The 57,671-nt window shown below is 58.7% G+C and carries 50 protein-coding genes and 1 pseudogene (1 of these 51 running past the window's edge); 16 read left to right on the top strand and 35 right to left on the bottom strand.

Going from position 1 to position 57,671, the window contains the following annotated elements:
• On the bottom strand, positions 1–94 hold the start of the coding sequence (locus CW354_RS11015; protein WP_133162282.1) for a hypothetical protein. 455 nt of this gene lie to the left of the window's left edge; the window shows 94 of its 549 coding nt (coding positions 1–94); the start codon lies at positions 92–94; its stop codon lies beyond the left edge, outside the window.
• Positions 95–900: 806 nt separating this feature from the next.
• Here CW354_RS11015 and CW354_RS11005 point away from each other — a divergent pair.
• Positions 901–1,284, top strand: coding sequence for a nuclear transport factor 2 family protein (locus tag CW354_RS11005; protein WP_104830140.1), 384 nt, complete (start codon positions 901–903; stop codon positions 1,282–1,284).
• Here the strand turns inward: CW354_RS11005 and CW354_RS11000 are convergent.
• From CW354_RS11000 to CW354_RS10960, 9 genes are all read right to left on the bottom strand, one after another.
• Complete coding sequence (locus tag CW354_RS11000; protein WP_104830139.1) at positions 1,277–2,614, bottom strand: spinster family MFS transporter; 1,338 nt, start codon at positions 2,612–2,614, stop codon at positions 1,277–1,279. The genes CW354_RS11005 and CW354_RS11000 overlap by 8 nt on opposite strands.
• A gap of 199 nt (positions 2,615–2,813) precedes the next feature.
• A complete protein-coding gene (locus CW354_RS10995; protein ID WP_104830138.1) occupies positions 2,814–4,112 on the bottom strand; it encodes a spinster family MFS transporter in 1,299 nt (432 codons plus the stop codon).
• On the bottom strand, positions 4,109–5,737 hold the full coding sequence (locus CW354_RS10990) for a thiamine pyrophosphate-requiring protein (protein ID WP_104830137.1): 1,629 nt from the start codon (positions 5,735–5,737) through the stop codon (positions 4,109–4,111). The genes CW354_RS10995 and CW354_RS10990 overlap by 4 nt, the downstream gene beginning before the upstream one ends.
• 6 nt (positions 5,738–5,743) lie before the next feature.
• Positions 5,744–6,706, bottom strand: a complete 963-nt coding sequence (locus CW354_RS10985) for a TauD/TfdA dioxygenase family protein (protein WP_133162281.1) — start codon at positions 6,704–6,706, stop codon at positions 5,744–5,746.
• Between the two features lie 75 nt (positions 6,707–6,781).
• Positions 6,782–9,271 (bottom strand): TonB-dependent receptor, encoded by a 2,490-nt coding sequence (locus tag CW354_RS10980; protein WP_104830135.1) that lies wholly within the window; start codon positions 9,269–9,271, stop codon positions 6,782–6,784.
• Positions 9,272–9,419: 148 nt separating this feature from the next.
• A complete protein-coding gene (locus CW354_RS10975) occupies positions 9,420–10,187 on the bottom strand; it encodes an IclR family transcriptional regulator (protein WP_104830134.1) in 768 nt (255 codons plus the stop codon).
• Between the two features lie 345 nt (positions 10,188–10,532).
• Entirely contained in the window at positions 10,533–10,844 is a 312-nt protein-coding gene (locus CW354_RS10970; RefSeq protein ID WP_104830133.1) for a transposase, read from the bottom strand.
• Positions 10,845–11,420: 576 nt separating this feature from the next.
• Positions 11,421–12,278, bottom strand: a complete 858-nt coding sequence (locus CW354_RS10965; RefSeq protein WP_104830132.1) for a nucleotidyl transferase AbiEii/AbiGii toxin family protein — start codon at positions 12,276–12,278, stop codon at positions 11,421–11,423.
• 13 nt (positions 12,279–12,291) lie between these two features.
• A complete protein-coding gene (locus tag CW354_RS10960; RefSeq protein WP_104830131.1) occupies positions 12,292–12,960 on the bottom strand; it encodes a type IV toxin-antitoxin system AbiEi family antitoxin domain-containing protein in 669 nt (222 codons plus the stop codon).
• A 222-nt stretch (positions 12,961–13,182) separates the two neighbouring features.
• Here CW354_RS10960 and CW354_RS10955 point away from each other — a divergent pair, with 222 nt between their 5' ends.
• From CW354_RS10955 to CW354_RS23080, 4 genes are read left to right on the top strand one after another with little or no spacing between them, the layout of a single operon-like run.
• The gene (locus CW354_RS10955; RefSeq protein WP_133162280.1) at positions 13,183–13,740 is read left to right on the top strand and encodes a hypothetical protein; all 558 of its coding nucleotides are present in this window, start codon (positions 13,183–13,185) and stop codon (positions 13,738–13,740) included.
• 4 nt (positions 13,741–13,744) lie between these two features.
• Positions 13,745–14,092, top strand: coding sequence for a hypothetical protein (locus CW354_RS10950; RefSeq protein ID WP_104830129.1), 348 nt, complete (start codon positions 13,745–13,747; stop codon positions 14,090–14,092).
• Positions 14,086–15,207, top strand: coding sequence for a hypothetical protein (locus tag CW354_RS10945; RefSeq protein ID WP_104830128.1), 1,122 nt, complete (start codon positions 14,086–14,088; stop codon positions 15,205–15,207). The genes CW354_RS10950 and CW354_RS10945 overlap by 7 nt, the downstream gene beginning before the upstream one ends.
• Positions 15,208–15,212: 5 nt before the next feature.
• Positions 15,213–16,016 (top strand): hypothetical protein, encoded by an 804-nt coding sequence (locus CW354_RS23080; RefSeq protein ID WP_133162279.1) that lies wholly within the window; start codon positions 15,213–15,215, stop codon positions 16,014–16,016.
• A 108-nt stretch (positions 16,017–16,124) separates the two neighbouring features.
• Here CW354_RS23080 and CW354_RS10935 read toward each other — a convergent pair whose 3' ends face one another.
• From CW354_RS10935 to CW354_RS10860, 16 genes are all read right to left on the bottom strand, one after another.
• Complete coding sequence (locus CW354_RS10935) at positions 16,125–16,517, bottom strand: ribbon-helix-helix domain-containing protein (protein WP_104830126.1); 393 nt, start codon at positions 16,515–16,517, stop codon at positions 16,125–16,127.
• Positions 16,518–16,523: 6 nt separating this feature from the next.
• A complete protein-coding gene (locus CW354_RS10930; RefSeq protein ID WP_104830125.1) occupies positions 16,524–18,482 on the bottom strand; it encodes a conjugal transfer protein TraG in 1,959 nt (652 codons plus the stop codon).
• A 275-nt stretch (positions 18,483–18,757) separates the two neighbouring features.
• A complete protein-coding gene (locus CW354_RS10925; RefSeq protein ID WP_104830124.1) occupies positions 18,758–19,930 on the bottom strand; it encodes a Fic family protein in 1,173 nt (390 codons plus the stop codon).
• Between the two features lie 97 nt (positions 19,931–20,027).
• Positions 20,028–21,941: a DUF3363 domain-containing protein gene (locus tag CW354_RS10920; protein ID WP_104830123.1), complete on the bottom strand. Its 1,914-nt coding sequence runs from the start codon at positions 21,939–21,941 to the stop codon at positions 20,028–20,030.
• Positions 21,942–22,159: 218 nt separating this feature from the next.
• The gene (locus tag CW354_RS10915) at positions 22,160–22,660 is read right to left on the bottom strand and encodes a S26 family signal peptidase (RefSeq protein WP_165793656.1); all 501 of its coding nucleotides are present in this window, start codon (positions 22,658–22,660) and stop codon (positions 22,160–22,162) included.
• The gene (locus tag CW354_RS10910) at positions 22,657–22,923 is read right to left on the bottom strand and encodes a helix-turn-helix domain-containing protein (protein ID WP_104830221.1); all 267 of its coding nucleotides are present in this window, start codon (positions 22,921–22,923) and stop codon (positions 22,657–22,659) included. The genes CW354_RS10915 and CW354_RS10910 overlap by 4 nt, the downstream gene beginning before the upstream one ends.
• A gap of 232 nt (positions 22,924–23,155) precedes the next feature.
• Positions 23,156–23,959, bottom strand: coding sequence for a DNA -binding domain-containing protein (locus CW354_RS10905; RefSeq protein ID WP_165793655.1), 804 nt, complete (start codon positions 23,957–23,959; stop codon positions 23,156–23,158).
• A 186-nt stretch (positions 23,960–24,145) separates the two neighbouring features.
• Positions 24,146–24,466, bottom strand: coding sequence for a DUF736 domain-containing protein (locus tag CW354_RS10900; protein WP_104830220.1), 321 nt, complete (start codon positions 24,464–24,466; stop codon positions 24,146–24,148).
• Positions 24,467–24,939: 473 nt separating this feature from the next.
• A complete protein-coding gene (locus CW354_RS10895; RefSeq protein ID WP_104830120.1) occupies positions 24,940–26,691 on the bottom strand; it encodes a ParB/RepB/Spo0J family partition protein in 1,752 nt (583 codons plus the stop codon).
• Positions 26,692–26,742: 51 nt separating this feature from the next.
• The gene (locus CW354_RS10890; protein ID WP_104830219.1) at positions 26,743–27,219 is read right to left on the bottom strand and encodes a hypothetical protein; all 477 of its coding nucleotides are present in this window, start codon (positions 27,217–27,219) and stop codon (positions 26,743–26,745) included.
• 5 nt (positions 27,220–27,224) lie between these two features.
• Positions 27,225–27,791 carry an antirestriction protein ArdA gene (locus CW354_RS10885; RefSeq protein WP_104830218.1) on the bottom strand — a complete coding sequence of 189 codons (567 nt, stop codon included), beginning with the start codon at positions 27,789–27,791 and terminating at the stop codon, positions 27,225–27,227.
• A 358-nt stretch (positions 27,792–28,149) separates the two neighbouring features.
• Positions 28,150–28,656, bottom strand: a complete 507-nt coding sequence (locus tag CW354_RS10880) for an isochorismatase family protein (RefSeq protein WP_104830119.1) — start codon at positions 28,654–28,656, stop codon at positions 28,150–28,152.
• Between the two features lie 45 nt (positions 28,657–28,701).
• The gene (locus CW354_RS10875; RefSeq protein ID WP_133162277.1) at positions 28,702–29,667 is read right to left on the bottom strand and encodes a helix-turn-helix transcriptional regulator; all 966 of its coding nucleotides are present in this window, start codon (positions 29,665–29,667) and stop codon (positions 28,702–28,704) included.
• Positions 29,561–30,520, bottom strand: a complete 960-nt coding sequence (locus CW354_RS10870) for a phytanoyl-CoA dioxygenase family protein (RefSeq protein WP_104830117.1) — start codon at positions 30,518–30,520, stop codon at positions 29,561–29,563. Before CW354_RS10870 ends, CW354_RS10875 begins: the two co-directional genes overlap by 107 nt.
• A gap of 18 nt (positions 30,521–30,538) precedes the next feature.
• On the bottom strand, positions 30,539–31,156 hold the full coding sequence (locus CW354_RS10865) for an acyl-homoserine-lactone synthase (protein ID WP_104830116.1): 618 nt from the start codon (positions 31,154–31,156) through the stop codon (positions 30,539–30,541).
• Between the two features lie 81 nt (positions 31,157–31,237).
• Positions 31,238–32,014, bottom strand: a complete 777-nt coding sequence (locus CW354_RS10860; RefSeq protein WP_104830115.1) for a LuxR family transcriptional regulator — start codon at positions 32,012–32,014, stop codon at positions 31,238–31,240.
• Between the two features lie 291 nt (positions 32,015–32,305).
• Here CW354_RS10860 and CW354_RS10855 point away from each other — a divergent pair, with 291 nt between their 5' ends.
• From CW354_RS10855 to CW354_RS10840, 4 genes are all read left to right on the top strand, one after another.
• Complete coding sequence (locus CW354_RS10855) at positions 32,306–32,953, top strand: GntR family transcriptional regulator (protein WP_104830114.1); 648 nt, start codon at positions 32,306–32,308, stop codon at positions 32,951–32,953.
• A gap of 172 nt (positions 32,954–33,125) precedes the next feature.
• A complete protein-coding gene (locus tag CW354_RS10850) occupies positions 33,126–33,263 on the top strand; it encodes a benenodin family lasso peptide (protein WP_104830113.1) in 138 nt (45 codons plus the stop codon).
• A gap of 60 nt (positions 33,264–33,323) precedes the next feature.
• Entirely contained in the window at positions 33,324–33,989 is a 666-nt protein-coding gene (locus tag CW354_RS10845) for a lasso peptide biosynthesis B2 protein (protein ID WP_165793653.1), read from the top strand.
• A 122-nt stretch (positions 33,990–34,111) separates the two neighbouring features.
• On the top strand, positions 34,112–35,722 hold the full coding sequence (locus CW354_RS10840; protein ID WP_165793652.1) for an asparagine synthase-related protein: 1,611 nt from the start codon (positions 34,112–34,114) through the stop codon (positions 35,720–35,722).
• Here CW354_RS10840 and CW354_RS10835 read toward each other — a convergent pair.
• The 5 genes from CW354_RS10835 to CW354_RS10815 all read right to left on the bottom strand — a co-directional run bounded on the left by CW354_RS10835 (position 35,704) and on the right by CW354_RS10815 (position 42,783).
• Positions 35,704–37,803, bottom strand: coding sequence for an Atxe2 family lasso peptide isopeptidase (locus CW354_RS10835; RefSeq protein ID WP_104830110.1), 2,100 nt, complete (start codon positions 37,801–37,803; stop codon positions 35,704–35,706). The genes CW354_RS10840 and CW354_RS10835 overlap by 19 nt on opposite strands.
• A gap of 15 nt (positions 37,804–37,818) precedes the next feature.
• Complete coding sequence (locus CW354_RS10830; protein WP_165793651.1) at positions 37,819–40,473, bottom strand: TonB-dependent receptor; 2,655 nt, start codon at positions 40,471–40,473, stop codon at positions 37,819–37,821.
• A gap of 217 nt (positions 40,474–40,690) precedes the next feature.
• On the bottom strand, positions 40,691–41,734 hold the full coding sequence (locus CW354_RS10825) for a FecR family protein (RefSeq protein ID WP_104830108.1): 1,044 nt from the start codon (positions 41,732–41,734) through the stop codon (positions 40,691–40,693).
• Positions 41,709–42,320 carry an RNA polymerase sigma factor gene (locus CW354_RS10820; RefSeq protein WP_165793650.1) on the bottom strand — a complete coding sequence of 204 codons (612 nt, stop codon included), beginning with the start codon at positions 42,318–42,320 and terminating at the stop codon, positions 41,709–41,711. The genes CW354_RS10825 and CW354_RS10820 overlap by 26 nt, the downstream gene beginning before the upstream one ends.
• The gene (locus CW354_RS10815; protein WP_104830106.1) at positions 42,310–42,783 is read right to left on the bottom strand and encodes a helix-turn-helix domain-containing protein; all 474 of its coding nucleotides are present in this window, start codon (positions 42,781–42,783) and stop codon (positions 42,310–42,312) included. The genes CW354_RS10820 and CW354_RS10815 overlap by 11 nt, the downstream gene beginning before the upstream one ends.
• A gap of 129 nt (positions 42,784–42,912) precedes the next feature.
• Here CW354_RS10815 and CW354_RS24065 point away from each other — a divergent pair, with 129 nt between their 5' ends.
• Together CW354_RS24065 and CW354_RS24060 are read left to right on the top strand one after the other, a co-directional pair.
• The gene (locus CW354_RS24065; RefSeq protein WP_104830105.1) at positions 42,913–43,209 is read left to right on the top strand and encodes a helix-turn-helix domain-containing protein; all 297 of its coding nucleotides are present in this window, start codon (positions 42,913–42,915) and stop codon (positions 43,207–43,209) included.
• Positions 43,210–43,316: 107 nt separating this feature from the next.
• The gene (locus CW354_RS24060) at positions 43,317–43,601 is read left to right on the top strand and encodes a helix-turn-helix domain-containing protein (RefSeq protein WP_104830104.1); all 285 of its coding nucleotides are present in this window, start codon (positions 43,317–43,319) and stop codon (positions 43,599–43,601) included.
• A gap of 9 nt (positions 43,602–43,610) precedes the next feature.
• Here the strand turns inward: CW354_RS24060 and CW354_RS10800 are convergent, their stop codons facing one another.
• The gene (locus tag CW354_RS10800) at positions 43,611–44,351 is read right to left on the bottom strand and encodes a hypothetical protein (protein WP_104830103.1); all 741 of its coding nucleotides are present in this window, start codon (positions 44,349–44,351) and stop codon (positions 43,611–43,613) included.
• A gap of 203 nt (positions 44,352–44,554) precedes the next feature.
• Between CW354_RS10800 and CW354_RS10795 the strand changes: the two genes are divergently transcribed.
• A complete protein-coding gene (locus tag CW354_RS10795; RefSeq protein WP_207764762.1) occupies positions 44,555–44,791 on the top strand; it encodes an XRE family transcriptional regulator in 237 nt (78 codons plus the stop codon).
• A gap of 202 nt (positions 44,792–44,993) precedes the next feature.
• On the opposite strand, the gene CW354_RS10790 is transcribed toward CW354_RS10795, so the two are convergent.
• Positions 44,994–46,667: a UvrD-helicase domain-containing protein gene (locus CW354_RS10790; RefSeq protein WP_207764761.1), complete on the bottom strand. Its 1,674-nt coding sequence runs from the start codon at positions 46,665–46,667 to the stop codon at positions 44,994–44,996.
• The gene (locus CW354_RS10785) at positions 46,667–48,664 is read right to left on the bottom strand and encodes an AAA family ATPase (RefSeq protein ID WP_104830101.1); all 1,998 of its coding nucleotides are present in this window, start codon (positions 48,662–48,664) and stop codon (positions 46,667–46,669) included. Before CW354_RS10785 ends, CW354_RS10790 begins: the two co-directional genes overlap by 1 nt.
• A gap of 339 nt (positions 48,665–49,003) precedes the next feature.
• Here CW354_RS10785 and CW354_RS24055 point away from each other — a divergent pair.
• From CW354_RS24055 to eruA, 4 genes and pseudogenes are all read left to right on the top strand, one after another.
• A pseudogene (locus CW354_RS24055) lies at positions 49,004–49,627 on the top strand (tyrosine-type recombinase/integrase).
• A gap of 191 nt (positions 49,628–49,818) precedes the next feature.
• On the top strand, positions 49,819–51,162 hold the full coding sequence (locus CW354_RS10775; RefSeq protein ID WP_104830100.1) for a hypothetical protein: 1,344 nt from the start codon (positions 49,819–49,821) through the stop codon (positions 51,160–51,162).
• A gap of 371 nt (positions 51,163–51,533) precedes the next feature.
• Positions 51,534–52,022: a hypothetical protein gene (locus CW354_RS10770; RefSeq protein ID WP_165793649.1), complete on the top strand. Its 489-nt coding sequence runs from the start codon at positions 51,534–51,536 to the stop codon at positions 52,020–52,022.
• A 150-nt stretch (positions 52,023–52,172) separates the two neighbouring features.
• Positions 52,173–56,201, top strand: a complete 4,029-nt coding sequence (eruA, locus tag CW354_RS10765) for an NACHT domain-containing antiphage protein EruA (RefSeq protein WP_133162275.1) — start codon at positions 52,173–52,175, stop codon at positions 56,199–56,201.
• Positions 56,202–56,551: 350 nt separating this feature from the next.
• Here eruA and CW354_RS10760 read toward each other — a convergent pair whose 3' ends face one another.
• A complete protein-coding gene (locus tag CW354_RS10760) occupies positions 56,552–57,586 on the bottom strand; it encodes an IS110 family RNA-guided transposase (RefSeq protein WP_104828498.1) in 1,035 nt (344 codons plus the stop codon).
• Positions 57,587–57,671 lie beyond the last annotated feature (85 nt).

Here is a 57,671-nt window from a genome sequence, read left to right as displayed (position 1 = left end):
CAACTTTCGTCATCTGGAACATCCAGCCGGTATTGATCATCTCCGCTACGACCTGATGCTTGATCGGCATCGCAGGTCCATTGATTGACGGCATGGGCAGGAATCCGAAAAACCAGTTCAGTCCGCTTAGCAGATATGTCAATCCGAGAAATATCCGCCCAAGGAGTATTATAGAGTCCAGAATTTTGTCGGAAGTTACGCGCATTTTCCGCCCCTCGAGATTTGTGCGCCGGACGGCTTGGCAGAACCGGCGGCTTTATTATAGGATACTAAAATGTATAACAATCTTGCTGCTTTGCGCAACGGGGAAAAGATTCGCGATCTTGAGACTGGATGCATCGCGAAAGAGATTACGAAATGGGATGTTACGTCATTATCGGCGTCGGGCAGGCAGGCGCACAGGGCGCAGCCTCCCTGAGGCAGGCTGGATATGACGGCGAGATTGTCATGCTCGGCGCAGAGCCGGTTCGCCCTTACCAGCCCCGCCGCTTTCAAAGGCCTTCCTCAAAGGCGAATTGATGGAAGACAGGCTTTATCTGCGGCCTCCCGACTTCTTCGAAAAACATGGCGTCCAGTTACGCTTGGGGAAACAGCGACGCGAATCGATCGCAGCGCCAAAGTCGTTCATACGGATAGGGGCGCTACAATCGCCTATGACAGGCTGCTGATTGAAACGGGCGCACCGCCAAAGCGCCTGCAGGCGCCGGAGGTGCAAAGTGCTGGAAGTTCTATCTGCGCACTTTAACGGATTCCGTCGCGCTCCGGGCCATCCTGAGCGTGACAGGCCGCATCATTATTGTCGATGGCGGCGAAAGGCGCGCCGATCCCGACCGATCCTTTTTTCGATATTACGCAGTGCTGTAATCTGTGTCATTTTAGTGCGGAAGCGAGGATGGTTTTATGAGACGGGAAGATTTCGAAGACTACATCAAAGCTTTCAACAACGCCGACTTTGAGGGTTTTGCAAAATATTACGCTGATAATGTCGAATTCGTTTTGGGCGGCCGAATGCGGCTATCGGGCCGCCAGGCTGTTGTGGATTTTTACAGGGAAGTCAAAGCTCATATCGATGAGCATCTGGAAATCATAGATCTGCTTGTTGCGCCGGACGGGTTCGCCATGCACAGCCGCACCACCTTTAAAACAGTTAAAGACTGGCCGGGTTTCGAATTGTGGTCAACTAAAGCGGGGGATGTCCGCAAAATCGAAAGCATCATTCTTTATCGTTTAGAAGACGGGTTTTTCAAAAGCATCAAGTCAGCCCGTTTCGCCCAGCTCAGTTGACGCCTTGCGAAGCGCTATCGTCCTTCTCGGGGCTATAAAAATCCTCACGGAGCGTTCGTGAAGCCAGGTAATAAAAAAGACTTGCGACGAAAAACACACACACCGCCACCATCAATGCACGCTTGATGCCGAGACTTGTCGCCACATGACAAGCCGAGACGAGCGCATGATCGCTCAAATCCCTCGCGACGCCGCCGGGACAGTCAACCGCAAAGTCGCCGTTATAGGCAATGGCGGACATGACGTCGCTGACAAACCCGATGAAGGTCGGCCCAAGGCCGGAGCCGACAAGCGTATAGAGCATGGCGAATATGGCGATGCCGGTCGCTCGCATGCGCGGATTGAGAAGATTTTGTATCATCCCCGAAGTCGGCGCGTAGAAAATCATGAGAAAGGAACCGGCAAGGATTAAAAGCCCGGTCGCCGCCGTTATGTTTTGGGTGTTAAAAGCGACAAAATATATTAGCGGCGCCATAGAGAGCCCGATCGCGCCGCCCCATGCCGGCCATCTTGCGTCGCGCCGCGCCAGCCAGTCCGTGCCGAATGATCCAACGAGCAAGCCAATCGTGAGAAAGGTTGCTGAGATCATGCCGTAGTAGGCCGCAGTTTCGCGCACATCCATATCGTGCACGCGCGCCAGAAAAACCGCCAGAAATTGAGAGATCGAAGTATTGCCGAAACCCGCCATGGCGCCGCCGGCGATGATGAACATGAGGGCCGGTTTTGCCCGGAGCGCTTTCAGAAAGGCAGGAAAGTCCGGCGCCGGCGTTTTCTTTGTGCTCCCGCTGTCCATGAGACCCCGAGCCGGTTCTTTCAGCAATAAGACAACGAGCAGCGCGGTCACGAGTCCAGGAACGCCCAGCACGAAAAAAGCGTGCCGCCAGCTCGCGATCTCGGCGACATGGCCACCGATAAGAGCGCCGGTCAGAATTCCGGCCGGCGTGCCGAGCATGATCAGCCCCATGGTCGAGGCGCGACGGCTGCGGGGAAACCGATCGCCCACGAGCGAGTTTGCGGCGGGCAAAAAACCGGCCTCGCCGATGCCGACGCCAATGCGGCCCACGGCCAGTTGGATAAAGCCCTGCGCGAAACCACACCATAAGGTCGCCACGGACCAGAACGCCGTACAGGCTGAAATGATTTTCAGTCTTGAGGCGTGTTCGGCAAAGCGAGCGAGAGGCAGGCCGAGAAGCGCGTATAAAAAGGCGAATGCAAGACCTTGCAGCAATCCAAGTTGAAAATCAGAAAGCCGAAGCTCGACCTTTATGGTTTGCGCCAGGACTGCAAAGACGGCGCGGTCAGCAAAGTCGAACAGGCAGACGACAAACATCAATACGACAAAGCGCAGCTGGTATGATGCTTTTTGCTCTCCAGCGGATGCAGATTCCTGTGTCAGGGCGGCCTCCTGAGTGTTGAGTAATCAGCAGCTGATGGAATAGCGGATGAAAGCTGAATCCGAACTTAGCCAAGCATGCCGGTTTCGTCTCAGGAACCGAATTCGCCATTTTTGCGGGCGCATTCATCGCCGCTCACTCATCTGTTGCGCGAGCCATATCGCCTTCATAGCTTGCCGCGGCCAGCCAGAAGCACAAGCCGGAAAGGACGGGCGTGACCGCAATGATCAATAGAGAATAGCGAACGGCGAGCTTGCCGAGTTGGGGCTCAAGCATGTCGTTCAGCACGCCGACGATAAGCGGTCCCGCCGCCTGGCCCAGGAGGCTTGCGCAAAAGACGAGCACGGCGATCGCGAGCGCTCTCATGCGAATGCGGGCGACATTCATGGCCGCCGCAAAAATCGGGCCCTGGTGTATGAGCGTGAAAAAACTCGTCGCGGCGAATCCAAGGAGCCATAAGGCTTTCGGGTCGCCGAGCAGGAACAGCGCTTCCGCTGGTCCGGCCAGAATACAGGCGATGGCCGGTATTTTTATGCGCCAGCTGACATAACGGGGATTGAGCCGGTCGATCATGACGCCGCCGAGAAGGACGCCCAATGCGCCGAGGATCCCCCTGACAGGCCCGATGGAGGCGGCGACTTCCGCCATGCTCATATCATGCACGCGCGACAGAAATGTCGGGGTCCATGCGCCGGCCGCGAAGACATTCGCCCCCATGAATGTCGCGCCGGCGAGAATGAAAACATAGCTGCGGGTCTTGAAGAGATATCGCAGGCTGGCGGCGATATTTTCAGGGAGCTTTCTGGTTGGAGCGGTCTCGGTCGCGCCGCGTTCAGGCTCCTTGACGGTCAGAAAAAACACCAACGCGAATAAAACGCCGGGCACTCCGGCGCAGATAAACATGGCGCGCCAGCCATGATGCTCAGCGATCCATCCCGCGAGCGGAAACAAAACGACGAAAGCGATTGAGCTTGCAAGGCCGAAGATCGCGAGCGCCAGGGGACGCCTTTCCGCGCGGAATGTGTCGGAGAGGATGGAGTTTGAAGGCGCCAGACCGGTCGCTTCCCCGGCGCCCATTAAAAATCGCGTAAGCGCCAGTTGCCAGATATTCGCCACGAACCCCGTCAGCACCGTCATGGCGCTCCAGAACGCAAATCCGATGGCGATGATGTTTCTGCGATTCCAGCGGTCCGCCGCCCAGGCGATGGGGACGCCGAGAATGGAATAGAAGAGAACAAAGGCGAGACCGGAAACAAGCCCGAGCTGCGCATCGGTCACGTGCATTTCCGCCTTGATCAGAGGCAGCGCCAGACCCAGGATCGATCGGTCGAGATAGTTGAACACCGAAATCAGACACAGGAAAACGAGCGTATAAACGGCGTTCGGCGACCAGTCTCCGGCGCCCTGGCGCTTTGCATTTGCCGTTTCGCTCATAGCCTTGAGGCTCTCGTTTCTTTGCAGGTGATGAATTCAAGAAGCGCCGGTTGCCCGTTTTCAATGGCGGCGATCGCGCGTGCGATGGCCGGTTTTATCTCCTCCGGCTCGCTCACCCGTTCCCCATAACCGCCAAGGGCGCGGGCGAAAGCGGCGTAATCGCCTGATATATCCGTTGAACGGAATCTTTCAGTTGCAACCGGCATCTGATCCAGTTCGATCGCCATGGCGCTGTTGTTGAGCAAGATGGAAAGGATCGGCAGCTTTTCGCGTACGGCGGTCTCAAAATCCATGCCTGTAAATCCGATGGCGGCGTCGCCCCAGACATTGACGCACAATTTGTCGGGACAGGCGATCTTTGCGCCCATGGCAAGGCCCAGGCCATAGCCAAGTTGGGTGGACTTGCCCCAACCGATATAGGTCATCGGCTTTGTCGTTTTCCAGAAAGGAGAAAGCTGGTCGCGCGGACTGCCCGCATCATGCGTAATGATCGTCTCGCCGACATCGACGGCGCTCTGCAGATCCCACAGCACGCGGTAAGGCGACAACGGCGTCTCGTCTGAGGTAAGAAGTGGAAGCCAGTCACGCATCCATTCTTTCTCGACCGCCGCGATTTTTTCAGCCGTACGCGATATCTCGCGCTTGCCTTCAATCAGTCCGGCGCAGGCGTCGCGCAGCATGGCGAGTGTCAACTTGGCGTCCCCGGTCAGCGCCAACTCGCAAATGACGGATTTGTTCAAGTCGGCTGCGTCGAGGGTTGCGTGAATGACGCGTTTGCCTTCCGGCATTCTCACGCCGAACGCCGTTTCGGAAAAGCTGCATCCGATCCCTAAAATCACGTCTGCATCATCCAGAAATCGGCGCAATTGCCCCGGCGTCGCCGCGCCGCCCGCCCCAAGCGCAAGGGGGTGGCGCTCGTTAAATGCGCTTTTGCCTTCAAGGCTGGTGCTCACGGGCGCAGCCAGGAGTTCGGCGAGCGCCTGTAATTCGTCATACGCTTCCGCCCAGTGAACGCCTTGTCCGGCATAGATGACGGGGCGTTCGGCGCCGACGAGGGTTCGCGCAGCTTCACGCACGGCGTCGGGATCGGGCCCGGAGCGTGTCCTTGGAACAGGACGGTATCCGACGGGCTCGGCGGTTTGCGCATTGAGCAAGTCCGAAGGCATCTCAACGAGGACGGGCCGCAGCCGGCCATTGCGCAACTGTGTAAAAGCGCGCCGCATGACGTTCTCAATTTCTGCGGCGTCCGTGATGGGCTCTGCGTGTTTCGTCACATCGCGCATGGAAAGAGAGGCGTTGTAATTGTCCGGCACATAGGCGAGGCGGCGCGCATAGCCTTGCGGCAGGACCAGCACCGGTACTGATTCAGAATAGGCTTGCGCAACGCCCCCATAGGCGTTTTCCGTTCCGGGGCCGTGCTGCATGGCGAAAACTCCCATGCGTTTGCCGCGCGTCAGTCGCGAGAGCGCATCCGCCATGTGGAGGCCGGTGCGTTCCTGGCGGACGATGACAGGTCTGATCCCTGCGCTGGCCGCTTCTTCAAGGACCGCATTGCGCGGATAGCCGAAGATAACGTCCACGCCCTCGCGCTTGAGGATTTGCGCAATTGCGGCGCTCATTTTCATCGTGAATTACTTTGCCGGCGGAAAATCGGAAGGACCGAGAGGACGCTCACCCTTTAATGTCGTGCGAATGAGATGGCGCCGCTCATATTTGAAGTCATGGACGCCGCGATGCAATAGGAAACGGTTGTCCCAGACAATCAGCGTGTCTTTCTTCCACCGGACACGGCAATGATAATGAAGCCGTTGCGCGAGGCTTTGCAGGTAGTTGAGCAAAGCCCGGCTTTCTTCCTCGCTCCAGCCGACAAACCGCTGGAAATAGGCCGTATTGGCGAAGAGGGCTTTTCGACCCGTGCGCGGGTGAACGCGCACGGCGGGATGAATATTTTCAAGTTCGTCTTCCTGAAAGTCATGCGACTCGCGCAGGCGAAGCCGCTTTTCCGGCGGAAGCTTTTCGTTATTGGCCCATATATGCTTTCCCGAATAGACGATCTGCAGCCCGTCAACCAGTTCCTTCATGCCGTCGGAAAGGTTTTCATAGACCAGATAGGCGTTCGAGAACGCTGTATCGCCGCCGAATTTCGGAACGGCGAGGGCGCGCATGACGATGCCGAGCGGCGGGCGCAGCAGAAACGGGCTGTCGGTGTGAAAATTCTCGAATGACGGAACGACGTTTTCCGGCTCGTCGGCTTCTCTGCGAACCTCTTGCATGTCGCGATGGCCGTCATAAGTCGGCGCCTGCGGTATTTCGGTGATTTCGCCGAAATGAAGGGAGAAGGCCTTATGCTGTTCGGGCGTCAGGTCCTGATCCCGGAAGACGATGACAAGGAAATGCTCGAAGGCCAGCAAAATCTCCTCGAGCGTTTCGGGCGGGAGCGGATTGCGAAGATCGACTCCCGAAATCTCTGCGCCGCAAGCGCCGCTGATCGGTTCGACGCCGATATGCTTGAACTCAGGGATAGGCAGTCCTGCAACAATGGTTCGGTCGTCGGTGCTCATTGATGTCCCATAGGTGCTTGCGGTGACGGACAATTCTTTCTCCTTGGTTTTTCGGAGTCGCGCCGGAGACGAGCGGGAAGGGCGCCCGCCTCCGGCGTTCAGGCGCGTCTAGAAATTACGGCGCAGTGTCACGGCGAATGTGCGCGGCATGCCGGGACGCCCCTGAATTGAGTTGGTCGAGCCCCGGTTGTCGAAAATATCCGTGTAGTAGAGCTCGTCGGTCAGGTTTTTGGCTTCGAGCGAGATGCGCCAGGCTTCGCTCGGATCCGTATAGGTCAGGCGCGCATTCACGAGCGTGCGCGAGCCAATGTGGCCGAAAATATCCTCTGCGCCTGTGGCCGCATCCACATTGTTGGCGTTGCGGTGATAGTCATCTTCGAAGTTGACATCGACGCGCGGCGTGAGGGTGCCGAACCCGGCGACGAAAAACTCGTACTGTGCGCCGATGCTCCACTGAATGTCCTGGATATACTGACCGTTGTCTTCCAGTCCGATGCCGGAATTCGCGGCGGCGTCGGAAATGGAATCATATTCAAAGTCGAGATGGGCGAGCGATGCGTCGATCATCAGCCCGTCCACGGGGCGCAGGGCGAGTTCGGCTTCAAAGCCTTTCACCGTCGCCTCGCCCGCATTCAAGGGCAGGGCGCAAGGCGACGGCGGCGCGCCGGGGAGCGGACAGAAAGCGGTGGTGACGAGAATATCGTCATATTTGTTGACGAAGCCGGCCGCATTCAGGGTGACGCGATTGTCCATGAAACTCGACTTGAAGCCGATTTCATAGGCGTTCAGCGTTTCCGGATCATGCGGCAGGGCCTGCGCCGGGAAGAATGGACGCGGATTAATGCCGCCGCCCTTAAATCCTGTCGAGAACTGGGCGTAAGTCATCAGCCCGTCAATCCAGCGATACTGAACGACAGCGCGGTAATCCACACGGTCGCCTTTGAATTCGCCGACAAGATCATTGATCCCCGCCAATTGCCAGGGCACTGCGCCGTCTGCGCCCGGCGTCATCAGGATCGGGTTCGCCGAGCCGTTTAAGGCGGCGTCGGAGCCGAGAATCCCGAAACGGCCATATTCGAAAGTCTTTTCCTGATCTGTATAACGGATGCCGCCGATAATGTTCAGCCTGTCCGTGACCGCGAGATCGGCGTTTGCGAAGACCGCCTTTGTTTTCGCCGGAATGACGTTCACTTCGGTAAAGTTGAACGGCACCAGGGTGACGCGCGAGGCGTTGCGGCTTTCCTTGTCGAAATAAAAGCCGCCGACCGTCAAATTCAAGACATCGTTGAAATTGGCGTTGAACCGGATCTCCTGGCTGAACTGCTCGTTGAAGACGCGGTTCGACACGGCCGTCGGCGTGAAGGGCGAGCCGTCGCCGGAAGAATAGGTGCCGTCATATTCGCGATAACCCGTGATCGAAATGACGTTCAGCCAGTCCGTGAGATCCACCTGGATGTTGGCTGAAATGCCCCAGCTGTCATTCGAGGCCTGAAGCGGCGCCTGCCATGGAGCGCTGCCGTCGCGCGGATCGACATCGGTATAGTTCTCATAGCTGATATAGGGGCTGTCGCTGAACGGATCGAGGGCGAAATTTCCGTATGGAGAATATGCGATATAGGGCGACCCCATGGCCGTGCCATACGGTTCTCCGTTCAGGAAATAGGCGGGCGCGCCGCCCGATCCCGCGACAATGGTTCCTGGATCCGACCCCTGGCCGACAAACAGCAGGGTCGAGGGGCCCACCTCGCTGTCGTCTTCGGTGATGTCGGCGACGATGTCGGCGGAAATCCGGTCCGTTGGCTCCCAGCGCACGGCGACGCGGCCAGCAAGATAGCTCTTGCCGCCTTCTGTGCCGATCTGGCAATCGTCGGCCGTGGTCAACACGCTCGGAATGTTCGAGCCCGGATGGGTGCAGGCGTAATCGTAGCGCTTGATGAACCCATCGCTGCGTGCGCCCGTGCCTGAGAAGCGCACAAACAGCTCGTCTTCGATGATTGAAAAGTCCTGTGCGGCGCGCAGTTCGAGCCGGTTATAGCTTCCATATGTCAGCTGCGCGAAACCTTGTCCTTCGCCTGCCGGTTTTTTCGAATAAAGCCGGATGGCGCCGCCGATCGAGTTCTGACCGGCAAGCGTGCCCTGCGGCCCGCGCAGGATCTCGACGCGGTCGAGGTCAATCAGTTCAATGAGCGATCCATGCAGAGTCGGGAAATAAACGTCGTCGATATAAATGCCGACGCCCGGTTCAAGGGCGAATGTCGAATCGCGCTGTCCGACGCCGCGGATATAAGCGACAACCGCCGGCCCGTAAGGGGCTGCGGCGGGCCGCAAGGTCACGTTCGGCGCAGTCTGTCCGACATCGGACAGATCCGTATACCCACGCGCGTCAATCATGTCGGCGTTAAGAGCGGTGATTGCGAGCGGCGTATCCTGAAGGTTTTGTTCGCGGAACTGGGCTGTGACGATAATGGTGTCCCGGCCAGAACTCTCCGCGGCCTCATCTTGGGCGAGCGATGCTTGACTGGCAAAGCTGAATCCGGCCGTCAGCGCCAGCAGCGATGCGGCGGATGAGACCCTCTTTTTGAATGCAATAGTGTTCACGGCGTTTCCCCTGGCTGCTGATTAACAGTTTTGAGCGTCTCTTTTGGACGGTTGAGGCCATCATATGTTGAGAAGTCAACAAATCAAGAAAGTTCGTATAGCGGGATAAACAATTCCACTATACGGAATTTCAGCCAGTGGGTTAGGCTCAGGAGGTGGTTGAAAATTCGATGAGTTTTGTCAGCTCGATGGCCGATTCGCGCACCGCAGCAGACATATTATCCAGGTCGTGCCGGGCCCGCCGAACCGCCGGCATGGTTAGGCCGATACATCCGACGATTTCTCTGTTCGGCAAAAAGACGGGCGCCGAAACGCCGGCGACATCATTATTGGAATCTGAATAGACAGCGCATTTATCACGCCGGATGTCTTCGAGCTCTTCCAGGATCACATCATTCGCAGGCAAAGGCTGGCCGCTTAGCGGACCGACGGATGCGTTAGCGAGGACAATGCGAATATCGTCATCGGAAAGGTAGGCGAGGATGCTTTTCCCGATAGAGCCCCAGGGCAGTTCCAGCTCCATACCGACTTCCATCGCGTGGCGAAGGGGATGCGATGTCAGGATTGTATCTATTATCGTTGCAGTACGGTGCGCGCGGTTATAAGCGGCCAATACGGCTGTTTCGTCATAAGCGCGCCATAAACGCTCGAGGAATGGCCGGCTCAAAGTCACCAGATCGAATCGTGAGCGTATAATCCAGGCGATGTGATAGAGGTCCGGACCGGCTCTGTAGATTTGTTGTTCGCCGCGTTCGGCCAGACCTGACTGAACGAGAGTCTGCAAGAGACGATGTACTGAACTCGAAGGAAGCGAGAGTTCCGAGGCGATGTCTTTCAGCTTCATGCCGCTTTGATGACGCGCCAGAAGTTTCAGGATCGCCATTGAACGGGAGACAGAGCCTTTGTGTTCAAACATCGTGTTCCAATGATGACTATGCTAGGGTTTCTTATAATAAGACAACACTGAAAATGCCGCCAAGCTCCCTTAGTGACCGACGGTGCTGCCTCTGGATTTGCGCGAGTAATGCTGAAACTTGCCAGCCCAAAACGCAATTGGCGGGGGAGTTTCTTTCTACACTATTGAGCGCCAGATTTTCGAGTGTGGGTCACCCAAGCTGGGCGAGCGGCGGCTTGCTTCAGTCGAGAAAAGCGGACATGACCTAGCTGTCGTGAAATATGTCCGCCGGTGATTTCGAGCCTCAAGGGGGGCTATTGTGTCTACGGCGTATGAATTTTACTTGTGCGATCACCGCGTGAGCGTCTAATACCTTCCGCCAGTTCCCCGTTTTGAGTCGCTGACGGTTCGGTGGGCTTTGATAATCGAAGCATCGATGAAGACCAGGCTGTCTTCGCATTCTTCTGCAAGCGCATCGAAAATGCCGTTCCAGACGCCGCGTTCGTCCCATCGCACATAACGATTATAAACCGTCGTTCGAGGACCATAGCGCGCCGGCAAATCCCGGCATGGCGCGTCGGTGCGCAGAATATAGAAGATGTCGTTCAAGGTCTCGCGACCGTTTTGCGCTGCGGACCGCTGCTCTGTTCCGGCAAAAGCGGTTCGACTACCGTCCATTCTTCATCCGACGAATCAAAACGCGCCATACCCGACTCCCTTTCGGGAATTCCTGAATCACGCTTTGCACAAATAATCAGCCTGCTAAATTGGGTTCACACCCTAGTAATGGTAAGACTGCCCTGTTTCTCTGGACCGCCGGCATGACTGACGGACTAGAAGTCCGCCAGTAGCATCCGAAAACTGATGGGTCGAAATCCATTTTGTGTAGCAAATTTAGCGAAAATGCTCCGCCACACCAATGAGAATTGAAAAATATTCAATATTTTCAATATATTAATGGGTGATGGGGTGGCGGAGAGAGAGTCCGCGCTCCGTTAAACTCGGAGCGCACAACCAATTGAAAATAAAGAAAAAAATCTTTGAGTGTGTAGCGGAATGTGTAGCAAAATGTGTAGCAAAAAATCGGCCGCATTAGCGGATTTCTGGAGCGCCCGTTCTCGAAGCAGCAACGTCTACGCGATTCGCCTTTTTATAGGCCTCGCTACGAATATTTCGCGTCGTCAAGGTCCGGAATATCGGCGTCGCCGACCCAGCAAGGTTTAAGACGCCGCTACTACGGTTCTCGCAGCAATTCTAACGAATGTTGCCTATCAGCTTACCGAGCTTGGAGAGAAAAAATCGGCTGCTCCACAGTTCCAGCGATTTCAGTTCTTCCGGCCGCAGGAATCGACGGACGTCATCCTTCGCATCGTTCCAGTTTATCGCTTCAATCGCCCTCGTCAGTTCGCGCTCCAGCCATTCTTTGTCGACTGAAAGTCCGTCCTCCCCGGCCCAGGGACCGAATTGCACAAGCGCCGATTGGAGGTGCGGCAGATTTGGGGTCAAGCTTTTGGAAACGTACCAAGAGAAATCGTACCAATCACGCCCTTTCAAAAACCCCCGGCACAACAATGCGTGGATTTTTAGGGCAAAATTAGAAGGCAGATCCTGATGGCGCACTTCATAGTCGGTCGGGAAGTCCAGATATGTCCACGCATCGCCCGAGTGTGCCGGCGGTTCGACGTCAATCTCCAGCTTGATATTGATTTTCTTATCGGGGTGTCGATCAGCAAACGCCAGCTCTAGCTGGCCTGCTACCGACGTGTCCTTGATAACGGCCGCCCTTATACGCTTATCCATTTCGCCTTTGGGCTTAGCTTCCGGCTTGATGCCAAACGTCTCAAACGTCTCCATCAGATTCGCGAGATAAGGCGACCAGTCAAAGCCTGGGTTCGGTTCCAGCAGCATGAAGTCTAGGTCTTCGGAAAAGCGCGGCAGGCCGTGCAATATCCGCAGGCTGGTTCCACCCTGGAACACGGCCTTGTCGAAAAAGTCAGCCTTCCAGAGACCGTAGAGGGCGACCTCCTGCAGAATTTCCTTGGTCGCGTTTTCTTCTTCCAGTCGATTGGTCGCCCCGTAGGCGCGAAGCTTTTCTCGGATCAGGTCAATCATACACCACGCCTTTTCACACCTTGCCCGCAGATTTCAGCGCCATCACGTCTGCTTCCAGGGCTTGCAGGAAGTTCCGTGCCTTCTGGTGCTTGTAGACGTGACGTAGTCTCGAAAAGTCCGGCTTCCGTAAAGCCTGCAGATGGCTTTGCTCGATGCGCAGGCCTTGCTCCAGCCAGCTCATTCCTTGCCATTCGACCTTTCTGAACGCCACAAGATCCATCAAAGCGCGTAAGGGCTGGGCCACAAGCGCAACCGATGGGCCGAGTTGGATCCGGTCGACGGATTCCAGAAAGCCGTATCGCTCCACCGCGATGGTATGGAAGCTGAAATGACCGAACTGATCAGTCGTGAGCTCAATCGCTTTCGGCTTCGGGGTTACGCTCGCGGTTGAGTACACCGCTTCAGGAATCCAGGAGTGGTAGGAGAGCGCCGATTCAAACGTGACGTAGCTCCCCGGTTGGAGCGCTTGAGCCACGATAAACGGGTGCAATCCTGTCGCTTGCTTTCCGCCGAGCACATAGAGGCCGCGTTTGATCCGTACGAGCGACCGCTGCTTCAGCGCACGGTTCACAAGACCGTAGCGCCGAGCAGCGCCGCCGCCTACGATGCGCGCCAATTGCTTTTCCGAGATCAGCCGATCCCCGAAGCCAGCCTCTTCCAGTGCTTGAACCAGTTTGTTCATAAATATCCCGATACTTCCAAAAAATGAAAGTTTCAAGAAATTTCTGATGTGAGATCGACGTAGAGGCAGGTCCGGAGTCGTCTAAACTAGGCCGCTAAGAACCCCCCGGTTATGGACGAAATGAGCAAAATTTACCACAATATCTAGTATTGAAGCGTTTGAGGCTTGACGCTGCCGCCATAATTTTTTATCTCACTGACATCAAAAAGGAATGGCAGTGCAATGATTGATATGTGGGAGTTCTCGAACCAAGGCGTGCTTTCGGGGGCGATCGAAGGGCGAAATGCCTTTCTGTCGATACTCGGCGAATGCTCGACTCCCCCGAATTCTCCGCGGCCGCTCGTTTTGAATTTTGGCCGCATCGAGCTGGCGACAGCGAGTTTCCTCCGGGAATGCGTGTTTGGCCTCAAAGACCACATGCGCGCGCGGCGCTCGACCTGGTACCCAGTGCTGGCGAACGTCCCGAGTGTCGTCGAAGATGAGCTTGCCATCCTCACCCAAGCTGGCAAGGACGCGTTGATCCTGTGCACTTGCGATCCCGCCGGTGTCATTTCCAATCCGCGCCTGTTTGGCGATCTCGATCCGAAACACCAACGCACATTCGAAATGGTGGCGGAGCGCGGCGAAGCCGACGCGGGTTCGCTTGCGGACGCTTACGGGCGCACAGAGCAGCTTCAGAACACAACGGCATGGAACAACCGGCTTCGCACGCTCGCCGACAGGGGCGTGTTGATGGAGCTTACGAAAGGACGGGCAAAAATTTACCGGCCCGCATGGTGATAGGATGGGTGTTGAGCTTAAGAAGGCCGCGCAAAAAACATTTAAGAAGCATACCGACACCGCTCTGCGGGACGTCGTCAACGGCGATCTCTTCGATCACTCACCTGCGGCGTGTCCGCGACGGTTCCTCGGCAACCCGACAAACGCAAGTTCCCTGAGCGCTGGCGACGATGTGAAACTCGAGTTCGATGGTGATGCGCTGATCGGCACCCGAGGCATCACCAAAGTCCTTGAAGCAAACAACCCACCTCCCGATGTTGTCGAATATGTCCGTCAGCGGAGCGGTTTGGCCCCGGGGACCATCGCAAATGTAAATCCATTGTCTGGCACGGTAGAGATCGACTTATGTTGAAGGACACACTCGGCAATCGCGACAAAAACAGGACCGCTCTGCGCGACCTCGCCCACAACCCTTACCGACGCTCCACCAATCTGTTTTGCCAAGGATGCGCTGACTTCAATCGTTGCGGCGGCATCGCTGCGAAAGAAGGCGCCGGGTATTGCTACAATCACTGCTGCGGCGGCAAGCCAGATTGCGAGACGGTTTGCCGGCAAAATCCGAATTTTGATGCGCAGATCCGCGAAATCGGCGGGTTTGATTTTGGCAACATTCCGCACTCGGCTCCCTTGCGGGCTCCGGCGCTTCGAGGCGCCGCGCCACTGATTTTGCATGGCAAGCGGAGAACGGGGCTGTTGATCGCGCCGATCGTCGCAATAAAGCTACGTGATCTCGTAAATTTGCGGACGGGTACGCTCAAGTACGCAGACCGTTCAGCCCTTGCGAGCGCATTCAAGATAAGAGCAGATTCTCACCTCGTCATCACCGGCATCGAACAAGAGCATTTTGTCGAGCCTTGGTGGAGCCTCGGTCGAAAAGCCCGGGCGCCTCTTCTCAAGGAAATTGCGGCTATGGGGATCGCTCTGGTCACTCCCCCCAATTTCAGTCTTTTCAATGATGTCCCGAGGACAAGCAACTTTAGCGCCTTGAAGCGCATCGGGATGGTGCAAGCGGAATTCAACGTCGCTGGCATTCCTTGCTCGCTGCATCCGCATATACGCAATGAAACAGATTCCGCTCGTTGGGTGGCGTATGTTGCCGAACGACCGGAAATAAAGTCGATCGCATACGAATTTTCGACGGGTGCTGGGAGGTATCCGGTCAAGGATATGCACATCGAGCATCTGACGCGCCTCGCCCAACAATCCGGCCGTCCGCTGGACCTTGTTATTCGCGGCGACCAGCGCATTTTGCCGATACTTCGCGGCGTCTATCGAAACGTACTCTATATCGATACGAATGCGTTCATGAAGACCATGCATCGGCAATCGGCAATTCGATCAGGGAACGCCGGATTGGATTGGGTGTCTCAAAGAACGCCGGAAGGAGCTCACCTCGACGATTTGCTCCAACACAATGTCGATGAAGTGACATTCGCAACCCGTCACCATTTGGCGCGCGCGGCCTGATTGAAGTGACGCAAGAACCCATTGAACTTGACTTCAAGTCACTTGACGATTTGGCGCTTGGAGTCGCGCTCAATCGCGTGTCCTCATACAGTCTGCCTGAAATTTCTTTAAATCGTCTAGGGCCTATCATTGAAGGTCTTTCGGTTTCAGAGAACTGGCAGTCTCCATTGTGGGAGCGCCCCAGCCTGAAAAGCGGACGCTTTTCAGGGCTTGTGAACGACACAATCAATGGGAAGACCCGTACACAGATGTCGGGCGCGCCTTTGGGATGGATATGTGCCGATCAGATTTTCAATAACGGCGGTTGGACGGGGTTTCAGATTCGGATTTCTGCCGCGATGAATGCCGGCGGCTTTGACACAAGGACCAAAAACGGTGTTGTCGCAATGTTAGGCGAGTTTCGCTCGAATATCGCAGAACACGCAGGTTCATTTGCTGGCAGCGTTGTCGCATTCTGCATGGACGATTCTATCCTCGAAGTCGTCGTCGCAGATCGCGGACGGGGTGTTCTCCAAAGCTTGCGCGACAATCCAAAATTTGCTGATCTCGACGATGCCGGACAGGCGTTGCGGCTGGCCGTATCCGAGGGAGTGTCCAGACATGCCGATTCCTGTCGCGGTCACGGATTCACGCCGTTGTTCAAAGGGCTGGCGAACCGCTTCTCCCATATTCGCCTTCGATCCGGTAACCATGCATTAGAAGTGTTCCAAACAAGCGAAGAAAAGCCGATGGAACGGATTTCTCAAAAGGCGGAGAATCCTGGCCTCTTCGTCTATGCTCGCTTCGATAGATCCAAGCCAATTGCTTAATAGCGTTGCTTCCGATCGCTCCATCTCTGCGGGTATTGAGCGCGCATAAGCTATATGAGGCATATGCGAGGCGGGTACATACTGCGAATATCAAAAGTCTGGAGCTTTCTAAATGCGTGGTTTGAAGTACGACTCCGGTAACGCGACTTTCTTCGCCACCTGATCGATAAAATGATCAAACCGCCGCTTGCCAAGCGCATGCGCGGCATCTCTTTCGCCGTCGGACGGCGGCTCGGTACGGGTCAGCCAGTACAGGACGTAGTGGCAGAAAGCCTCGAAGGTGAACGATACCTCCCGTTCGATTGCAGACTGGCGCAAGTCGAAGGCGTCTAGGCGTTTGAGAAGGCGCGCCTCCAGCGTGGCTTTCGAGTCCGGATTGAACCAGGCGCGCAACGCCTGCTCAACGATACGCGCCCGTGACACGCCTGATCTATCGGCCTCTTCACAGAGCTGTGCATAAAGATTTGTCGGAAGCCGGACGTGAACGCGCGCTTTCGTCATGGCGCATCAGAAATCCGGCAGAAAATCAGAATCGCCCTGATCGAGCCCGGCGGCGCGCCGGACGGCGTCGAAATGCTTGTCGCCCACGGGGTCGGCCGGCTCGTCCGCTTCTAACTCCGGCGTTGGCTCGGGCGTGCGATGCGGCGTGGCGGGGTCGAGCGGCTGCTCCGGCTCCTGAACAAGTTTGCATTCCGGGCCGTTCCTCATCCCCTGGCCGTCAGGACCGCTGTCATCATCTGGTCCTTTGGCGCCGGTCCAGACTGGCGGTTCGCCATCGTCTTCGCGTGGCTGGCTCGGCGCTTCGGGCAGGACGCGGCTCGTGAAGTTCCGGTCTTCGTAATAGCGCAGCTTCTTGGCGCGAACGGGCGGCGAACCGGAAGCAAGAACAATCTCGTCTTCCGGAGGGAGCTGCATTACCTCGCCGGGCGTGATGAGAGCGCGCTGGGTTTCCTGGCGCGACACCATCATATGGCTGAGCCACGGCGCCAGCCGGTGGCCGGTGAAGTTCTTCTGCGCGCGCAATTCGGTGGTCGTGCCAATGGCGTCAGAAACGCGCTTTGCGGTGCGTTCGTCATTGGTGGCGAAAGCGACGCGCACATGGCAATTATCGAGGATCGAATTGTTCGGCCCGTATGCTTTTTCGATCTGGTTTAGGGACTGCGCGATCAGGAAGGACCGGATGCCATAGCCTGCCATGAAGGCGAGGGCGCTTTCAAAGAAATCGAGCCGGCCGAGCGCCGGAAACTCATCCAGCATCAACAGTAATTTCCGGTGCGACGGTCCCGGCAACTCCTCGGTGAGGCGCCGGCCGATCTGATTAAGGATGAGGCGCATCAACGGTTTTGTGCGCGAGAGGTCCGACGGCGGCACGACGAGATAGAGCGAAACCGGCTGTTTCGCCGTCATCAGATCCTCAATCCGCCAGTCAGACCGGCTGGTGACGTCGGCGATGACCGGATCGCGATAGAGCGATAGGAAGCTCATGGCGGTGGAGAGCACGCCGGAGCGTTCGTTTTCGGACTTGTTGAGGAGTTCGCGCGCCGCCTGAGCGACGATAGGGTGGACGCCGGCGGCGCCGAGATGCGGCGTCGTCATCATGGCGCGCAAGGTGGCGGCGAAAGTCCGGTCCGGATCCGACAGGAGCCGTGCGCATCCGGCGAGCGTCGTGTCCTTTTCGGCGTAGAGCACATGCAAGATGACGCCGACCAGCAGCGAGTGTCCGGTCTTCTCCCAATGGTTCCGGCGTTCGAGTGAGCCTTCCGGATCGACGAGAATGTCAGCGATGTTCTGAACATCGCGGACCTCCCGTTCGCCGCGCCGGACGGCCATCAACGGATTGTAGCGGGAGCTGTTCCGGTCTGTCGGATCGAAGCGGATACAGCGTGAGAACGTGGCGCGCCAGCCGGAGGTCAGCTCCCAGTTTTCCCCCTTGATGTCATGAACCACGGTGCTGCCCGTCCAGGAAAGAAGCGTCGGCACGACAAGCCCCACCCCCTTGCCCGACCGCGTCGGCGCGAACGCCATAACGTGCTCCGGCCCGCCATGCCGGAGATAGCGGCCTTCCCATTGGCCTAGAAAGACGCCGTTGTCGTCGAACAATCCGCCTTTCCGGATATCCGATGCTGTCGCCCAGCGCGCCGAGCCATAGGTGGTGACATTCTGCTCATGCCGGCTGCGCAGGATCGAGCCGATGATTGCGGCCAGAATGCCCAGTCCTGCGCCGCTGATCGTGATCAGCCCGCCGCGCGCGAAGACGTTCGGCGCATAGGCATCATACGCGTACCACCACTGGAACAATCTCCAGGGTTTGTAGACCGGATAGCCGGACAGCTCGAACCAGGGCGCGCCAAGCACCGCCTGATACTGAAGCGCCTCCGCAGTCAGTTGCGTTGCGATCCAGAGGGCGCCGATGATCAGCGCGAAGACGATGAAGATCTGGCCGATGAGAATGCGTGTTCCGGTCATAAGTCGCTCCTGAAGTCTGGTTGCGGGCTTCAGAAGGGTCGCGCCTGCGCGCGCGCGAGCCTAGTTGGACGGGAGGCAATTTCCGGCAATGGCGGACAATGCGGCGGCAATCTGCAACATATCGTGGCCGCCTGCTATGACGCGCATGACCGCCGCTTGAGCCGATGCATGTGAAAACGCAAAGCGAGCAATTTTGCATGAAGGCGCGATAGCTTGTCGCAAGCGGACTGCGCTGCGTTTGCCGCGCATTCCCCGAATGCGCCTGAAGGTGCGATTCAGGTTTTCTGCTTGCTTCCCGCTTTTGGTGCGGTCCTTTTTGGAGAACGCTCTTGCGCTTTGGCGCGCACGTCGAAAGGCAACCAATAGCGTGTGCTTCTACCGCCTCCGGTGACGATCAGGGCTTTCATTTCCGCCAATGCCTGGAGGTCGCGTGTCGCGGACGGTTTGGACGTCTTCGCGATGGAAACATATTTATTCGCGCTCATGCCGCCTTCAAAGCCTTTGGGGCCTTCGTCCAGCATGCGGCGGATAACGCGCGTCTGGCGCTTATTGAGCTTGTCCTTGAACATATCGAAGAACTTCACCTTTTGAAGCGTGAAGTCGATCTGCTCTTCAGCATCCTGTTGCGCCTGGAGGCAGACGCTCAGGAAGTATCTGATCCAGTCTGTCGTTTCATTCGTTCGCTGAGCCGATTTCAGCGCATCATAATAGGCGTTCCGGTCCGACTCGATGGCTTTGGAGAGGCTGAGCAGGACCGGCCGCCCGAGTCCTTGCGACAAAGCCTTTTCCGAGATCGTTCGTCCAATGCGGCCGTTTCCGTCTTCAAACGGATGAACGCTTTCAAAATAAAGATGTGCAAGGGCGGATCGTATCGGCGCCTGTTTGATTGGCTTATCGCCGCCCGGCGCCGTCGCGTTGAACCAATCGACGAACCGGGCCATCATTTTCGGCACGTCTGCAGATGGCGGGGCCTCATAATGGACCGTCTCACGTCCGATCGCGCCGGAAACGACCTGCATCGGCTCTTCATGCGTTCGCCAGGCGCCAGCAGAGATTCTGCGATTTCCACGCATCAACATCCGGTGCCAATCAAAGAGCATGCCTTCTGTGAGCGGCGAGGCGAATTCTCGTCTTACAGCAACCATCAGCTCGGCCACGCCGGCCGCGCGGGCGTCACGCGCCGGCGGCGCATCGGTCAGGCCGAGATTGCGCCGGATGGATGACATCACATCGGCGCGGCTAAGATACTCGCCTTCGATCTCGGATGTCTTTATGGCCTCCGAAACCATCACCTCGATGAGCGTCTCGACTTGCGTCCCCTCCGGCAAAGCCTCAAGAACGCCGCTGACACGTCCGACGCGCCCTTCGAACGCCGTCAATTCATCGAGAAACGCCGAGATGTCGTAGGTGAACTTGGTCCAATCCGGTTGCTGCCAATTATAGGTCATGAGCTGATTAGAACACACATTCGGCTCAATATCACGTAAAAACTGAGCCGAATGTTGTGATTATTCGGCTCAGTTCGCGAACATGGCCGCTCGACGCTCAGCGGGACAAGCCGCGCTGCCGCTCCGGCCCTATCGTCCAGCCGATGCCGCGGGCTGTGCATTCAATGGTCATGTCCCGCCCGATCTGACGCCCGAGGCTGTTGCGCCACGGGACCATGACGAAGGCTTTCTCATTGCCGATGATCGCCATCCTGCCTTGCGCCAGATTGACATGGCCCTCTAGCCGTCCGCCGAAGCGGTCGCCGATCTGCATCGAAACCGCCTGACGTCCCGAGGCGGACGCCTGCCGCGCCTCCGCATCCTGAAGCTCGGTGCGGCGCAGCTCGGCGCGCTGGCTTTCAGAGAGGCTGTCGGAGCCCGGCGCCAGCAGGCCTTCGCGGCGCAGGTAGGCGAGGCGCGCGGCGCGCTGCGTTGCGAGACCCGGATGGTTGGCGGCGCGACTGTCGAGCCAGGTGTCGGCCGTAAGGTCCGCCTGCCGGTCGAGCGACATCCAGGAAAGGGTTCTGAGCCTCAAGCCGCGCGCGCGTTGCTCCTCATAGGCCGACGCCCGTTCAAGGAAGTCTTCTGGCAACTTCCAGGCGCCATCGGCGGTGCGCTCGACAAGGCTTGCCCGCCGCAAGGCTTCGAGCCTGCGCTTGTGCGCCAGCCGATACTCGTTTGTGGAGCCCGGATCGGCTTCTGCATGCAGGGACTCCGACCATATGCCGCCATTGCGTTCCGCGATCTCTGCAATTGTCCTGTCGGCCCCGCGTGGTTCGGGTTTGCTGCGACTCACTTCGACCACGGCGCCGGCGGGCGGCGCATTCGCCTGGTCGATGGCGGCGGCCGGCACATGCCAGGCGCGGCCGTCGAAGTCCTCGACCAGCAGAAACCGCGTATCGCGCAATTCATCTTCGGGGCCGCTGGCGAGGACGACGCCGATCAGCGGCGCGGCGTCCGCCGCCAGGGTCTCTGCGTAGCGGAACTCTCTGCGCTGTCCGTGCTGGCGCGCGAGCGTCCGGATGATGTCGCCGCACCGCCCCATGTCACGAAGCGTTTCGGACCATCCTGTTTTCATCGTCCACTCGTCCGGTCCGGCGGGCCCGGCGAGGCGCAGCGTTTTGAGATGGCTGAGGCGCGCCAGCGCGAGATGACGATTGAACCGGTCTGCTTGCGTTTGCGCGCGCGCGACGACGATCCTTCCATCGCTCATGGCGCGCTCCAGTTCCCGGTCGATGCTCGTGAACCGATCCTTGCCGATTTCGCTGTGACGCGCGCGCAGGATTTCAAGATAGCGGCGAGGGCCGAGTCGCCCGGTGACGATGTCCTCGGCCGCCTCCCGGAGCCCGTGCATGAGATAGTCTCTGGCGATCACCACATCCTTCATGCGCGCATCCCTGCCGCGGACGACAATATGCGTATGAGGATGGCCTGTATTATGGTGATCGACGGCGATCCAGTCGAGCCGGCGTCCCGTATCTTTCTCCACCTGCGCCATGAACTCCCGGATCGCGGGTTTGAGATCGCCGAGCGCCGCGCCGTCCTCGGGCGAAACGATGATGCGGAATTGATGGCGGTCCTGTTCGCTGCGCTCCAGGAATTTTTTCGGATCGAGACCTTCGCGTTCGCGGTCATAAAGACGCCCGCCTTCTCCGTCGCGATCGACGCCGTCGCGCCGCAGATAACCGACATGGGCGCGGTAGAGGCCGGGACCGGTTTTTCCGGCGCGGGCGATATGCACTTTGACGACGACGCGGCGCAGGCGCTGGCGGGCGAGATGCCGGCTGGTGCGCGCCCGTGTTCTCGCCGCGCCGCCGGCGCCGTAGCGCTTGCCCGTGAACGCCCCTTTCGTTCCCGACTTTTTGAGCCGCGCGACGGCGCGCCTGAGCTGGGTCTGCACGCGCTTGCCGCCGGCCTTGCCGACATCCCGGATGCGTCCCAGACGCGGCGTAAAGTCGTCCGGGCCCGTCATGTCTCGAAAATCGGCGCATGGCGCCACCTGGTTCCAACAAATACAAGGTCGTGCCGGAAAAAGTGGCGCCGCAACCCTGTGCCACAGGCGCCAGAAAATAGATGTGCAGACAAGGCGCTGCCCATGGGGTGGCGCCACAGCTTTAATCTCGCCCTACCGGGTCCGCTTTCCCGCCGCTTGCCGGTCGTTGCAGCGCCTTGCATGAGCTTGCCGCCCTGTCAGTCCGAAAGAATGAAAAGGGGAACGGCGACTCCGTCCACATCGTTGATATGGGTCGCGCCGAAATACCGTCCGTCGAGCGAGCGCGGATGTTCGTTCAATAAAAAGATTTCGTTTTCCCGGAGAGTAATGCATCCGCGCCAGACGGGCATTTTCTGGCCGACTTGATCGGCGCCAAGCGCCGTCGCGACACGTATTCCGTCGATGAAAATGTCGAGATCGTCGCGGCAGATTTCAGCGCCGGGAAGGGCCGCGACGCATTTCAGGAGCGGCCAGTTTTCTCCGATATAGCCTCGATTGAACGCCCATCTCGCCGCCTCGCTTTTGGCCGACACCGCGACGAGGCGGCCAGGGGCGACGGGTTCGCCGCTTAGCCGATAAAGCCCGATGGGCGCCGAGCCGGTGCGGTTCCAGATCAACCAATCGGTCTTTTGGAGGATGAGGCCTCCGCCCGCCATCGCAATGCCGGCGAGCGCGGCGGCGATCGGCGCCCGTTTCATTTGTCGGGTCCGGCGCGCTGGGAGGTGGACTTGAATCTGTCTCGCCGGGACCATCTGATGAGGCTGCGCTTCGTATAAAAAACGCGCGATCCGTGCTTGCGGTAAATCGGTCCGCGCCCTTCGCATCGATAATGGTTGAGCGTCGTTTTTCCCATGCGAAGCAGCTTTGCGGCCTCTTCGACGGTGAAAAGAGCGTCGAGGTCGTCATCATTGTCGAGCGTCGGATTTTTGTCTTCGCCCTTGCCGTTCCGCTTGTCCGTCATTTCATCAACTCCAGTGAACTGTTGGAAAGCGATGGAGCTGAAGCGACCGGGCGCGCCAGCGCTTATGCTTCGCCGGGCTTCAGAAAAGGAATGTTCGCCGTCCGCGTTTCTTAAGGTTCGCAACGCCCCATCTCGCTCTTTCGGGGACCATGCGAGCGATTGTGCAGGCTGGCGCGCGGGGCTGGCAGGTTCGATTTCGCGCGCGCCGAAACCGAACCGCTCCGGCGGCGGCTTAAAGGAGCCTGCGATAGCCGGATGTCATGAGCGCGAGGCCTTTATCGACCAGTCTCTTGGTGCGCTGCTTATAGGAATGGATCCCGTTTTCCCAATCGTCTTTCACGACTTCCGCTCCGTAGATCGCTTCGGCGATCTGTCTTCGCGAGAGTCGGGCAAGCGCGCCATCGAGCGCGATGAGGGCGTCCCGAAGTTTTTGAGGGCTTGCGCCGCGCGGGGGTGTTCTTCTTGTCGCGAGACCGCGGCACACCCGTCCGAATTCTTTCAGATGGCGCAGGCTTTCCGCCGCCAGCTGATCGGCGCCCAGCGTCAAGGAAAAGAGCGCCGATTGCGGGATGAGCGCGCCGTCGCCGTTAAGGGCGATCTGCGCCATATAGCCGGTCGCCCGGATGACGAGCTTGTCGCGACGCCCGGGAGCGACAAGGAAGATTTTTTCGCCGGGAAGGTCGGTCCAGTGAAAACGCCTTGCGCCGTTTATCCCGGACATTTCCGCATCGATCGCCGCCTCGAAGCGCGCCGACATCGTCTCCGGCAGCCAGAACGGCGCCGCGTCGAATGCGGAAAGCGACGGGTCCGGAATGAAATGCAGGCCGAAATGTTCGGCGACATGGCAACGCTGGGTGAGGCGGTAGATTGTCGAGCCGTCGGCGCGTGTTGCAGCGCGGGCGATAACGGCGCCTGCGCGCCGGCGCGCGAAGCGCAGGGCCGGATCGCGGCGCTTGAACTCCCACGCCCAGCCGGAGCAGGGGAGCGACAAGAGCCGGTCATAGGCGTCCGCCTTGAAGCGACAGGGCCCCCGCATGGCGTCAACTCCCCTGTTCGAAACGGGCGAGAAGAATGCGGTTCGCATGCCCGGCGACCCGCGGGAATCGCCCTTTAATCCGCCTAAAGACCGTTCAAGTTTCAGGCCAAACTGGCTTTTCTTAACGATAAAAACCGCCCGGACCCTGCGGGGTCCGGGCGATCCCGGCAGTGAGCGGACGAGCGCCTAGTCTCTGGCGTTCCAGAGGATGACGTGGCGTCCGTCAGCGTCTTTGACGGGCGCGAGGTTCGCATAGATCCTGCGGCCGAACGCCGGGTCCGCGAGGGTCAGCGATACATAGGCCCGCCCCGAAGATTTGGCCGTTCTGATCCAGCCGCCGCCGATATCGGCGCCCCGGCGACCGGCATAGACCCGGTAATCGGGTTGTGCGTCGGTTTCCTTTTCCGCGTTCTTCACGATGCGGATCGGCGCCGTGAGGCTCATCAGGGCGAGCGTGCCTTCAAAGCCGGTCTCCGTTTCGTTCACATATCCAAGTGCGTTGGCCATTTTCATATCTCCGTTTGGTTTCATCTCCGGGGCCCCATGCCCCGTCGACGCCGGACCGCAAGGACCGGGCGGCGGCGGCGTCGAACCCTCGAAGAAAATCAAACAAAGACTCGATGGGCGAAGCGTCAGCGGAGCACCGGACCGCGCGAAAAATTTGTATCGCGAGGAAGGCGGCGAAGCTGCCGGGGAAATTTATTGCGCGGTCCGGTTTTGACGGCGCCGTCCCCGGTCCAGGTCCATCAAGGCGCGACGGGACATGGGGCGCGGGTATGATACGCGCCAATGGAGAGGAAAGTCCGGCGCCGCTGTGCGTTATGTGAACCGGGGTCTAGCGTCGAAGATCACAGGCCCGGCGGGATTTGGGCATTTTCGCGTTGGTGAAGCTGCGTCGCGACAAGGAAAACCGCCCGGCCGAAACCGGGCGGTCCTCACGCCGCCGGTCCGGAGGCGCGACACCGGCGGCGGTGATCCGGTCAGGCGGCCTCTTTCGCCGGGGCGGGCGCGTCGCTCGCCTCGAAGAGGCTCGCGATCCGGTCCCATTGATCGGCGGGCGGCGATCCCGCTCCGTCTATGAGGCGGCGGGGCGGCGTCTGCATCCATGCGGGGAGCCAAGCGCTCTGCGCCTCGTCGTCGCTGAGCTTGAGCCGGTCGCGGATGACGGCTTTTTGCGCGTTCGCCGTATCGGTTAGGACGGCCTTCGCGGCGGTCTCGCCCGCGATATGGCAAACCATGGCGTTGATGGCGCGTTTGTCGCGCAGGAGGTCGAAAAAGGCCTCGTCCGGCTTCCACCAGTCGCCAAGCTTGGCGCCCGTCACATGGAGCGCCGCCTCCACGGCGGCGGAACCTGCGTCCAGGGTTTCGGCCATGACGATGGCGGCGACGCTTTCAACCTCATCGCCGGTCATCTTCATGAGCGCCGCGAAGAATGCGCAAAGGCGCCAGTCGTCGCCATTGGGATCGACGCCTTCGAAGGCGAGCCCATATTCCGAAAAGAGGTCCGCGACGGCGACGCGGCGCTCCTCGACGCTTGCGGCGGCCGCGCCGGTTTCGACGCTTTCGCGCGTCGCCTCCTTGCCCGTGCGGCATTGATGAGGGCGCAGCTGCCAGAGCGGCGATCCCGCGAGAGCGTGGGCGATCATCAGCCGCAGGGCGACGCCGGGGGAGGCGACAAGTTCGGCGCGCGCCGCCGCATGGCGATGCAGCGCTACATACTCCGCGACGGGCGCCGACATTTCCGGGCGAATGGGCGCCGGGCCGCTCGATTCCCCAGTGTCCGCGCCGTTTAATTTGCGCGCTTCAGCGCCGGTCACATAGCCCTCGTGAAACGTCACGCTTCCGTCATGGCGGATTTCAACGAAGACGCGTCCGCCTTTGGTGCGCGGGCGCTTTTCGTAATCCCACGAATGAAAGAACGCGCCGCGCTCCATGATGGTCACGTCGCGCCAGCCTTTTTCGCGACAGGCGTCGAGGCGCTCTGATATCGCGCGGGACTGCGCTTCCCAGAAGGCGTCGGCGGACGCGAAGACCCCGAAATCGCCAAACAGGTCGCTCGCGATCTCGCCCTTATAGTCCGCGAGATCGAACAGCGCCTTGTCGGTGGTGATCGCCGCGCCGCCCGCGATCCACGCCCGGCACTGGCGGCCCATGGGCGCGCGTTCGTTTTCGCCCTGCCAGAGGCGCAGCCATTCTTCCTGTTGCGCCTTCGAGCCAAGGGTGAGCGCGCGGATGGTCGATGCGTCGATCTCGTCGGCGGCATAAAGCTTGCGGATGCCGGGGGCGAGACCGCCAAGCGCTAAAATGCGTTTCACGTCGCGTTCATCGACGCCGAAATAGTCTGCAATCTCCGGCGCGCCGCGGCCCTTTTTGGCGAGGCTGGCGAACGCTTCATATTGCTGCATCTCGCTCGGCGTTTCGACCCCGACATTTTCGATGATCGAGGCTTCGAGAGCGGCGGCGTCATCGTCCGGCTGCATGATGACGCAGGGCGCCTCCTGCAGCGTTTGCGTTTCCTTTTGCTTGCGCTTGAGCGCAAAGAGACGGCGGCGCCCGGCGACGACGCCCCAGCTTTCGCCTTCACGGCGGACAAGCATCGGTTTCAGGACGCCGGATTTCAAAACGGACGGGTAGATGTCGTCGATTTCGGGCGCCTTGCGTCCGTGGCGCATATTGAGTTTCGAGACGTGCATCTCGTCGATGGGCAGATATTTGAGCGGTCTCTTGCTCATGGGTCGGCCTCCTTCGGTTGGTTGGCGGAAAAATGAAACCGGCGCGCGGCGTCAGCCGCGCGCCGCCGTTTGGATATGTCCGGCGCACAGACGCGCGAGCGTTGCGTGCGCTTCGGTTAAAGCTTCGGGAAGCAGCTCATTTGCGACGTCTGTGAGATAGGAGTTGTCGGCGCCGGGGTAATTCGCCTCGACGCCCCACAGGGTCGCGGCGTGCTCGCAAAGGGTGACGCCTTCGCGCGAGACAGAAAGCACGATCCCGCAATAGAACCATTCGTCCTCGCGCCATGCGGCCATGATGGTTTCGGCTTTCGTGCGCGCCTCGGCGAGACGCTGGCGCCAGTTGGGACCGGGACCGATGAATCCCGGATCGCCGATATATTCGGATGGCCAGAAGCCGTCCTGGCGCTCGTCCGGCGCGTCGGGACTGTCGTCGCGAAGGATGCGGGCGGCGATATCGAAGCCGTCAACCTCGCAAGTGATGGCGTCGCCTTCGCAGACAAAGACGCCGAATTTTTCGGTGAAGGTCATGGCGGTCACCGCGCCCAGAAAATGTGGACTTCCTCGAAGCCCGTTTCGATGGTGAAGACGTCCCCATTGAGTTCAATGTCGCGGCCCATGGCCTCATAGTCGATATAGAGGGCGAGGCTATCGGGAATGGTGACGCCCGTCTGCTCGGTGAAGTCGTAAGCGAAATCCTCAAGGCTTTTATATTCGCCTGCATAGTCTTCGAAGGCGGCGCGCGCCTCGTCGAGATCGCCGCAGAAATGCGCGACGAGTTTCCCGCCGAGCGCGCCATGCTCCTCGATAAATGCGGCCAGGTCGCAGACCTGATCGAACCCCGCATATTCGGAAATTTCGGCGCCTTCGAATCCTTCATAATCGTGGATCGCCCATTCCTCGGCGTCCGGCTCCGGGCTCGCCGACAGCATGGCGGCGACTTGCGCCCGGATTTCGTCCGGGTCCGTCACATCGATCCAGCGTCCGTGGAGGACGCCCGCATTGTAGCTTGCAAGACAGGCCACGTAGATGCGCGGGACATGGTCCCGCGCATGGGGCGCCGGGTTCTCCGCTGGCGTTCCCGTTTCCGTTTCTTCGCACATCATTCGCCTCCATCTCCTCCCGCACCAGTTTCCCCGGCAGGCGGGGGTGGGCGGCGGAAGGGAGGGGCGGCGCGAGGGCGTCAGCCGGGCGGGCAAGGGGCTCCAGGTAGGAGGCTTCAAGACATTCAAAGAAAAAAGATCCCGGCCCCTTGCGCGGCCGGCGCCCTCGCGCAGAACCGCCCGCCGCCCACCCCCGACTGCCTGGGGAAACGAATCGAAAGAATGCCGGCGCGCTTTTGCGCGCCGTCCGTATCCGGACCAAGGGTCCGGCCGCGCCAGGGATCGTCACCGGACGGCGAAGACGGCCCAATAAGAATTATTGTGGCGGCTTCGGGCGGGCCGATGGCTTATCGGCCGCCTAGAGCCCGGCGGCGCCCTGGCGGCGGGCGCCCAGTTCCAGCACGGCCTTCAGGGACTGACGGGCCTTTTCGTCCTCAACGCGCGAGAGAAGTTCGAGAAGGATCTGGGGCAGGGTGACCACATGGCCGGCGCAAAACCGGATGCGTTCGTGAAAGACGGCTTCGCGCTGCGGATCGGCCGATCGCACCTGATCGGCGCAAATATAGACGTCATAGCCTTCGAGCAGCATGGTGAGCGCGATCTGCGTGACCGCGCCTTCGAGCAGCGTTCCGAAGAGGATGAGCGACCGGCGTTTCAGGTCTGCAAATTTCGCCATCAGACCGCTATCGACGACAAAGTCGCTTTCAAGACGCAGATCAAGCAGCGGGGCGGAGATGGCGCCGGCGAGGTCGGCCGCCAGCGACCATTGCACCGGCCCGCCGGTCACCGCGAGATCGCGGGCGAGGCGTTCTTCTATGAGGATGACGGCGCAATGCCGCGCGACAAGCATGGGTTCTCCCGCCATTCCAAACGCTCCTGTTGCTGGTCGTTATGTTCTACGGCTCAACGATCACCGGCTCTGCGACTTGTATTCGGACGGCGTGACGCCGACGAAACGCCGGAAGGTTTCCGAAAAATGCCCGTGGCTCGAAAAGCCGAGCGCGTGCGCCACTGTCGTCACCGTTGCTTGGGACTTCGCGAGAAGGTCGCACGCCCTCGCCATGCGGCGCTCGAGCAAATAACGGTGCGGCGCGACGCCCGCCGATGTCCTAAAGGCGCTCGCGAAATGATGAGCGCTCAATCCGGAAACGCCAGCGAGATCATCAAGCGTCACCTCCTCGCCGAGATGGGCTTCGATATACTCCACGACATCGCGCAAGCGGCGCGCGTCGAGACCGGTTCCGCGCGTCCGGGGAGGCTTCGCGCCGGCGTAGTTGCGCAGGAGGTGGACAGCGAGAAAGACCCCGAGAGATTCGAGATAGAGCGGGCCCGACCAGCCGCCGAATTCAAGTTCGAGCCGCAGCTTTGCGATGATCGCATCGATCTCCGGATCGCGCAGGCCGCAGCGAAAGGCGATTTCATGATGTCCGCGAACCCCGGTCTCAGTGCGTCGTTTTCCGATGAAGCCGCCCTCGAACGCGACCGCGAGGATCGTCGGGCGCGCGGCCCAGCGGCAGCAACAGGGGCGACCGGGCGGCGCGATGAGCGCCGAGTTCGGCAGGAGCGGCGCGCTGGTGAGACCGCCGCCGGCGCGCCATTCGAAGTCGAAGGCGCCGCTTTCGACGACCGCGATTGTCAGCTGCGCGGCGCCGAGTTCGACGCCGTCATTGGCGGCGAGACGGCCGCGGCTTAGATGGACGCCCCCAGCGGCGAGGCGGAAGGCGGCCGCGTATCCGGAAGGCGCGTCCGCGTCCGTAAAGTCGACGAGCTCACCCGGCCGCCAGGGATGCGCCGCCTTCATCGCGGACTCCGTCGGATGTTTGAACGGGTGAGGCGCCGGCGCCGAGGCCGGCGTAATATTGGCGCATAAGCTCATGATGCTCCTCCTTCAGCGCATCGGTGAACGGGAGATGGTCCGGGAGCGGATCATCGCCGAGCAGCAGGCTCGGACACTGGCCTTCATAATTGCCGAGGCTCGGAAGATGCTGCCGGTAGCCCACAAGCGCTGCGATCTCGGGCGGGAATTCCCGCGCAACCGGCGGCGGATAGGCGAGCCACTGGTTCTCCCAGGGTTTGAGCCAGCCGAGGCAATAGGAAACGATGAGCCCGCGCCGGGGCGCCGCGCTGCGATTGGCGCCGCCCGAATGAAGGGTGGAGCCGAGAAAGAAACAGGCCGAGCCGCGCGGCATCACCGCCGGTACGGCCTCTTCCTCGGGAAGCATCGCGTCCTGGTCGCCGAGATGGCTTTTCGGCCAAAGGCGCGTCGCGCCGTTTTCGGCGGTGAAGTCGTCTAGCGCCCACATGACGTTGACCATATAGTGCATGGCGCCTTTCGGGCCCGCCCACATGTCCTGATCGCGATGGGGAACCTGCACGGGCGCGCCGGGGTGAATCTCGATCGCTTGCGTCAGATTGAGCTGCAGACACTGACACCAGTCGCCGAGGACGCGCTCTACAAGATTCATGACGGCCGGATGCAAGGCTATGCCTTGCGCGGCGCGCGAGCGCTTCAGGACGGCGCCGAAACGTTTCGTCTCGCCGCCATAGAAGAGGCCGTCGCCGAACGGCGCCGCTGTAAAATGCGGATCGAGTTCAGCGCAGAGCCTGTCGATCGCTTCCGCGTCGAGAAGACGTGGAACGATGAGATACCCGTCGGAAAGAAGCGCCTGCGTTAAGGCGTCTGTCTCGACATTCAAACTGGCCTTGGCGACTGATGCGGCGGTAATCATCGGAGCGGCTCCCAAAATTCAGGCTGCAAGGTCGGACTGGCTCAGAGTGAGGCGCGGCGCGTCGCGCGGACATCGCCAGCCTTCGTCAAGCAGGGCGCGGGTGTTCTCCTCCATGTGGATCTGAACGGCGCCGGCGGCGGCGCCATCGACGGCCTGCGGCAAGCCAAGCGGCGTGCAGCGCCATCCGGCGGACAGGAGCTCGGAAAGAAACGCCATATGGCAGACGGCGGTGTAGCTGGCGACGCCGGCGAGCGCCGCATAATCGATGATCCCGCGCGCCAGAATGTTGCGCGCCGCGATGCGGGTCTTCTTACGCAATGGGAGGCAGAGGCGGGTGATTTCGAGAATATCGCCGCCCCGCGGGACCTCGCCTTCGCAGAGGTCGGAGAAGAGGGTGTCGAGAAGATGCGGCCGGTCGGTGCGCAAGAGGCGCACGGAAGCGACATGGCAGCCGACGTCATCACAGAGCACCAGATAGGTCGCGTTGTCATCGTCGAACGCGTCACGCTCTTCGCCGTTATCGTGGGCGAGGCGCCAGCCGAAAATATCGACAAACATACGCTTGCGGTCGCGATGCATGGATCGCAGGAATTCGGGAAACGCGTCGCGATTGCGCCGGTCGATGAGAAAAAGCATGAAGTCCTCCACGTAGCTTCCCGTGGAGGATTCACCAACAGGCCCACAGCCGTCACTGTGCCGATCGGCACATTGACGGGTTCACCGAAGCGCGTCGACGACCCCGATATGGCCTTCGAAGAGGGCGCGCATCACGACCTGCATGCGGCTTCCGACTTCGTAATGGGCGCGCGCGTCCTCGATATGGCGTTTCACGGTGCCTTGCGAGATGCCGAGGATCGCGCCGATCTCCCAGTCGGATTTGCCTTTCGCGGCGAAGAGCACGCATTCGAGCTGGCGCTGGGTCAAGGGCCCTTTCGGCGGGCGCCTGGCTTGCGGAAACGCGTTCAGCACCATGGCGCGCGCGGCCTGGAAGGCGAAGCCGCCGACGAGCTGCGCCATTTTGAGATTGTCGCGCGGCAGCGCGCGTCCTGTCGCCATGGCGAAATTGCAGCTGCCGTTAGCCTCGCCGGGGACGTTGGCGGGAACGGTGAAGCCTTCGTCGATGCCGGCCTTGACGGTGCGCTCGCGGATTCGCCGGTGGGCGTCGGTCATGGGGATGAGCGCGGGAATGTCGGACCAGGCGAAGCCCATATTGGTGCGATGGCTGGCGAGCAGGACAGGATCGTTGGCGACGATGTTGTCGGCGATATATTGTTCGATCCAGCGTTCGGGATAGGTGCCGAGCGCGACAAGTTCGCCCTCCTCCATATGGGTCAGCGCCTCGCTGTATCCGCTCAAATCCACATGATGCATCAGCGCGAAATAGTCGAAGCCCATGTCCTTGGTCACGGCGTCGAGCAACCGGTTGAGGTCCGACGGTGCGCGCAGTGATTGAGCTTCATCGACAAACGCCTGGACGGCGCGGAGACGGGGCATCGTTCGGCGGGCCCTTTCCAAAGATTTCGAAACCGCCGCCAGGCGCTTCCTGGCTTGGCGGTTGGCGTTTTGAATGGATGCAAGAATTTCCGGCGATCTTTATTGTCACATAATCGTAACAATCACCGGTAGAATCTGAAAGCGTAATTAAATACTAAAGGTTAACTTTATCATTTGGAGACACACTGAACTCAGCGCCAGCGCATCGCGCCGGCGCGGTGCAAACGCGCGGCAAACGCGCGGTGAATACGCCTTGCGCCGCTGTCTGACGCACCGGCGCCGGCGCGAGACATGCAAAGCGAACAACACCGACGCAGGATGGCCGGTCGAATCTCGATAACTGAAAGCGTATACAGGAGTCTCACGGAGCGCGTGTCGTCCGGCGCGTTTGCACCGGGCGCGCGGATCGACGTCAACGAGATCGCGGCGGCCGACAGCGTCAGCCCGACGCCGGTGCGAAACGCGCTCAACCGGCTTGTGGGCGCCGGGCTGCTCGTCTCACACTCGAATGAAGGGTTTTTCGCGCCGCTCATTACGGAACAGGGTCTGCGCCATCTCTATGACGCCCATGGCGCGCTGATCGATCTCGCCGTCGCCCGCGCCGCGGGCGCGCGCTCGCCCCCGAAGCCGCGCCCGATCGAAGCGGAAGACAGGGACGCGAGCATCGAGCAGCGCACGGCGGCGGCGTTTAACGCCGTCATGGCGCTCTCCTCAAATGACCGGCTTTGCGCCGCGCTGTCAGATATCGCGCTTCGCCTGAGGGTGTTCCGTCTGCACGAAGACGAGGCGATCGCAAACCGGCAGGCCGAATTGCGGCGCATCGAGAACGCGTACATGGTGGCCGACTTCCCGGAGCTCGCCCACCGCGCCGGCGCCTATCACCGCCGTCGCATCCGCCTCGCGTCGCAGATCCTCGCCGCCGCGCATACGAGCCCCTGAAACATCCTGTACGGACAATATTTCCGAAGAATTTTCCGGGCGAACGCCAACCGCTTGAATCGCCGTCACAATAGTCTGACGATTATCTCAGGATTGCTTAGGGATAGCAGCGCCGCGCGCCTAGACTCCTCCCCGCCATGATCCCCATGGCGCAACCGAAAGGAGAGAAGTCATGAAACAGATCGAAACACACGAAGACGACATCATCGATCTCGGCGTCGCCAGCGAGGTCACGAAGGGAATTCCGTCCCATGTGACCCAAGAGGCGTTCCTGCAACGTCAGCCGGTTGACGAACTTTCGGCCGACTAAGCGTTCGCGTACCGGGCGCGGCGCGCGGGCGCCCGGATGTCGCTCATGCAGAGTGAAAACATGGAATACCGATTCCGTTCCGATCTCGCATATTGCTATGTCGATGCACGGCCGGTCTTTCTGGACGTCCGCGAGGATCGATACTTCATGCTTCAGGACGTGCTGGAAGCCGCATTCAAGGCTTTCATTGCCGGCGACGAGGTTTCGCCCGATCTTCTCGGTCGCCTCTCCCATGCGGAAATTCTCGAGCCGGGAGACGGAATAGACGGCGTTCCCTCGCCGCCAGCGATCATCTCGCCACAACAAAGCACGCTTGAAAACACGCAGGTTCACCGGCGTAGCGGCGCGTTGGCTACGATGAAAGCGATGACCTGCCTGTGCCGCAGCGGTCCGCGGCTTCGGCGGAATGGATTTGCGCGAAGCATTGCCCAGCTTCGCCAAAGAAAGGGAGATCTCGCCGGGCGAGGCCCGTTCTGTCAGGCGGTCGTTGAATCGCGAGCGGCGGATTTTCAAGCGGCGCGGTGCTTATTTCCGGCGCCGCAAAACTGCCTTCCCGATTCGCTAGCGCTGCTAGACTTTCTTTTCGGCGACGGCATCATCGCCGATCTGGTGATTGGCGTTCGGATGAACCCCTATGGCGCTCACTGCTGGGTGCAATCGAAAGACATTTTACTCAACGAGACCATCGACTACGCCGAGTCGTTCACGCCGATTCTCGTCGTATGAACCCGGACCGGTTTCTTGCGCTGATTTCCTGCAGCGAAACGCCCCGGTCCCAGTTTGACGCGATCATCAGCGCAGGACGGCGTCACGGACTCGAGCCAGCGTTGCTGCGAGGCCGGCTTTGCGTGCTTGTTCATGAAGATGCGGCCTCCAAAGCAGCCGATGACGGCGCAGGGCTTATCGTCGGCGCATCATTTCCTCGAAGCCGCATCGGCCGCATAGCTGGCGCGGCATCCGGCGGGCCCAGCCGCAGCGTCTTTTTCTCGGACATGTGGGGAGGTTTCGTCGCGTTCCGCATCGACGATCGGCAACAATCGATCGACGTGACGCGCGACCCCTCAGGCATGGCGCCATGCCTCGTTGCGAGACAGGGCGGCGCAATCTGGCTGTTTTCAGACCTTGAAACAGCAATCGCCGCTGGCCTCTCGGTTCCGGCGATGGATTGGACGGCGCTCGGGCGATATCTTGCATTTCCGCATGTTCCCACACAGGAGACATGCCTCGCGGGGGTCGAAAAGGTTCTTCCGGGCATGCGGCTGCGGATTTCGCGCGATGGGTCTATGTCGCAGATATGCGCATGGAGCCCCTGGGCCTATACAAGGAACGACAGCCGCATTCGCCGCTATGACGACGCGGTTCGATTGCTGCGGGCTGAAGTCTTGAGCTCGGTCGGCGCCTGGGCGGCGCGCTCCTCGCATATCATGCTCGAGCTTTCGGGCGGCCTCGATTCCTCCATCATCGCGGCATGCCTGCGCGACCTCGGCGCCTCCTTTTCCTGCGTCACATTCGCGACCGACGATCCAGCGGGCGACGAACGGCGCCAGGCCGGACTGGTCGCGTCAGCGTTGGGCGCGCGATTGCACGAGGTAAAGCTCGACGCCGCCGGCGCGTCGCTGGCGCCTCGTTCGCGCCAGCGCACGCCGGCTCCGCAGGCGATCTCCTGGCGGGCGATGATCGATAGCGGTGTCAGAGGCGCAATCGACGAGGCGGGCGCGGACATGCTCTTTTCCGGCGGCGGAGGAGATAATGTATTCTGCTATTTGACGACCGCCGCCCCCGCCGCTGATGCGTTGCGCGCTTTCGGACCCGGGCCTTGTTTTGCGCGCGCGGCGAGGGATGTCGCAACGCTGCACAGAGCGAGCGTTTGGCGGGCGGCGCGCTACGCCTTGCGCAAGGTCTATTGGGCGAAACCGAAGCTGTGGCCTCGCAACATTGCATTTCTGATGCCCGGCGTTGCCCCCGCTTCGCCGCCTGCGCATCTCTGGTTCACGGAAAATACCGGCGCGCCGCCCGGCAAGCTGGAGCATACGGCGTCGATCGCAAGCGCCGTCAGCGTCAGCGACGGCGGCGAACGCGACCTTGATGTGCAGGTCTGTTATCCGCTGCTCAGCCGCCCTTTAATCGAGCTTTGCCTCGGCATTCCCTCATGGATGTGGGTCAGCGGCGGAAGGAACCGCGCCGTCGCGCGCGACGCATTCTCCAACCTCCTTCCGGCGGAAACGATTGCACGGCGAACCAAAGGCGACCTCACGGGGCTGATCGCCGGGATCTATCGAGAGCACAAGTCCGAGATCGAGGCGCTCCTGATGGAGGGACGGCTCGCGCGCGAGGGCATTCTCGACCGGGAAGCGGTGTTCGCGTGCATGCGACAAGCGGGCCCGTTCCCCGACGCGAGTTTCACGCAGCTCGTCACGCTCGCCGGCGTCGAATACTGGATTCAATCGTTCGGCGCATGAGCCGGCTTGTCGTCGCCGGAGCGGGCTTCGCCCGGTTCTGCGCGTTCTCTTAGCTTTCGCCAGCGCTCGAATTGCGCCGGGCGAGCGCCGCCCGCTTCTTCTCCGAGGAGCCAGAACCGGAACCAGTCGAGATTTCGCTGATAGGCGGCGAGCCGGTGGCGCGGCTGAAACGTGTAATGGGGTTCATGCGGGAAGACGTGAACTTCGGTGGGCGCGCCAGATTCGATCAGCGGCACGAAATATTCGAGCGCAACGAGATACTCTTGCTCCGGGATCTGCATCAGCAGAGGAAATCGCAGACGGTCGAGATTGTGGCTTGGCGAAATCCGGCGCCACTGCTCCGGCGTTGCATCGGGCGCGGCAAGCTCCCAAATGCTCGACAGCGGTCCCTTAAAGGCTTCGCCCATCAGGGCGCGTTGCCAGTAGTAAGTCTCGGTAACATCAGGTGTCGCGAGCGAGGCGGCGGCGATGAGGTCGGAGTGATAGGCGACCCACATCGCTACGGATGCGCCGAAGCTGAAACCGCCGATGCCGACGCGGGCGGGATCGATGCCGCGAGCGGCAAGCACATCGATTGCGGCATCGATGCCGGCCAAGGCGGTATCATATTCTTTTACGACCGGGCCGCCGGCGTCCGGGGACGGATAAGCGCTGATGCACAACACCGCGACGCCAGCTTCCGCGAGATAGGTCAGCGGCCATTCATCGCCGGGCCCGCCGCGCAAATAGCCCTGGCAGGCATAGTACAGGATGAACAATGGCGAAGGCCGCGTCTCGCCGGCGGCTGCAGGGATGAAGTATCCGGTGAACTCGCGATCCTGGCTGTCCCGCCATTGCATCAACTCTGCACGCGGCGCCGACAAACGGATGAAGTCGCGATTGGGCGCAGCGATGACGCGCGCCTCGCCGCTGTCGAGATCGACTTGTTCGATGCGGGGCGGTGTGTTCGCGTCCGCGGAGACGCAGAACGCATACCGGTCGCCGACGCCGCAGCCGATGCCAACACCGATGACGCGCCCGCTATGCAGGAGCCCTGGCGCTTCGCGGACGGTGCGAACCGAATTGCGGTCGATATTCCAGCTAAGGACGGTCATGGCGTCGCCGCGATCGCGGTCGCGGGTCGCGAAGATGACTTCGTGGCGCAAGCCGCGCCACGAGACCCAGGCGATCGGCCGCGCGCATTCAGACGCGGAGCATATGATTTCCTTGTCGTCAATGCGCGCATGAAGCGTGCGTTCTCCTTCGTCCTTGCTCCGCCAAACCGCCCGGCCGTCCTCTGTGACATGCATGTGCTCCGAGCGGCCCGGCGCGCCATCGAGCGTCGGACCCTCGGTATTCTTCCGGAAAGCCGCGGCTTCCTTGTCTCGCGCTTTGCGCACGCGGCCCGTTCGGATATCGACGACTTTGATTTGCGTCGGACGATCGCCCAGCAAGGTGGTCACATTCATCCACTTGCCGAGATAGCGCTGCGTTGCGAGGCGCCCGTGATGGAATCCGGAGCGGAAGAGGCCCTGGCCGAGGGGCACGGTCCCGTCGATCAGGATGCCGGAATAATATTCGTCAAGTTCGGCTTGCTCGATTTCGGCCCGGGTCGCGCCGACCTCGAAGGCGAGGTTTCCGTCCGGGAGCACGTCGAAGGCGATGACGTCCGCAGGATCGTCCGTGAGGCGTTTGGCTGTTCCGGTTACGGATGCCCGCCACAGCTGGACCTCGCCGTCATGGAGCGCGCGAAAATACAACCATCCGGAATCGCTCGACCATTGCGGCCATTCGCCGAGCGCCCAGCCGCTGGTGAAGATCGGCGCGCCGCCATCCGCGACGCGTTTCGGTGATGCGCCGCCGTCAAGACGATAGATGAACCACTCCGAGCTGTAGGCGTTTTCCTCGACCGACGCACGTTCCGCGCGGTAGGCCGCATAGCGTCCGTCCGGCGAGATCGAAACGCCCGTAAAGTCCGTTATTTCGACGAGAGCTCGGAGGCCTTCGTCTTCTGCATGGGCCGACATGCGGCCTGTGAGCGCGAGCGCTGCGGCGAAGGCGAATACGGCGCAGCGGCCGACATTCATTTGAATGCTCACCATTCTCGGAATCCTTGTTTAGAATGTGTAGCGAAGCGTCGCGGCGACGAACCGTCCGACCGGCGATGTATTTGCGCTGTCGAAGAACATACCTGGAAAGGCGACGCCGCCGCCCGCGGCGAAAGGCGGGTCCTGATCAAGCGCGTTTATGACCGAGAGAGAGGCTTCCAGTCCGTCAAGCGCAGTGGCGACCGATCCGAGCCGGTATTGGAGCGTGATGTCGAGCGTCGTCCATGAGGCGATCTCGGCCGGGGGCGCCGCGACATTGTCAGTCGATCCTGCGACATGGTTGAGGATCGCATTCGTTGTGAAGCTGTCGTCGATTTCCCAGCTGGCGCCGGCGCGCCCGCGAAACTTCGCTGGCTGGAAGATGAAGCCGGACTGCCGCGTCAGGGGAAGGGTTGGTATTGTTTGCGTGTCGATCATCAGCCAGCTGAAATCGCCGAAAAACACGATGTCGCCGGGCGCGAAGCGGAACGAGACGTCCGCGCCGCGCACCTGTTGTGCGCTGGCGTTTACGAATCCGGAATTGACGATGGCGAGGACTGCATCCGGATCATAGGGCATCCCAGAAATGTTGTAGACTTGGTCGGCGGCGCCGATGATCGCCGATTGCGCCGTAGACGATGGGTCACGGTCGATGAACGGAGCGTTAGCGGGATCGGACAGCGCGGATCCGAGATTGACGATCGGGCTGACGATCCGGTCTTCGAAGTCGATGTCGAACCAGGTGAACGACAGATCGAACGCCGGCATGAAGTGCGGCGTCCAGTCGAAACCGGCGGTCCAGGATGTGGCGCGCTCCGGCTCAAGCTCTGGATTGCCGCTGAAACTGAGAAGTGCAAGGCCTGGATTGACGGAGCCGAGATTGGGCGCGCTCCAGACCGTCACCACATGGTCGGCGAGCAAATGGTCGAAGCGCGGCGCCCGGAACGACTTTCCCCAGGTTGCTCTCACGGTGAGATCGGGAACAGGCGCGTAGCGGAGGCCGAGTTTCGGCGTTGTCGCCGCGCCGAAGCCGCTGTGATCCTCGACGCGGACAGCGACATTGAGGTCGAGCCGGTTCAGTCCTGGCCGGTCGTCGGACGGAGACACAAGCGGGGCGGAGGCCTCGGCGAAAAGGAATGCAACGTTGCGCGTTCCGCTGCGCAGCGTTCCGCCGAGATCAGAGTCGAGCGTTTCTTCGCGATAGCCGCCGCCGACGGCCGCCCGAAAGTCCCCGGACGGAAGGCGGGCGACTTTCCCTTCTGTCGATGCGCCGATGGTCCAGGCTGTGTTCTTCGAGTCGGCGTCGAATTCGCCGCCGAAATTATCGGTGGTTGCGCTGTCGCGCGTGCTACGCGCCGCCGAACCTTCGACCTGCGCGGTCCAATCCTCCGACAGGTCGAACGTCACGCGCGGGGCGATGAGAAACGATTCCGTGTCGATGGCTTTGGCATCGGCGAAGCCGCCGGCGCCGTATTCGGTCGTGCGGCTGGTGCGCCGGTTGGTGTAGAGGCCGATGACGTCGACTTCGGCGAAACTCGAAAGTTCTTGATTGCCGGACATGAAGCCCGACCATTGACGGTTCGCCGGCAACAGGGAGTTGAACGGTCCGGCGGTTTCGGAAAATTCCCGCTCGCCGGCGAAGATCGGGTTCTGTTTCAGATAATCGGCGCCGACAAGCAGCGAGCCGCCCTGCCAGCGCGTTCCCGCAGCGGCGCTGTAGGCTTGTTCGAAGCCGCCGCCTTGCGTTGCGCCGCCGGCGCGGGCGCGCAGCTCGGCGCCTTCATAATCGTCGGCGACGATGAAGTTGACGACGCCGGCGACGGCGTCGGCGCCGTAGAGCGCTGATGAGCCGTCGAGCAGCACGTCGACGCGATCGAGCGCTGCGAGCGGGATCGCGGACACATCTGTGGTTTCGCCGCCGCCGATGGGCGCCAGCCGTCGGCCATTGACGAGGATGAGCGTCGCGTCGGGCCCCATGCCGCGCAGATTGACGGTTGAATCGCCGCCGAGCCCCGAATTGGTGTTCACCGTCGTCGGCTGGACGGTAGGGTTGATGCCGCCTCTGAACGTCTGGGGCAGCGCGCGCAGCAGCTCGCCGGTCTGCGACTGTCCTGAGAGCTCGATGTCCCGGCGGGTAATCGTGTGGACCGGCGCCGCCGGCTGCGCCCCGCGAATGCGCGTGCCGGTGACGACGACTTCATCTGTGTCGCCCGACGCGCCGCGCTGTTCGTTCCGTTCCGCTTCCGGCTGCGCCGAGGCGAGGCGCTCTGCGACTGCGCTTGTCCCTTGCTCCGCCATCGCGAAGCGCGTTTGCGGGCGATCCGTTTGAAGCGACGCCGGCTGAAGCCGCGGCGTGACGACAAGCGTCTTGTCGTTACGGATTTTGTAGGTAAGGGTGCTTGGCGACAGCAAACGCTCCAGCGCCTCGAAACTGGTGTATGACCCGATGAGCGCCCGGCTTTGAACGCCGGCGGCGAGATCATCCTGTATCAAAATCACGTAATTCGACTGTTCCGACCACGCGATGAGCGCCTCCGTCAGCGGCTGCGCCGGAATATTCCACTCGATCTTGACGCTCTCGCCGCGCACAAGAGCTTGCGTGTCGGAACGCGCGGCTTCAGCCGCGCAACTCATGGCCAGGACCGACACGGACGCGGCCATTACGGTTTTCATTTTCTTGTGCATTGACACCCCTCCTGATATCCGGCGTGTCGCGCGCGGGACGTTGCGTCCCGACGCGGCTTGCCGTTCCCAGTGAGGCTGTCGTCGCCAGCGGCGAAAACCTGACAGGGGTTCAGACTTTTTTTGAAAGCAGCAGGCGACAGGCGCTGTGCGACACATGTCCGGCGAGAGTTCGACGAAGTTCGGAAGCCAAAAACGATTGGCGGCAAACTTCAGAAAATCAATTGGTCGTCCGGGCCGCCGGCCGCAGAACGATCCGGTCCTTTCGCGACCGGTCGACATCGAGCGGAAGAATGTCGGGCAGGCCGTCGATCATCGCGTCGATCTGATCGGTGCGAAGCGAGGCGACGAGGGGCAAGTCGAGGAGGCTGTCGTCGGCGACGACGATTGAAACATCCGAATAGCGGTTCGCATCGGCGATGAATTCGCGCAAGGGCGCGCCCCTGTAGACAAGGCGGCCGGCGCGCCATGAGGCGATGGAAGAGGGCGGCGCGTCGACGACATCGGAAAGGCCCTCGCCGCTCGCCGGCGCCGCGACTTCCTCTCCGGCGGAAAGCCGCGCCCCGGCGGCGCTTGCGTCAGCATTGTTCCGCAGCCGGCGCACTTCCACATGGCCTTCCGCGACGGAGACGGTGACGCCCGCCGCCCCCTGGCGGACATTGAACTTCGTGCCGGTGACGCGGATTTCCGCGTCGCCGGAGGAAACGAAGAACGCGCGCGCATCGTCCGCGCGAACCTCAAAGAACGCCTCGCCTGTTTCGAGATAGACGCGCCTTTCGGCACCGGAATAGGCGACTTTGATTTTGCTTTTGGGCGCAAGCTCTGCGGCGCTGCCGTCCGGAAGGGCTATCTCGGCGGTTTCGGCGATGCGGGTCGCATGCACACCGGGCAAGAGCCAGGCGGGCTCAGTGTAAAGGATGGCGGGAAGCAGGAGCGCCAGCGCAAGGCAAGCGGCGAGGGCGACGTAGACGACGGACCGGCGAGACGGCGCCGCACCGTCCCATCCTCCAACGGAAAATTTCCCTTTCACGGGCCGCCCGAAGTCCGGCGCAGCCGCCAATTCCCGCAAATCATCGAGCTCGCCGACAGCGTCCCAGACGTCGCACGCCTGATCGTAGGCGGCGGCGTGGCGGGGATCGGCGCGGCGCCAGTCCTCGAAGGCGCGACGGTCTTCGGGCGTCGCGGCGCCGCCCTTGAGCCGCCAGAACCATCGCGTCGCCTCGTCGAAGACGGCGCTGTCAGCGTTTTCGGGAGCCGCGCCCATTCAGGTCTTCCGCATCTTGGTTCGCCGGCGCATCATCGAAGATCTTCAGCATTTCCTTCTTGCAGTCGCGCATGGCGCGCGAGACGTGTTTGCTCACGGCGTCGGGCTTCATGCCGAGCCGCTCGGCGATCTCACTTTCGGTCAATTCCTGAAAGCGCGCCAGCATAAACACCTGCCGACGTTTCACCGGCATCGCGGCGATGATGGCGCGCAGCCGGTTCAGCTGGTCGCGCCGGATCGCTTCGTCTTCGGGGCAGGGCGCTTCCTGTCCGTTCGCAGCGAGGGGATCGGCCTTGAACCGTTCGGCGCGCTCTTCCTGCGCGTGTTCCTTGCGATAATAGTCTGCGAGCTGATTGCGGGCTGCGCGAAAAAGGTACTGGCGGACATTGCGGACGGCATCGAGTGAGGGCCGCGCCGCGAGGGCCGCGAACACCGTGTGAGCGATGTCGGAGGCGACGGACTTTTCAGGGAGCCTGTTGCTGAGGAAGGAGACGAGGGGCCCGTGATAGGAGCGATAGGCGTCCTCAAGGTCGAACGCGTCCGGCGCCGCAGAAGAGGCGGAAGGAAGGCCGTCGTCAGCGGGCATCGGTCCCTCCGGCGCCGGCGCGGCCGGCTTTCCGCGACGCGTTCCCATCCGCCGCCAGCCGCCTGACGATCTGGCGCACGGACGCGCGCAAGGAGGCGTTCTCGATCGCCTGATAGCTCCGGATAAGGTCAATCAGCTCGGACTTCCGCGACGCCGCCGAGCGCGGCCCGGCGTTGAGGGGAACGAGCAGGACCGGGCTCTTCGGGTTTTTCGAGCTTGCGCGCCGAGACCCGGTGTCTAGGCCTTCGTAAAGCGCCCCGATCTCCACGCCGAGGCTTTCCGCAGCGCGAAATGCGGTGGACGCCGCCATGCGGTCCCTGCCGCTTTCGTATTTCTGGATCTGCTGAAGACTGACGCCCAGCCGACGACCTAGCTCGGTCTGGTTCAGTCCGCGAGCCTGCCGCAACTCTTGAAGGTTCGTGCCAAGCACCACGTCGTGTTTAGCCGACTTCAAAGCCAGCATTGCTTGGCTTCGGGCGTTACTGATTGCGACGATGAGGCCCTCCAGCCCAGGAAATGTGCAGCATATGCATTTATCAAATGTGGACTATAGACCGTGGATTAATAATCTACAAAATATTCATTTCAGGGCATGGGGTCGCGCCAACTCATCGCTCGAAATGTTCGAGAAATCAGACTCTTGAGAAAGCTTTCCCAAGAGGGATTGGCGCTTGAAGCTGAAATTGACCGGGCTTACGTAAGCAAGATCGAGCGTTCTCGGTGCAATCCCACCGTTGATGTATTAGATAAACTTGCTGCAGCCCTTTCGGTGAAGACTGTTCGTTTGTTCGACGAGAAGCAGCTACATCCGAAACCACCACAACTGCCTCGCGGCCGACGTATGAAAAGATTGAGCAAAACCAAGCGCACACGCAGTTCATTGCGATAGTGTGTGCAGCCCGATGCTAATTTTTATCCGGGCACCAAAGTGCCCTGTAGTTCAAATGTAGACTATAAACCGTGGATTAATACGCCACAAAAACCTGTCGTGGGCATATGGGCTCACGTCAACTCATTGCGAGGAATATACGAGCAATCAGGCTCTCAAATCGCATTTCGCAGGAAGAGTTGGCGTTGGGAGCGGAAATTGATCGCGCCTATGTAAGTGGCTTGGAGCGCGGTCTCAGAAATCCGACAGTTGACCTCCTAGATCGGCTGGCTGAAGCTTTGTCCGTTAAGACGATAGATTTTTTTGCTGACGCAATGATAACACCTAAACCTAAGGCACTTCCGCGAGGGCGGCGTCAGAAAACCAAGTCACGCGGTCGACCAATCGAATAACAAGTAGTTTTAACTAGCGCGCTTCTCGGAGAGCATTTGAATAAATGGGTCATGGTTCCTGCGGCATGCCGCTACATGATCCATAAGCTCTTGCTTGGATGGCGGGAATATTTCAATCGTTCCCACTTTTTCATTTTTGGGCGTCCAACTCAAAATCCCCGCGTCAGCAACACGCTGGAGTTCGGTTTTAAAATCTTTATGCTGATGGATTTCTGGTGAGAAAAATTCGTAAAACGGCGCTGTTTTCTGGACAGATAATGTTGTGGGGTTCAATTTGAAACAGCCACTTTCGGAATGATGCATCATGCCGTTTTGCAGCGCCAGCTGAACAATTGTTTTTCGCAATCTTTGTCCCTTGCCTGAGCCGGGCTGGAGTAAGGCGGGGCTGCGATTGAATCCCACCATGAGCGAGAAGAAATAGGGATTCACCATGTAATACCAGTTCCGAAACTCCATGCTGATCGGGCTTTCTTCGTCGGCCCATTCAAACGAACGACGATCCACCCAGTAGTCGGCTGTCCTTCGGCAGGACTCCGGGAGTACATTCATTAGTCGACGCTTAAAGAGCGCCGGCTCTATGGCGCAGCGCACAGAACCAATGGAAGACTTAAGTTCATGCCAATTGCCAAACCCTTGGGCGTGCGCAAGCGCATTCTGGCAATGGCTCAGTGGAAAGATGATCGAACACTCAAAGAGCGTTTTGTTGAGCTGCTTGGCTCGGCGTTTTGCGCCAGCGTATGTGGAAAACATGACATTCCTTTTCCAAAACGGCCAACTTGAAACGCGCTGCTCGCTTCAGACGGCCGATGAAAAAGGACGGTCTCTGAGGTGAAATTACCGTTGGATCAAAAATCCTTTGCCAAGGCAGCGGCCACGCCCACGGGAAGACGAACACGATTAGTATCCCTGATTCTCAAATTTTCAAAGCTTGATGTTTCCACATGGCAAGTTCGTTGGGCGAAGAGCTTCAAAAGCCAGTAAAAGAGCGAAAAGCGGCAGACTTAAATCAGACCGAACTCGCGAAAGCGCTAGCTCAATACCAGTCATTTGTCGCAAGAGTGGAAAGCGGCGAGCGCCGAGTAGACGTCATCGAATTCCCCGACATCGCCAACGCCAACGCCATAGGTTTTGACCCGAAGGCTGCTATCAAAAAGATTTGCCGCCAAATGACAGTCGGGCCTATTGCCTGAGTTCTAGCCGGAATGTCGCCTCTGCGCGCAAAACCGGACATAAGAAATCTAGATCAGATCGATCTGAATTGTGCAAATGCGGACCTCGTTATTGCCTCCGGCGAGCTCAAAAATAGAGCCGCTTACGACGCAACTGCTTTTAGTCATCGTGCTGCGATGGGCGACGTCCCTACGAGAACCATTGCACTATTTCCCGCTTTGGTCACATCGCGACCGCGCCTGCACCGAATAATTCCTCTATTTTTGCCTGAGCTCCAGCACCAAGATCGACGACGATTAGCTTGTCCTTGGCTCTGGAGCAGCAGACATAGAGCAGGTTGCGCGTGCGTTTTTCCCGGCTTTGGCTGGTATCGGTTCCGGCTAGGAATTTACCGAATGAGTATTGGTTCCAGTTCGCGCCTGCGTCATCCAGGATCACAATTACATTCTTAAACTCGTCTCCCTTCACGCCATGCTTGGTGGAAAATGGCATACTATTTTTAAGAACTGCTCGGTAGCGGGTGACCTCAACATAGGGCACAGCCAGTAGCAGGCTCATGAAGGCTTGGTGTTCTGCTTCGGGGGAGCCCGGATCGGCTGGAGCGACCGGCCCCGCAACGGCGCTTTCGAGATCATCCAATAGAGTGACCAACTGCGCTTTGCGCAAATGCTTCAGCACTGCCTCAATGGTGCCGCCGGAGTCGATAAGAGCGAGCAATTCATCGAGGGCTGCTTTGACGCGGGCTTTCTCAGCCGCCCCCGCGATCGGAATTGGTCGTTTCTTCAGACCGCTAATGGTGCGCCCCACTCTTCCTTCTCGCCAAGCCAAAATGAAGGGTTCTACCCTGTTGACGAAGAAAGATGCGATCGGGTCTTCGCCACTCTGAAATCTGTCTCGGGTAAAGCCGCCTTGGCTGTTATATGCGGCCCACAGCGCGGAATAACCAGCTTTGCGGGCGATAAGGCGGTGTGTGAGGAATAACACCTTCAACTCGCCCTCGATGTCCCAACCAAACGCATTACGAGCTTTTTGCACGGCCAGAGCTGACAAATCGGCATCGGGATCAACGCCAACCAAGCTGACATACACCGCAGCGCCCGGCAGATTGGCACCTGCGGGTTGTTGCTGTATATCCGTACGGATTTTGTTGAGCAGTTCGATCACCGCCTTCGAACAGCGATAATTCTCTTCCTTTTTGATCGGAACGAGAAGCGCTTGCTGATCGGCTGTAAGCTCGCCGACACCGCCTTGATAAATGCTCTGCATCTTGTCGCCGAAAAAGCCGATTAGGGGCGGTTGATCCGTTTTTAACAGGTGATCCAAAAGCGTTTCTACGACGAGCGGATCTGTGTCCTGATATTCGTCAACGAAAATAAACGGGAACCGGGCAGCGACGACCTTGGACAGCAAGGGATGATCACGGAACATGATGTACGCTACGCCCAGAAGGTCATCATGAAATATGCGTCCTTCCAAAAAGTTCGCCCCTCGATCAGAGTAGATGATCGTCGGCGCTGTCTTCAGCGCGGCCTCAAGCTCAATCTGATTCTGCTTTCTCCGGCTTGTTGCTGGCAGGCTGTCATTGAATGCTAATAGGGCGGCCTTCAGCTCTTTCTGAAACGACTTAATCGAGGCCCAAAGGAAGTCGTGAATTGTCGATACGACAAACAAGGGATCGTGCTCAGTGCGCTCGACGATCTCGTTCTTTGCAACATTCGTGAAAGTGATGCAGGCAACTTGCTGTCCTTCGCCTATAACACTCGTTCGGTCAGGGCCGCGTATGAAGTCTAGCGCGCCAATAAGCGAGGATGTCTTTCCCGATCCCGCCCCGGCGTCGATCAGAAAGCTCTGCCGCGTCTTGAGGCATTCCAATATTTTTTCGTCAGCTTCGGTCATTATCTTGCCGGATGTTCTGCCAGCCATTTAAGGCCTTGCTGAATATAGAGAGGGATGACCCATCCCGGTGAGTTGATAAGATCGAGTGCGAAATCGACTTTTGCCAGCTTGGCACTCAGCGTCCACGCCTCAGCCACGATTCCAGCATCAACCGCCTTTTTGATAGCGGCTTTTGTAGTGCTGAGTTTGGCGTGGTTCGCCGTCAACCAAGGGACGTTGGCATAAATGAACGCCTCTTCAAAAGACCTACCGCATTGCCCGTTCTGACTGACCTGATAGGCGATGCGGATGCAGCCTTGCGTCTTTTCCGCGTCGTTGCAGGCCATCAATTCGTCGATATTTGCCTTCGCGGGAATCCAGCTCCGGAGGCAAACATTGCTAGTGCCTTTGCCTTCCGCGACCGGACACTTCTCATTGTTGTCATCCACGGAATCGAGGTCGGTGATGATCAGGCTAGGGATGCCGAGAAATTCGATGATCGGCTTAAATTTGTGCGCATAGGCCCCGCCGACCTCAGAGATACTGATATACTGACTGCTCAGCGTCTCACAGCCCGCTACTTTCGCTTGCTCTTCTATCATCATTGGAAGCAGCAATCGTTCCACCTGCCCTTCGATAAAGATGGCCTTGTCCGCAAAAAATAGATCGCAGTGCGTTAATCGAATGTAGCGGCGCAGGAAGCCGAGAAGATCAGGATCGTTTTCGGGCAAGGGCAGCTTTGACAGGTCCTGCATAATGACTTGACGGCCGACGCGCCTGAAATACCTCACCGGCTCAAACTCAGAATGGGCGATCATGTGAGATGAATGGGTGGACATCAGAACCTGCGCGGTGGTGCCCCCGTCCGTTTCCAGAGCTTTTGAGATTTCGCTGATGAAAACGGTCTGCATCTGCGGGTGCAGGTGAGCTTCGGGTTCCTCGATCCCAATGATATGCACTCGCGGCTTGTCGCCCTGGGTCGCTTCGATTGCAGCTCGGAACGATTCAAACTGGAGAACGATATAGATCAGATTTTTATAACCAAGCCCGTTATACTTTTCGGGAAGCTCGAACTCTTCCATCACGCCACCTTTTCCGGCGTGTTCGCTGGCGTAATATATCCGCGCGTTGTCACGGTAGATTGTCTCCGCGCTCAATTCAGCGCGTACTCTTAGGTCCGGCGCTTTTTGACCGGGCGGATATCCAAAACTTTGAAGGCGCGTCGTAAGACGTCCGAAGGCCTTGCCGTACTTATCCGTCAGATCGTCCGCACTTTGCGTAAGAGCATCTTCGATTGCCTGATACCCCGCAGCATCATCTAACTGATAGAAGCGTTGATAATGATCGTGTAGGAGTTTTGAGAGCTTTGCCGAGCGGATTCCCTCATCGTCATCGACGTGCCGCTGAGCGGGTACGATGTCGATGCGCAGTAGAGATTTCAACAAACCGCCGTCATCGAGTTTTTCGACCTCTTTTCCGTCTAGCGAAACCTTGAAGAATATTCGTTTGAAGTGATCCCGGAAGGTGTCCTTAAGATATTCACATAGCGATAGGTCTTTGCGGGGCCGTGCCTCAAACTCATCAAGAAGATTCTTTGCGTTCTCGAGCGTATAGTCGATTCTCATCCGCACTTTGCTTGTGCCTGGAGTTAGGTCCATCAGAAGTTGGGTCGCAGCCACAAGGTCGGCCTGGTCCTCGTCATAGGCAAAAGTCAGATCGAGCCGCATACGCGGCGCAAATCGTTTTAATATTGCGGTCCTCTTCTCAGGGTCGCCTTCTGCCGCGAGGAGAACTTCGATGCGCCTCAGATCGCGATGCCGAAGCTGCGAGAGGTCGTGAAAGGATATCTTTGGTGTCTCGTTCGCAAAGCCGATAAAGAGCTGAAGCGCCTCCATGACGGAGGTTTTCCCGCTGTTATTGGGCCCAACGAAGATGGTTGTCGTCTTGTCCTGGGCAAGGTCGATTGAAACCCGCCGCAGTAATCTGAAGTTACGAATGCTTACGTTCTCAAGGCGCATTTTGTTTCGACCCTTAATGCTTGGGCAGGTTGGCGCTGTGACTGTAGAGCTATACTATAAATAGTCGAAAATCTGAATATTGAATCCAGCCAATATTGCTGGTTATCACAAATTGGTCGTCTTGATAGGACCAGTTGGAATCGCCAATTGAGGTGGCCAGTTAAAATTGCCGATCGGTAGCTTCGGGATCTGCTTCTGGCTTTTTACTCACAAAAGCGTACTTCGGCCATCTCGCTTGTATTCAGGGCTCGGCGCACTCACGTCCGATGAGAGGATTCTCGGGAATTGATTGTGTGTTGATTTGCTATTGGTTTGGCTCCCTGAAAACAGGAGCCATTTATGTCCATTACCAACACAGAACCAGACAAAACTCCATGGAACAAAGGAAAACTTATTGGGCAAAAAGCGCCGCTCAAACCGCCAGAGGTGTGGGCAATTCGGGTCCGACTTGAGCTTGCCAATAATAGGCGCGACCTCGCGCTGTTTAACTTGGCTGTCGACAGCAAGTTGCGAGGATGCGATCTTTTGCGAATTCGGGTTTCAGATATGCGAACCGGCGGTGAAATCCACAGGCGGGCCAAGACCCTCCAAAGCAAGACAGGAAATCCGGTTCAATTCGAAGTCACATAGTGCACGCGCAATGCAATTGAAGAGTGGTGCAGGTTCAAACAATTACAACCACATGATTGGCTCTTTCCGAGCAGAAAAGATCGAAATAGGCATTTGACAACTCGGCAATATGCGCGATTGGTAGAACGATGGATCAGATCGATTGATTTGCCCCGGTCATCTTACGCTACTCACTCTATGCGACGGACGAAAGCTACACTGATTTACCGGAAGACCGGAAACCTGAGAGCCGTCCAATTACTATTGGGGCATACAAAGATTGACAGTACGGTTAGGTATCTTGGGGTAGAAGTCGAAGATGCATTGGCGCTTGCTGAGAGCATAGAGCTTTAAGCTTGAATGGGGAGCCGTGCGTAAACCGGACATCAGGGAGACGGGCGAGGCGGTATAATTATATTCTAAAGCTGACAAATCAGACTTGGAGCTAAAGGTGGTGCAAGGTCTTAAAGGAAGCCGGTTCGACGACTTGAGGATTTAGTTTTCCGCCCATATCTGTCTCTCCAAGCATTTTCAAATGGGCGCTCATGGAATTATTCACCAACCGCGAAATCGCGGTGATTTTTTGGACTTCGGCAGGTGCGCTGTGGGTATCGTCCCAGGCAGCATTCCGAAGTTTCTTCATTGCATCCGCCAAACATGTGTTCTCGAAGCGGTTGGCGCCGGTTTTCGCGACGACTGCGGCCTACATCGGGTTGCTTGTTTATGGATTATCGGCGCTCGGCGTGTGGAATTGGAGCCACTTAAAAGCGACGCTCTTCTGGGCGGTTTTTGTCGGCATAGTCGAATTGTTTCGGATGCCGACAAGAGCTGGCGAATTCGTCAGGTTTCGCCAGCTTTTCATAGATCAACTCAAAGTTCTCGTGATCGTTGAATTTCTTGTTGGTTATACATCGTTTCCATTGTTGATTGAGATGATGCTGGTGCCGGCGCTGTTTTTTCTCATGCTCATGCAATCGGTTGCGGAAGGAAAAGAAGAATTGCGGACGCCCTATAATGTCCTGACAACAACCCTCGCTTTTGTTGTCATCGTCTATTTGGGATTCGCCGTTCGTCAGGTGGTCGGCAATTTTAACGAGTTCGCGACGATTGCGACATTCGTCGATTTCGCATTGCCTGGCGTCTTAACCATTCTGTTTCTGCCTTACCTCTTTCTGTTATCGTTATATTCAATCTATGAGAGCGATTTTTCGGTGCTGCGCATCGCAATCAAGGATGATGGCGTTCGTCGATTTGCGCAATTAACGGCGATTTTGACATTCGGGGCTAATGTTGAGCTGCTGCACCGTTGGCGACGCGACGTGATGATCGGCAAACCAAAGTCAAAGGACGACGTGCGGAGGATTACGCGGGAGGTTCTTCGTCGGCGCCGAAATGAGAACACCCGCCGATACTATGCGCCGGGAGAGGGTTGGGACCCTTACGTCGCCAAGGGTTTTCTCGCTGAACTCGGCGTGAAGACCGATGATTATCACTGCTTCCATGAAACGCCCAATGAATGGTGCGCGTCAGCGACAATCGGCGAACCAGGAGAGGGGTACACCGGAAACTACTTTTCCTACTATGTCGATGGCGAGGAATATGTTGCGAATGTTTTGAAATTCAATGTCAGCGTTTTCGATGAGCAGGATGTTGACGAAACCATGAAGAAATATCTGGCGTTTGCGAACATGCTTACAGAAAAAGCGCTGGGCTGTCCGTTGTCGAATGCGTTGATTGAGAGCATTGTCAAGCGGCGCAATCATACGGAAGAACTGGCCGGCCATATCGTCGCTATTGATGTATACGAGTATATCAAGTCGGTCGGGGGCTTTGAGGTCAAACTCACAATCAGCGCCAAGACGCCGGAACTCGCTGTCACGTCGGAATAATTGGTCTACGGCCATTCTTCTGAAGCGGGCTTTGGCGAGTTTTATGTCGCTCCGGATATAAAGCCGGACCTTATACTCGTCGGCGCTCTAGTTGTGCGCGCGCCTCATCCGGACCGACCTCGCCCGTCCGGCGGACCGGCCCGCGATTATGGCACGCTTGCCGTCAGTTGATGCAGAAATTTTCACGGCCGCATGGTTGAAGCGTTTCGGTTTGTATAGGCAGGGTATCGCTAAAGCGTCGTCGCGGTCGATTCTTTGCTCAACGTCGTATCGATTTCTTGTTTCGCGTGGCGAAATCACGCAGATTCGACGCCGAGTAATTGTTAGGACACCGCCGTTTGCGAAATCAAATTGCGATATGGATCGGCGTGGTGGCGACTGCATTGTTTGGCCTAATCGGGCCCAAAATAACGGACGCAATCCCCGAGCGCCATACGGCGCCGTTACTTGTGGCCGCGTTAGTTCTGGCACTCGTTACCGGCTTATTGAGATTCAGGCAGGCGAACCAAGCCCACAATTCAAAACATCTGCAAATCAACGCCGCCTCACAGGAGCTTCTGAAACATTGGTCAGACCATGAGCTCGCGGCCTATGACAATGCGCCTGTGAAACCGGTCGATGCGGCGCTGCAAGCGCTGGAGGATTTTGCGTTGGATGAGAAGGTGAAGGTTTTTGAACAAGTCGCCGAGGAGAGATTACGGAAGATTTCTCCTGCGCGTTATCGACAACTTAAAGGAACCAATCCCGCATATTTTCCACAAAGCGTATTCTTTTTGAGGCAACAATTGGGACCGGCTTGGCGGAAACATGTAGGCCGAACTTTCATCAAACGATTGTTGGCGCGCGTCGGCATACAGTAATCTCGCAAATCCCCGATATAGGCGCTGGCGGCAACTGGCGCTGTTTTTGGTTAACGCGCAATAGGTCGGAGGCGTCCGCCTCGCAGTGGCGAAACGGGTCGTGGACGCCTATGTAACGTGATCGGGAATCACATAACCCTCGATCTTGCAATGATTGACCGACGCGTCCGCCTTGTAGAGCCTCAATCGCCCGACGGAAGAGCTGGCGAGGAGGCGCGCAATCGCCTGTCCGCCTATGAAAACCAGCCCAATCTTGTGCTGCTTGGCGATCCCGGCGCCGGGAAAACCTGGTCCTTCAAGGAACTTGCCCGGCAAACCGGCGGGCAATATGTCACGTGCCGATCCTTCCTGAACTTGCCGCTCAGTGAGCTATCGGACGTCCTTTTTATCGACGGTCTTGACGAACAACGCGCCGGCCCCGCCGACGACGCCATTGTCGATCGCATTGTTCAAAGGCTGTTTGAGCGCGGCCCACGGGTCGTCCGTATTTCCTGCCGTAGTCGCGATTGGTTGGGGGAAACGGACCTAGCCGCCTTCAAAGATTTTTTTGATCGCGCTGGCGGTTTTGCCGTTGTTGCCCTGGAGAAAGTTACCCAAGCGGAACAAGTTGAAATTCTTTGCACTGATGGCGCGTCCGAAGCTGAGGCGCAAGACCTTATCGCGGAAGCCAAATCCCGCGATCTTGAGAGTTTCCTTGAAAATCCGCGCAAGCTCTTGATGTTGTGGCGAGTTGTTTCTGCAGGTGAATGGCCGGCCACGATCTACGAGCTCTTTGATAGCGCCACGCGGCTTGAATTACAGGAAGAGAACGCCGCCCACGCGCGCAAAGAGGGCGGCCGTTTTACGGCCAATGAGTTGAAATTGACGGCCGGCGCAATCTGCGCCGCGCGCCTCATCGCCGACATCGAAGGAGTGTCATTATCTGCCAAAAGTCAGACGACGGGCTTTCCAAGCTATAGGGCTCTCGACTATCTCGATCTCGAGAGAGTTGAAGCGGCGCTTAAGCGTCCGCTGTTTAAAGCGGCCGCGACCCCTGAATGCGTCGACTACGATCACCGCACGAGCGCCGAGTTTTTGGCGGCGTTTTGGTTGGCAGACCAGATTCGCAGCGGTCTCCCAATCGGGCGCGTCCGTGCGCTTCTTGGAACCGACGGACATCCGTCGTCGGAACTTCGCGGTTTGCACGCCTGGATGCCACTGGCGCTTCCGGAACATGCGGAAACTTTCATATACGCCGATCCGCTTGGCGTCCTCGAATATGGCGATGCGGCGTCGCTGCCGCCAAAGGCGCAGCTGACCCTCCTCAATGCGATTGCGGCGATCGCCAACGACAATCCATGGTTTCTATCATTTGACCGCAGCAGCGCAAAGCTCGCCAGCCTCGTCCAAGAAGACAGCATTGCGCAGCTATGCGCGATTTTGAATGACCCGGATGCACCGCGGGACTTGCGCAGACTGGCGCTCGAGGCGTTTGACGCCGCGAAGCCTTGCGACGCCGCGTTCGAAACACTTGGCACAGTTCTGAAAAACGAAGCCCTTCATAAGAGCGATCGCGCCATTGCGCTGCGCGTGTTGTGCGCTTTTGGAGAAAAGGGTGAAAACTTTGTGGTCAGCGAAGCGTCCCGTCTCGCCGGCGACGAAGAAAGCGTTCTGTATCTGAGAACAGAAGCACTCGATCATTGTTACACGAAAGGCTTCGGCCCGGCCGATGTCGTCACCCTAGTCCGCGAATATTTGGAAAGCCGGCATGACGGCGCGGTGGGCGTTTTATGGAGTCTATGTGACCGTCTGCCAGTGGGCGATATTCCGGAAATTCTCGATGATATTGTCGATGTCGTTCCTGAAAGGTTTGGCGCCGATATCAACGCCGCCGTTTGGGACGCTGCATCATTTATCGGTAAAATGATTGACCGCGTCGCCAGAGAAACGCCGTCGGTGATTTCTGCGACACGCGTTGTCCGGTGGATGCAGCTCCGCGCGCGACTTGAACGGTTTAGCGTCGGGCGCAGTGAAGGCTCGTTCATCGAATTGTTGAAAGGCGCGCCGAGACTGGTGGAACCAGCGTTCGACTTGTTGGTCGATCAACCGGAATTCGCCGAAGAGAAAGGGCGGCGCTTTCGACTGTTCAGTGAAATCATTGCGCCGATTGCATCCGCTGAGACGATTGCCGGTTGGTGCATAAAGCGTTTGAAAATGGAAAGCGACCCGCGCCGAAGAGAGTTTGTCCTACAAACCGGCCTTCAATACTGCCTGCCGGACTCTTGCGCCGGCCAGCAAAACTTCGAAACGCTCTATGAAATCGGCGATAACGATCCCACGCTAAAAAATTTCATGGATGCCTATCTCGTGTGCGATCTTGACGATTGGCAATTCGAGCGCCGTGACAAAATGGCGGCGCGCCGCCGGGAACAACATGAAAATCGCGAAAAACTGCGTGCTGATTTTGTCGCCAAACGCGAGGCCATACGCACAGGCCAAGCGACGGGTGACCTCGCGTTCGCCGCCCGCGTCTATCTCGATCAGTTCAGTGATCTCGATCATGACGCCGAACCGACCGCGCGGCTCGCATCGTTTCTTGGGGATGAGAACGCCGCCGCCGTTTTGGAGGGGTTTGCAGCATTTTGCGCGTCCGGCGTCCCGCCCACTGTCGATGAGATTTTGAGCAAACATAGAGAAGGAAAGTATCTGCTGTTATGGCAAGTGTTCGTCGCCCGTGTCGACGTGCAATTGCGTAATGGCGTTTCGCTCGCCGGGGTTTCGTCGGATATCGCCGCCGCCGTTCTGGCTTTCGATGTGCTTAATTTAACGAGCGAACGACTGAAACGAAACAGCGCAGTTGACGTGTCGTTTCGAAAATCCGTCCGTCAGGCTTTTCCTGAGGTGAGCGCGGGGACTTACCGCCGATTGGTTGAATATGATCTGGAACGCGGCAAAGACCCCATTACCGCGCTTTATGAATATTTGGACGAGCCTTCATTCCAGCAATGGCGCCGCGAGGCGTTGTTGCCGATCATCGATAAGTATCCGGAAATGAATGCGGCGACGCTGCGGCTATTGTTGCGAGCGGCGCTTTGCGAACACGCACTGCATGACGCACTTGCAAGCCGCGCTCTCGCGGCGACAGATGGTGATACGCCGGACCCGGAAAAACGCTGGCTTTGGCGCGCAACAGCCTATCTCTTGCAGCCGGAGGAAATGCGCGCGTCCATCAAGAGCGCTATCGCTAAAGATCGCAATGTCTTTTGGGTATTGCGTAATTTTCTCGGCCTACAAGATCGCACTCCCTATGGCCGATGGCCATTGTCGGTCGATGAATTGCGATTCCTCATTGCGACAGTTGGTGCTCAATGGCCGCCCGTCGATCACCCTTCCGGCGGTTGGTCCGGTGACACAAACCCGTGGGACGCGTATGAATGCGTGCGTGGCCTGATCGATCGGCTTTCGGCAGAAACGGAGGCCGACGCGACGCAAGCGCTTAAATCCCTGATTGCCGACGAGGCACTGGCGGAATATCGCGACTATTTGAAAAACGCCTTGGCCCGGCATCTGGTCGCGCGCCGGGAGGCGGAATATGACCGTCCGGATTGGGAGCGAACCCTCGCGACGTTGTCCAATCAAGCGCCCGCGAATGCTGCGGATTTGCACGCGCTTGTGGTGGACCATTTACGTGATGTCGCGAAAGAGATCGACGGCAATAACGTTGATATCTATAAGCAGTTCTGGAATGAAAAATCCCGCGGCCAAATTGACGTACCGAAAAGTGAGGACAGTTGCCGCGATGTTTTTGTAAATCTTCTTAGGCGGCGCCTCGCGCCGTTCGGGCTTTCGGTTGAGCCTGAGGGCCACATGTCCGCAAATAAGCGTGTTGATATCGCCGTGTCGCGCCCGGGCCTTAAAATGGTGATCGAAGTTAAGCTTTCTCATTCGGCCGATCTGTGGACGGCAATGTCCACCCAGCTTGATCATCTATATACGCGCGACCCGGAAACCAAGGGGTTTGGCGTGTTGCTCGTATTCTGGCACGGCGCGGATTTAGGAAAGAAATCCACGACCCATCCGAGTACCGGGACGAAAGCGAAATCGGCTAGCGAGCTTGAAGACCAGCTGAATGAACAAAATTCAAATGCACAATTATCACGTTTAAGAGCGATTGTAGTCAATGTATCTGGTGCGCGATAATATAACAATAACCATGCAAGAACACCTGGTTCGCAAGAATAAGTTTCGCCATTTCTCGTGGCCTTATCAAATTTTCAGCCTGCACCACTAATGTCCGCTTCTCTAATCGGCGGGTCCAGTCAAGCTCCAAATTTAGTTTTCCGCGGTTTCGTATTCACTTGGGTCACGCTTCTCTCCGCAGTCTGTTCGCTTCGTAAGATGAAAAGCGGCTGCATGCATGTGCCGGATTGGTTTGTGGAGAGCCTCGCTTTGAGTCGCGCTTATTATAAGGCGCAGCAGACATAATCGGCTTCATCCACCAACCTCGTCCAAGTGAGGACGATCCCGATGGAACGGGGTGAGGTTTTAGATCATGCAGTTACCTCCGTAGCGTTCCATCGGAAGTCTGTCCCGGCAACCCACATGCGATGCAGGATGACCGCGAGTTTGCGGGCAAGCGCGACGGTTGCTCTACGTCGACCTTTGCTACGCATCAATTTCATAGCCCATGACTTGAGCCTCGATGGATTGCGTGACCGTGTCAGCAGTGAGTTTGCCGCCGAATAAAGATTAGCTCGAACGCCTTCATCTCCCGCGCGGGATATTCGGCCATGATTGTCCATCTCGCCGGATTGAAAGCGTCTTGGCGTAAGCCCGAAGTGTGCGCCAACATTGCGGGAGGATTTAAACCGCGTCGGGTCATCGATAGCCGCCTTAAAGCTCAGCGCCGTAATTTCGCCAACGCCCGGCGCCGTCATGAGACGGGTGCAAACGGGGTCTTTTCGTGCGTACGTCTTTACTCGTCGATCCAGTTCCACAAAGATGACCAGCAATGTTTCATGAGCATCAAGCACCGGCAACAACGCATGTGACAAGCCTTCGTCAGCTTCGATGATGGGCCGCACCTGCTTGGCGAAGTTGTACCGCTTTATCGCCTTCGGCAATCGAATGCCGAAGGCCTTGAACAGACCACGGATTTCGTTTTCCAGATCCAGGCATTTGCGAAGGATTGTTTTTCTGCTGGTGAGAAGCGCTCGTTCACAATGGCTGGAACGGCTTTTCATGTGAACCGGATTGTACCAGCCGGACCGGACGACTTGCGCAATGCCGCGCGCATCATTTTTGTCAGTCTTGTTACGCATGGCGGACAGAGCGGCGCTCACCTGGCGCGCCTCCATGCAAACAACTTCAAAACCCTCAGCGACCAGCCCGTGGAATAGATGCTGGCTCATTGTGCCGGCTTCAAAACCAATCATTTCGACGGGCTTGCCAAAATCACGAATGCAATCAGCGACGTCTTTAATTTCGCATGGCAACGCTCGTTCGAGAGCAATCTTGCCGTCGGCGTCAATGACGCAAAGCGCCAGTGAACGCAGCGCAACATCCAATCCAACGTAGTATTTCATCTTCATCTCCCATCTTGCAGGTCAAAAACTGACCTTGCCACAGGAGCCTGACCGCTGGGCGCCAAGCCCGATTACTCATGCTTTG

It is taken from the genome of Hyphococcus luteus, from assembly GCF_002943565.1.
GTDB lineage: Bacteria > Pseudomonadota > Alphaproteobacteria > Caulobacterales > Parvularculaceae > Hyphococcus > Hyphococcus luteus.
The sequence above is the reverse complement of the archived record's forward strand: the minus strand, read 5'-3'. Positions and strand labels throughout refer to the sequence as shown.

Excerpts from the sequence above, each read along its gene's own strand:
- CW354_RS24060 (WP_104830104.1), top strand. The coding sequence starts at position 43,317 with ATGGGCTCACGTCAACTCATTGCGAGGAATATACGAGCAATCAGGCTC.
- CW354_RS10970 (WP_104830133.1), bottom strand. The coding sequence starts at position 10,844 with ATGGACGGTAGTCGAACCGCTTTTGCCGGAACAGAGCAGCGGTCCGCA.
- CW354_RS10775 (WP_104830100.1), top strand. The coding sequence starts at position 49,819 with ATGGAATTATTCACCAACCGCGAAATCGCGGTGATTTTTTGGACTTCG.
- CW354_RS10890 (WP_104830219.1), bottom strand. The coding sequence starts at position 27,219 with ATGACCTTCACCGAAAAATTCGGCGTCTTTGTCTGCGAAGGCGACGCC.
- CW354_RS10935 (WP_104830126.1), bottom strand. The coding sequence starts at position 16,517 with ATGACGAAAGCGCGCGTTCACGTCCGGCTTCCGACAAATCTTTATGCA.
- CW354_RS10800 (WP_104830103.1), bottom strand. The coding sequence starts at position 44,351 with ATGTTTTCCACATACGCTGGCGCAAAACGCCGAGCCAAGCAGCTCAAC.
- CW354_RS10820 (WP_165793650.1), bottom strand. The coding sequence starts at position 42,320 with ATGCCCGCTGACGACGGCCTTCCTTCCGCCTCTTCTGCGGCGCCGGAC.
- CW354_RS10875 (WP_133162277.1), bottom strand. The coding sequence starts at position 29,667 with ATGAGCTTATGCGCCAATATTACGCCGGCCTCGGCGCCGGCGCCTCAC.
- CW354_RS10975 (WP_104830134.1), bottom strand. The coding sequence starts at position 10,187 with ATGTTTGAACACAAAGGCTCTGTCTCCCGTTCAATGGCGATCCTGAAA.
- CW354_RS10995 (WP_104830138.1), bottom strand. The coding sequence starts at position 4,112 with ATGAGCGAAACGGCAAATGCAAAGCGCCAGGGCGCCGGAGACTGGTCG.
- CW354_RS10945 (WP_104830128.1), top strand. The coding sequence starts at position 14,086 with ATGTTGAAGGACACACTCGGCAATCGCGACAAAAACAGGACCGCTCTG.
- eruA (WP_133162275.1), top strand. The coding sequence starts at position 52,173 with ATGATTGACCGACGCGTCCGCCTTGTAGAGCCTCAATCGCCCGACGGA.
- CW354_RS10760 (WP_104828498.1), bottom strand. The coding sequence starts at position 57,586 with ATGAAATACTACGTTGGATTGGATGTTGCGCTGCGTTCACTGGCGCTT.
- CW354_RS10905 (WP_165793655.1), bottom strand. The coding sequence starts at position 23,959 with ATGCGGGGGCCCTGTCGCTTCAAGGCGGACGCCTATGACCGGCTCTTG.
- CW354_RS10850 (WP_104830113.1), top strand. The coding sequence starts at position 33,126 with ATGAAACAGATCGAAACACACGAAGACGACATCATCGATCTCGGCGTC.
- CW354_RS10880 (WP_104830119.1), bottom strand. The coding sequence starts at position 28,656 with ATGGCGGGAGAACCCATGCTTGTCGCGCGGCATTGCGCCGTCATCCTC.
- CW354_RS10885 (WP_104830218.1), bottom strand. The coding sequence starts at position 27,791 with ATGTGCGAAGAAACGGAAACGGGAACGCCAGCGGAGAACCCGGCGCCC.
- CW354_RS10790 (WP_207764761.1), bottom strand. The coding sequence starts at position 46,667 with ATGACCGAAGCTGACGAAAAAATATTGGAATGCCTCAAGACGCGGCAG.
- CW354_RS10955 (WP_133162280.1), top strand. The coding sequence starts at position 13,183 with ATGATTGATATGTGGGAGTTCTCGAACCAAGGCGTGCTTTCGGGGGCG.
- CW354_RS10930 (WP_104830125.1), bottom strand. The coding sequence starts at position 18,482 with ATGACCGGAACACGCATTCTCATCGGCCAGATCTTCATCGTCTTCGCG.
- CW354_RS10900 (WP_104830220.1), bottom strand. The coding sequence starts at position 24,466 with ATGGCCAACGCACTTGGATATGTGAACGAAACGGAGACCGGCTTTGAA.
- CW354_RS10835 (WP_104830110.1), bottom strand. The coding sequence starts at position 37,803 with ATGGTGAGCATTCAAATGAATGTCGGCCGCTGCGCCGTATTCGCCTTC.
- CW354_RS10920 (WP_104830123.1), bottom strand. The coding sequence starts at position 21,941 with ATGACGGGCCCGGACGACTTTACGCCGCGTCTGGGACGCATCCGGGAT.
- CW354_RS10950 (WP_104830129.1), top strand. The coding sequence starts at position 13,745 with ATGGGTGTTGAGCTTAAGAAGGCCGCGCAAAAAACATTTAAGAAGCAT.
- CW354_RS10990 (WP_104830137.1), bottom strand. The coding sequence starts at position 5,737 with ATGAAAATGAGCGCCGCAATTGCGCAAATCCTCAAGCGCGAGGGCGTG.
- CW354_RS10870 (WP_104830117.1), bottom strand. The coding sequence starts at position 30,520 with ATGATTACCGCCGCATCAGTCGCCAAGGCCAGTTTGAATGTCGAGACA.
- CW354_RS10965 (WP_104830132.1), bottom strand. The coding sequence starts at position 12,278 with ATGATTGACCTGATCCGAGAAAAGCTTCGCGCCTACGGGGCGACCAAT.
- CW354_RS10830 (WP_165793651.1), bottom strand. The coding sequence starts at position 40,473 with ATGCACAAGAAAATGAAAACCGTAATGGCCGCGTCCGTGTCGGTCCTG.
- CW354_RS10960 (WP_104830131.1), bottom strand. The coding sequence starts at position 12,960 with ATGAACAAACTGGTTCAAGCACTGGAAGAGGCTGGCTTCGGGGATCGG.
- CW354_RS10860 (WP_104830115.1), bottom strand. The coding sequence starts at position 32,014 with ATGCCCCGTCTCCGCGCCGTCCAGGCGTTTGTCGATGAAGCTCAATCA.
- CW354_RS10910 (WP_104830221.1), bottom strand. The coding sequence starts at position 22,923 with ATGACGGACAAGCGGAACGGCAAGGGCGAAGACAAAAATCCGACGCTC.
- CW354_RS10815 (WP_104830106.1), bottom strand. The coding sequence starts at position 42,783 with ATGCTGGCTTTGAAGTCGGCTAAACACGACGTGGTGCTTGGCACGAAC.
- CW354_RS10845 (WP_165793653.1), top strand. The coding sequence starts at position 33,324 with ATGGAATACCGATTCCGTTCCGATCTCGCATATTGCTATGTCGATGCA.
- CW354_RS11000 (WP_104830139.1), bottom strand. The coding sequence starts at position 2,614 with ATGTTTGTCGTCTGCCTGTTCGACTTTGCTGACCGCGCCGTCTTTGCA.
- CW354_RS24065 (WP_104830105.1), top strand. The coding sequence starts at position 42,913 with ATGGGGTCGCGCCAACTCATCGCTCGAAATGTTCGAGAAATCAGACTC.
- CW354_RS10915 (WP_165793656.1), bottom strand. The coding sequence starts at position 22,660 with ATGAAACGGGCGCCGATCGCCGCCGCGCTCGCCGGCATTGCGATGGCG.
- CW354_RS10895 (WP_104830120.1), bottom strand. The coding sequence starts at position 26,691 with ATGAGCAAGAGACCGCTCAAATATCTGCCCATCGACGAGATGCACGTC.
- CW354_RS10785 (WP_104830101.1), bottom strand. The coding sequence starts at position 48,664 with ATGCGCCTTGAGAACGTAAGCATTCGTAACTTCAGATTACTGCGGCGG.
- CW354_RS10865 (WP_104830116.1), bottom strand. The coding sequence starts at position 31,156 with ATGCTTTTTCTCATCGACCGGCGCAATCGCGACGCGTTTCCCGAATTC.
- CW354_RS10925 (WP_104830124.1), bottom strand. The coding sequence starts at position 19,930 with ATGACCTATAATTGGCAGCAACCGGATTGGACCAAGTTCACCTACGAC.
- CW354_RS10825 (WP_104830108.1), bottom strand. The coding sequence starts at position 41,734 with ATGGGCGCGGCTCCCGAAAACGCTGACAGCGCCGTCTTCGACGAGGCG.
- CW354_RS11005 (WP_104830140.1), top strand. The coding sequence starts at position 901 with ATGAGACGGGAAGATTTCGAAGACTACATCAAAGCTTTCAACAACGCC.
- CW354_RS10855 (WP_104830114.1), top strand. The coding sequence starts at position 32,306 with ATGCAAAGCGAACAACACCGACGCAGGATGGCCGGTCGAATCTCGATA.